Origin of the sequence: Fluoribacter gormanii, from assembly GCF_900156395.1 — a bacterium.
Taxonomy (GTDB): domain Bacteria; phylum Pseudomonadota; class Gammaproteobacteria; order Legionellales; family Legionellaceae; genus Legionella; species Legionella gormanii.
Window position 1 is genome coordinate 1 of record NZ_FTNL01000024.1, and the last position, 57,671, is coordinate 57,671.

Sequence of the window (57,671 nt, forward strand, 5' to 3'; positions counted from 1 at the left end):
CAATCCTGGACGAAATCAGTATGCGTTCCTTAAGCCAGTTGCAGCTCCAAAAATAAACAGAGCACCTATTGCATTGCCCGAAGATAAGTTATGCACCAGCGGTAGTTCTTGTTTAATATCCTAAAGATTTACTCTTTATCATCTCAAAATGATGTTTCACCTATTGTGAAACATCATTAAAATCTCACCGGAACAATCGTCAAGCAAGGAAAGCAAAAATCAACAGCCGCCAATATACGCCGGCTTACCCATAATGTATGGTTGCTTTAATATTACCTTCAGATCCTAGAGCCATCAAAATAAACAACAGCTCACAAATATCATGTACTTTTTCACGGCGATATTTCAGATAGGTTGTGCTATCAGGATCAATCAAAATAGAGTCAGCTTCCTTGTCGGGCTTGAATATGCATAATGCACATCTTGACAGTAGCAAGCCAAATCTTTCTAAGCGGCTCCAATAATATACTAGGGTCATTAATTTTCTTTTTACCTAGTTTTTTAGGTTTTGTATCAGAGATAGGTAACTGTCTGAATAACCTTGCTGCCGCTTTACGATGACAGCCATGTATCTCGCAAAACTCATCCAATTGCGCGTGTAAAAAAATTTATCCTATTTAATATTCTCTTAATAAAAGGTCATTAAAATACCAGCTTAATCATTATTCAATTATTCATCAGATAACAAGCAACTTGTTGATTTTCATGAAGCAAGTTACAGGAGTTGTCTGTACTGAATGGAGGACTGGTAGACTTAGTTAACTAAATCAATAAGCAAATTTGATGTTGAGATAGATATTTAAGTTAATCAGTGCTTTTTGTATCGGCTAGTCCCATAGCAGCGACATAAAAACTCATGAACGACCTTACGGGTTTCCCTTTCCGATTACTAACTAAGCGTTGTAATTTGAATTATAAAGGAACCATCAAATCTTATCTCAATTAAAATTTAACCAATTAATTTTTATAAAAGGTTTTAAAATGGCTATACGTTATTTATCGTTTGACTTTGATGGGTGTTTATTTAATCTAGATTACATTCAATCGCCACATTTAGAGTTCAAAAAGCATTTAGGAGATGCCGTTCTTGTCCACAATAGAGCATTTTTAGATCAACTAAAAATAGAAAATGCTGCTTTTGATAATGTGGTTGCATTGATCGGCTCCAATAGGCAATCCTATGAGACTGATTGTATTAACATGGGCCATCCAAAAGCGTTTAAAGGTTCATGTTGTCCTGCGATTCAAACAGTATGTGCTGATCTGAATGTTACATTTGATCCTTTTCTTTTGGCGGATGTGGCTGGAAATCTTCCTTATGGAACTTCTTATCATTTAATTATGCAAGAAGTTACTTCCGGTGCGTATTTGAATGACGACCCTCAACATGAGCATGCTGAATGTACGATGGATGAAACTAAAAGAACGCTGCTATTTGCGCAGATGCAAAAAGCAGCTGTAGATCATCCTAATGAAGAAATTATCTTTGATTTCTTTGACGACAGGTATGATATCTTAGTTGGTCATTTGAACGAGTTTTTTACAAAATATCCGCATATGATCCCTAAAAATGTAACCTTACGCCTGAATAGGTATGCAGGTGATGATGTTACTTTAATGGCATCCATTAAAGGAACTGGCGAATCTTATTCTGATTATCCTGAACATGTTAATAATATGTTAGACAATTTGTGGGGTCACGATGAAATCGCTAAGACCTTGAAAGTAATTTCGAAAGAACATACAGATAGTGTATTAGAAAATTTTATCAAGCTCGAAGAACAAGCTATCGCTTTAGAATCATCAATACAGAATAGCGAACATATTGCTGACCGCACGGAAACTATTGATGAGCTGGGTGCTGCTCTTGCCTCTCTCAATTTAGTAGCACAGGAAATTGAACCCGTTGATGACTATATGGACGTTGACAAAAACGAAGAACTCGCTACAGAAAAAGAGGCTGGCGTAAGTACTAATGACTTTAGTGATATGTCTGATGAGTCTTCGGATGAAGACAGCGATCTTGAGTTTTTTGAAGACAATGGTCGAGAAAAAGAGCTTGACGCGGGTACTGATGACATAAGTGATAGTGATTTGTCTGTTGACGCCTCGGATGAAGAAAGTGATCTTGAGCTTGTTAAGGGCAATGGTCGTGAAAAAGAGGCTGACGCTGGCAGACAAACTCTTGCTACCGAACCTTCCACTATCCACGCGCGTCCAGAGGCAGAGCCTGCTAATCAACAACGCAATCCAGCGGGCAATCCTGGACGAAATCAGTATGCGTTCCTTAAGCCAGTTGCAGCTCCAAAAATAAACAGAGCACCTATTGCATTGCCCGAAGATAAGTTATGCAGCGGTATTAGTTCTTGTTTAATATCCTAAAGATTTACTCTTGATTACCTCGATTAATGATGTTTCACCTATTGTGAAACATCATTAAAATCTCACCGGAACAATCATCAAGCAGGGAAAGCAAAAATCAACAGCCCCCAATATACGCCGGCTTACCCATAATGTAGGTTGCTTTAATATTATCTTCAGATCCCAAAGCCATCAAAATAAACAACAGCTCAAAAATATCATGTACTTTTTCACGGCGATATTTCAGATAGGTTGTCGCATCAGGATCAATTACTATAAAATCAGCTTCCTTTCCGGGCTTGAATGTGCCAATTTTATCATCCAATTGTAATGCTTTTGCAGCTCCCAAAGTCGCCATATACCAACGCATCATACTCGGTAATTTCACACTATTTAACATGGAAACTTTATATGCATCATCTAAAACCGCAAACATTGAAAGACAATTTCCAGCCCCCCAATCTGTCCCTAAAGTGATTTTATTGGTGTATTTGAAGGCTCTTGCAAAGTTGAATAAACCGCTACCTAAAAAATTATTACTCAAAGGACACCAGGAAATAATCGCACCCGATTTTTTAAACAGTCCTAGCTCTTCATCTGTTGTATGAATGCAATGACCAAATACACTTCGGTCCGTCACCAAACCAAAATGGTCATAAACATCCAGATAATGTTTGCTCCAGGGATAAAGTTTTTTTACTGCAGCAATTTCATTCAGATTTTCGTCCAGGTGTGTTTGAATATAACAATCAGGATGTGCTTTTTTAAGTGAGCCACACAACTCAAGCATTTGCTCAGAACACGATAAAGCAAACCGCGGTGAAATACAGTAGGATAACCGGCCTTTATTATGCCACTTTTCGATCAAACGAACACAATTATCATAATTCTCTTGTGTTGTTAATCTGAGTTTATCAGGGGCATTTTCATCCATCAAAATGTTACCGGTTACAAAACGCATGTTTCTTTTTTGTAACTCTTCAAAAAATATATCAGTTGCCTCATAAAATAACGGTCCGTAAGATACGGCCGTTGTAGTTCCATTTCTTAAAAGATAATCAAGAAAGAAATTTAAATCTTTTATTGCACTCGCCCTATCACTATAAACACTCTCCGCAGGAAATACATAGTCTTCCAGCCACTCCAACAGTTTTTCACCATAGGCTGCAACAATTGCACTTTGAGTTGCATGTTGATGTGTATCAATAAATCCAGGAGTAATTATCTTATTTTTATAATCAACCAGTTTTACCCCATCTATTTTATTCTTTAAGACATCATAACGCCCCACATCAACGATCTTCCCTGCTTCAACAACCAGTATGCCATCCTCGATGTAAACATAATGACACTCTTGCTCTGATTGTTTTTCTTTCTTATTATCAGGAAGATTTTCAATAGTAGCCGTGTCTTTAAAATAAAAAACTGCACCTCTGTAAGCTGTTTTATCACTCATAACAACCTCCATGTTATTCAGGGTTCGTGTCCTTAATAAAATAAATCAGCAAAATTGAGGACAGTGTACAAAATGGCAATATCCACAGATAGGTAAAAAAATCTTTGGATACAGTCGTAATGAACAAATAAGGGATGAATAATAAAAGGGTATTAAATAGAAAAACTGCCGTATTTAATACGCTAATGGCCACACCACGGGTACTGTCTGATGAAATTTCACTGACCATTGTATAAAAAAGCATAGATCCTGAAAGTAAAAAACCAATCAAAAATGAAACTATTTTAGTAATAATAAATGAATTCATGCTGTAGTGAGGAAGATAAATTCCCAGTAATAAGACCATGGTTCCAGTGACTAAAGTGATGTGTATTACCATAATTCTTGATTTGACTGTATTGGAAAACCACCCTATTAATGGGGTACCAATACCAATCCCTACAAAAATCAATCCACTAATTATAATTGATTGCAGGTTATCGACTGAATAGTAGTTTTGAATTGGCATGAACCATAAACTCGCATAAGCAAGTAAAACACCAAACGACGTTGCTGCAGCAACGGAACACAGTACAATTTGCTTGTTTTTAAAAACAACCGCTAAAGATTTTTTTAGTGAAATCGAGCTATCTCTTATTAAACGAGATGGAGAACGAACAAGGATGGAAGATAAAACGAATAAAATCAGACCAGCAATCGCGAGCCATTGATACAGTTCATTCCATGTATGTGATATCAATTCTACTTTAAAATAATAATGAAGAACCCCAGCTAAAATACATGAAAGTGTTTGAGTCAAACCAAATAATACGGGAAATATCTGTGCTGAAAACCATTGGGAAATCAAAACTGCCGCTGCAACAAACGCAAAAGAAGCACCTATTCCTTGTATGAAATTTGCAAATGTAAAAATCGTCAAGCTATCCGCAATAGAAATAAAAATATTCCCTAAAGCCAGTAATAAAATTCCCCCGCTGACTACAATTCTTGGATTAAATTTATCAAGCAAATAACCAGCGGGAATTTGCATGCAAGCAAAGCCTAAAATAAACGCACCTGTTGCAATGGATACGCCGTAATCGCTGGCACTAAGTGTATTTTTTATTGGTTCTGAAAATACTGCTGCCGCAGTATTCAAACAAAAAGAATAAACAACAAACAATGTTGCAATCAACCAAACAATAGTCCCATATAGTTTTTGCATGAATTATCCCTTATTTCCAGGCAAATGCTTTTTTATGTCCTGCATGAACAAAAGTATAGCAAACTCTCAATTATATTCTGGATCCAAATCCCTTTGAAAAATACTTACCAAAACAATGAACATGGAGAATAATTTTCATCCACTCATCTATACTCAAAATAACCCAGGCACAATTTTTATCTTGCAGGATGCAATACTGGGCTGACTAAAAAGGAGTTTTTTTATGAAAGTTAATTACTTGGTTGTCCCTCTCATTTTAATACCACTATCTGTTCTCAGCCAAACCCTTGATGATGATGTTACTACTTTAACCATTTCACAAAATCCGGAGAATAAAAACAGTCAGGTCATCACATACTCTAATGAAACAGACAATTTAAGACAAAATAAGCCGTTCACTCGCAGCATTGATTATCCGACTCAAATTATTCGTATGGAAAAAAATATAGAAAGTCAGCAACTCTCCTGTGATGAGGTGAACAATCAAATTGATAAAATATTAGTACAACATATAGCGAATGAACAATTTACTTATGCAATTTATATTAGTTGTTATTATAATCCACAAACTAAATTGGCGACTCAGTTCATTATCAGCAGCTATTTTGATCCTGTAAGTGATCAAGCAATTACGTACCTGGAATCCTACCTCAATGAATACAACGGTACTAATTTGTTAGGAACAGAATATAAAATAGAATCTGCAAAAGGTCTCATCATTTCCTTGGATATCGCCGCAGGAATCAAAAAAAAACCCAATAGACCTCCTTTTACAGAATATCGAAAAGACCACAGTAGCTTTTATTTCAAAAGCAATTATGAAATGAAAAGCAAGCTATTTAGTGATATTTATCAAAATTTCTTTACCACTGATCCAGATAAAATACTTCCTTTTCTGGATAAATGGGTTTCTTCTCATGCAAGCTCCTTTTATAAGGCTGTTTTACGCGATTCAAATTACGTTGAACTACAACCTGAAAAAATTTTCCTGATGGAAAATGAGGAAATATTTGTATCAAACTTTAAACAATATTTTGCACATTTTTGCGAGCCCTATGAAAATCATAGGTGCTTGAACCCAGCAGGAAAAATGAACAGCGAGGAAAACAATTCAAAAATAGCTTCGTAAATTAGCGCCCCCGAAGTTTTGTAGTTTGTGCTCTAAGTGCAGAGTAGCGAAATCGGATTTCGTTGGATAAGTGTCCTGGGTTTCGCTGCGCTGCCCCCAAGACATATAGTGATTATAAGCTATATACGTTTAACCTAACTCAGGCTCATATACAGCTACCTTCCTCAATTTTAACTCACCTTGCTCTTCGGCAACCGCCTTATCATTCACGACTTTGGTCACACACGCATCAGACCAAACATTTAAAGCCGTTTCCAACATATCAATTAAACCATAAAAGGGTAAAATAACGCCCATAAGCACGATAGGAACATTCATACTTGATAACAGACTAATGCTTAGAAAAAAACATCCCATGGGGACGCCAGCATTGCCAATAGCAGCTACAGTAGCAACGAATATCCATAAAACCATCGTGCCGTAAGAAATTGGCATTCCATGATTCTGCATTAAATAAATGACCGTAGCAAAAATAAAAGCTGCGCAACCGTTCATATTTATGCTGGTGCATAAAGGTAAAACAAAACGACTTACTGATGGTTTTACTTGTAAATTACTTTCTATAGTATTCATCGTGACAGGCAATGTCCCTACTGAAGACTTGGAGAAAAATGCTACTGATAATGCAGGAAGCATGGAGCGCATTGCTGCAAAAGGCCGAATCTTATTCTTTTTTAACCACAAAGGTAATATTACAAAACCTTGAATTACATTCGCTAAAACAACAATCAGTAAATACTCCCCTATTCCTTTAATATCCATCCCCGAGCGCAACTGCACTACAGTTGAGGTAATAAAACCAAATAATCCCAAAGGAATAATTGTAATAATCCAACGGGTCATCACTAAAAACATGCCATGGGCGCCACGGAAAAACCGCGTAATGGTATCGCGAGACTCTTCATCAGGAATTTGGCGCACAGCAATACCAATAATAATGCTTAAGAACAATACGCCAATTACTTGTTGTTCAAGAAAAGGAGATAATAAATTGGTAGGTATAATATTCGCCAGGTAGCCCAAGTACCCTAAACTACTCGCAGAGTTGGCTGTTTGTGCATCCAAATTAACCTGAACGGAGCTGGGTTGGATTAAAATATAAAGCAAACAACTAATCGTTGCAGCCACTATGGTCGTAGAAAAAGTATACTTCAGTGTTCGTTGCCAAATCTTTTTCATGAATCCATCGGTTTTGTAGTTGGCTAGAGTAACAATGATAGATAAAGAAATAATGGGCAAACTAATGCATTTAAACAGTTTAATAAATAAATCGGAGATTAATAACCCTATTTCCTTCAAAAAAACTATATTTGACATCCCACTGACGATACCTAAACCAATCATTAGAGCATATAGCACAGGAGTGCTGAGAATGAGTTTTTTCTGTTGATGCGCTGCACACATGTTAATAATCCTTAAAATCAAAAAAGTAAAAATGAGAAGATTAAATTAACAGCAACAACAAGAAACGAGTTTAAAATGAGCGAGAGTTGAGCGATGATTCGTTTGTGTCGAGTGAGCTACCATAAAAACCTTATATTTTTAATCAAAAATTGAACAATTAGAGATATTCTAACACATCGCGTATGTTCGTCAAGAGATTTTAAAATCTACAGATCCATCAGTCAATCAATTCAAGACAATTGATCTGTCGCTTTAAACGGATGATTCGACGATAAGCTTCCTCTATACTTTTTTGATTTATTCTTTGCTCAAACACTAAACGTTCAATTATTTCAATCAATTCTGGCGCGGTAATTTTTGCTAATTGATTTGCAAAAATGAGCATATCAGCACCCGCATTGATTGTCCGGCATAAAGCATCCTCAAGTGAGTAATGATCGGTAATTGCTTGCATTTGTAAGTCATCTGCAATGATTACTCCATCATAGCCCATTGTCTTACGTAATAAGCCGGTTAAAATATCGCGGGATAAAGTTGCAGGTACCCCCTGATTATCTAACTGTTTATTCACCACATGTGCTGTCATGATCAGAGTTGGTTGATGAACATCTCGCACGAGTTGGTAATAAGGAACCAACTCATCCTCATGGAAGGTATTGGTAACATCTACAAAGCCTTTATGGGTATCACCTAATGCACTGCCATGGCCTGGGAAATGCTTATAGCAGCATGCAATACCATGGTGATGGAAGACATCTACAAATGTTCTGGCCAAACGAACAACTTCATCAGGGTCAGCGGAAAAACTACGCTGTAAACTTCCAATAATTCCTTGCTGATCTTGCAAATGCAAATCAACAACCGGAGCAAAATTAAGATTAAACCCCAAAGACTTTAAGGTTAATGCCATTTGTGTCAACTCAGCGCGCAAAGCCTCAGGGGATAATTGCGCCATTTTATGTGCATTCATAGTTGGCATACATCCCTCGACCCGAGACAAACGATCGATACTTCCGCCTTCATAGTCTATGGCAATTAATAAGGGCAAGTCATTATTTTTGAAATTGACCTCTGCAGAATGGTAATAATGATTGAGTTGATCGGTTAATCGTTTGATTTGTGTCTGACTTTTTAAATTCTTACCATATAAATTCGTAGATGCATCCTGATCGAATAATATAACACCACCTAATCCATCTGAAGACAACCATGTAGCTATGGGGCTTTTATCGTGTATATCGCACCCATCAAAGCCCATAACTAACATTTGACCAATTTTATTTCGAAGAGTAATCATCAGTCGCTCCGTCAACAAAATAAGGAAAAAAATTTCCCAAAGAATAGTTGATGTTGTAGCGAGAATCATACACAAAGATAAAAATTAATGCCATTTATATCTTTTTTAGCGGAATCGCTGGAATATCATCAAAATTACAACTGCAATTACCCGGTGCATTAGGAGGAAGAGGGACTAATGAAAAATCACTAGAATAGCAAACTGTCACGTTCCAGGCTGAATCCCCAGGATTTATTGTATTAGGCAAAGACCAATAATTTTTAGCAATATATGTTTTACCTGCGTCACTTTCCCAAAAAATTGGGGAAAATCGAGCTCGATACATTAATTTTTGACCCGGTTGACAAGGGAAAGTCTGGCGTGTCCACGATTTTCCAATAGGCACAGTAACTGTTGTTAAAGTTTTGGCGCTTATGGCATCCATCACATCGACAGATACATCATATTTGATCCAACAATTATCTTTAACTAAAGTGTAATAACAGGTAATCTCTGCCCAAAGCGAGCTTGAAGAAATCAGGCTGAAGATGAAAATAACATATCGTGCTAACATAATTTAATCCCTTTATTTACAAAACATGCTCACAATTTTTTGTTTCAAAAATAAAAACAATCAAACCAAATAGTAACAATCTTTTTAACTCATTTATTCATAGTATATACAATAACTATTGTAAGTTACGAATAAGTTATAAATTTAGGTCAATACAGGGTTGATTTTATTAGCCGACCTGTATAAGCTTGCCCGAATTGGAGAGATGGCCGAGCGGTCGAAGGCGCACGCCTGGAAAGTGTGTATACGGCAACGTATCGAGGGTTCGAATCCCTCTCTCTCCGCCAAATTTGATAAAAAGGCGGTCAACTCTTAACAAAAGTGCTTACCGTTTTTTTATGTTTAATATTCCCATAGGTGCTTTTGCAGTGATGGAACTGAAAATCCTGATTGCGGGTATGCAAAGGTATGATTATGAACAATTCATTAGGGATATGGCATATGAAATTAATTGTAATAGGAATTTTATTATCATTTAATGCAACCGCTGGCGATTATTTCCCTAAACTAACATCACAAGATCAACCTTGGTCTGTTACTGCTAGTGCTGGCACTGGTACTTATGAGGTAACATCCTCAAGAGATAAAAATGTTCCAATAGGACGATTAGCGCTAGCCAATGAAATGATGCTTGCTGGTAATATTGCTTTGGGCTTGGAGTTAGGACTACAAACCGGCACTCGAATCAAACTCAATATGCCCCAAGAAGCTTTTCACGCGCTGAAAAAATGGATTCCTATGCAAACTACTCTTGCCCCTACATTGGATTTATTAATTACATCCAAAAGCGATCCACTGGGCAATAGTTCTTTTTTTGCTCAACTCAAAGGTGGGCTTGCCTACAGACATTGGCGGGATGAGCGGGTTCCTCTTAATGACATTTCTCAATTAGCAGGCGAAATACAAGCAGGCTTTGGCTATCCAATTACTGCTTTGGCCAACCTAAACTTATTGTATCAAGGAATATTCAGTGGCAATGGGCCCAATTTTCATGTTGAAACTTATTCTAAAAGAGGGCAATTATCCAATATTCCAACCTTACATGCTGTACTTTTAGGGTTGTCTGTTAATCTATAAAAATTTTCCCCAAGATTTTCAATTTGTAACTAAGAGACAGATGCAGCGAGTCAACAATAGGCTATAATGTAATCTAAATGGATCTACTTCTCTATAGCAGGGAGTACTATCATGAAAGAGCAACATTACGCCTATAAAATAACTCATGGCGCATCCAGTCTAAATTGTCCTCATTCTGCCCTGAAAAACGATAAAATGCTGGACTTATTAAAAGAAATAGAAAACCAGCATAGTGATGGAATATTCTGGGTTTTTAAACAGTTTGGTGATCAACCTCAAGAACCACTCTGCATCATAGACGGTTCAAAAAAACGAGTTTACTTTCATTATTCCGGCGAGGTCGAAGACTTAAAAGATGCTATAGCCAATTTGAGTCATTAATACGCTGTCAAAAGCAGAAAATAAATATTTTTAATCAAATGGTTTTTTATTTTTTTATTTTGATCTCATATGATACAAATAAACTCTAGACAAATGACAGTTTTTTAGTCACTATTCCACTCGATTTTTATTGTCACGCGAAGAGAATATTTATGTCTTTAAAAGCCAAAATAGTTATTTTAAGTTTGATTGTTTTTAACTTATTGTCCAATGCTTATGCCGCTTCGGCAGCAAAGCATGTTGAAAGCGATACCGCCATCCAAAATGCTGTTTTATTTTATATTAACAAATACCGTCAGCAACATGGCTTATCCAAGCTTACAATGGATAACAATATTGTAATTCAAGCCAAACAACACTCTCAGGATATGGCCAATCATCGCATGCCTTTTGGTCATCAAGATTTTGGCAAACGGATTGCTAAACTACGCTCCCAGATTAAAAATACTGGCGGTGGTGCCGAGAATGTTGCATATAACTACAAAACCGCTAAGATTGTAGTCAGTCAATGGGTCAAAAGCCCAGGCCACAGAAGAAATATTGTAGGAAATTATAACTTGACTGGCATAGGGGTTGCCCGTGATAAGCAAGGCAAACTTTACTACACCCAAATTTTCCTGCAAACAGGAAAAAATCCTCGAAGCTATACGGCAAGAAGACCATACATTGGCGTTCCTTTTTTCGGGATTAAAAGACAAGGCTAAGCAACAAATTAAAGACGTGTAGCCTGGGCGCAACAAAACTGGGGTTTCCTCTGCGCCAGGCCACGTGATTATTAATACACTCCACACTACATTTTCTTCATTGATTCAACAAGTTAATTAAAATATTTTTAATTTTAACGAAATCTTTGCAAAAAACCAGTGAAATCATGTGGCATTAATACTCAGAGTGGCCTATCATAAAACCATAGACAGTACACATTGTTCAGCCAACATTATTACTTTGGGAGCCAGATTGAGAGTGCGGTGAGCAAGCTTAGCAAGTACTAAGAAGCCTGAAACACTCCAGAGGAGTCCACCTTGGTAAAAAAAGACTGTACTCAATCTTACTGTCTATCCCAAATTCAATAAAAGGGCGTATTACTTTAAATACGCCCTTTTTATTTTGCTTATCTATAATTCAGTAAATCGATGGCCTAAGGCACCCGAACATCTTAGCTAATCACTCATTATTAATTTAACTATTTTTTTTATGCAGAATCACTATAATCAAACAATTAAAGCTCAAGTTAGTATTATAATTAAAGAACACTTATAAACTGGACTTAGCTCAAATGGATTTTTTACTAATGTTGCTTGTCCTATTCTTTTTCAGCTTGTCCTTTGGACTAATTAGATTCTATGATTATTTATCAAGGAGTGAATCATGATCTTGTATTTAAGCTGTGGAATAATTGCATTCGGTTTATTAGTCTTTTTGTTGGTTGTATTATTCAAACCCGAATTATTTTAAGCCATGGATTTAATTTAAACATGGGATGGACCCCTTATGACAAAACCTGGTTTTCTACAAATTGCATTATATCTGTTCTTTTTGTTGCTTCTTGTAAAACCGTTAGGTTGGTACATGGCACAAGTGTATCAAGGCCGTCCTTGTTTCCTGGACATTATATTAAGACCTTGCGAACGCCTAATCTATAAGATTTGCGGGATCCATGCTCAAGAAGAAATGGGATGGAAAACCTATCTATCAGCGATGCTGTTCTTAAACTTAGCTGGATTACTGATTGCTTATCTTTTGCAACGTCTCCAATTCTATTTGCCTTTGAACCCCCAAGAACTTCCGTCCCCCTCACCTACGCTTGCATTTAATACCGCAATAAGCTTTACCACTAATACAAACTGGCAAGCTTATAGTGGTGAAACAACAATGAGCTATTTAACGCAAATGCTTGCGTTAACGGTACAGAATTTCATTTCGGCAGCAACGGGTATGTCTTTATTAGTTGCATTGATACGCGGAATCATAAAACATGAAAGTAACAGTCTGGGAAATTTCTGGGTAGATACCGTACGTGGAATACTATATATTTTATTGCCTTTGTCGTTGCTTTTTGCACTTACTCTATGCTCCCAGGGCGTCATTCAGAATTTTAAACCTTTTCAAAAAATTAACCTCACTCACCCATTTACTTACCAACAACCCATAAAAGATGCAACAGGTCAAACTGTATTAGATAACCAGGGTAATCCTAAAACAACACCTGTAACAATAACAGAACAGATCCTTCCCATGGGGCCGGTCGCATCGCAAATTGCCATCAAACAGCTGGGTACAAATGGCGGTGGTTTTTTTAATGCTAATTCAGCACATCCATTTGAAAACCCTACTCCATTGACCAATTTTCTGGAAATGGTAGCGATCTTACTTATTCCTGCAGCTTTTTGTTTTATGTTTGGCACCATGGTTCATGATAAAAGACAAGGCTGGGCGATATTAATAGCCATGTCCATTTTATTTGCTCCATGTTTAATACTTGAAGTTGTTGTCGAACAAGCAGGTAATCCAGCATTTCACCAAATGGGGATTGATACCACAGCTCAATCTGAATTGTACCCTGCCGGTAACATGGAGGGCAAAGAGACTCGTTTTGGCGTTGTCAGTTCTGCAATTTGGGCAACAGCTACAACTGCATCCTCTAATGGTTCAGTCAACTCCATGCTGGATTCATTCACTCCTCTAGGTGGGATGGTTCCATTATGGATGATGCATTTAGGTGAAGTCAGTTTTGGAGGCATTGGCTCTGGATTATCCGGAATGATCATGCTGATAATCCTCACTGTATTTGTTGCAGGACTTATGGTCGGTAGAACCCCAGAATACCTGGGCAAAAAAATTGAGCCTTATGAAATGAAAATGGCCTCCATTGCTGTTTTAATTATGCCTTTGATTGTACTTATAACTACCGCCTATGCTACGGTAACTTCCATTGGGATAAGCTCCATAGCGAATCCTGGTGCTCATGGTTTTACAGAAATCCTCTATGCATTTACTTCGATGGGGAATAATAACGGTAGTGCTTTTGCAGGCTTAAATGCCAATACACCTTTTTATAATATTGTCGGTGGCGTGATGATGTTGATTAGCCGGTATTGGCTTGCTATTCCTATTCTTGCAATTGCTGGTTCACTTGTTAAGAAAAAGCGTATTCCAAACAGTTCAGGTACATTAGCCACTCATACGCCACTTTTTATCACTTTATTAGTATATATTGCCATGATTTTGGGAGCATTGTCTTTTTTACCAGCTCTTGCTCTTGGCCCTATCGTGGAGCATTTGATGCTTTGGGGGAAATATGGCTATTAAATCGCATTCTATTTGGGATTTTAACATCATAAAAGGCGCTCTAAGAGACGCATTTTTCAAATTAGCACCTCATATTCAAATAAAAAACCCGGTAATGTTTACCGTTTATATAAGCTCAATTATCACCACGATTCTTTTTATACAAGCATGTCTGGGAAAAGGTGAAGCACCACCGTTTTTTATTCTTGCTGTTAGTTTGTGGCTTTGGTTTACACTCTTATTTGCCAATTTTGCAGAAGCCATGGCAGAAGGTCGAGGTAAAGCTCAAGCTCAAGAGCTGCGACGAGCACGTCATGAAATTCAAGCTAAAAAATTGGCAAAGGCATCTAAAAATGCGAAATTCTCTGTAATTCCATCCGTGCAATTACGTGCCGGAGATCTGGTCTTGGTTGAAGCGGGTGATTTCATACCGAGTGATGGTGAGATTGTAGAAGGAATTGCTTCAGTTAACGAAAGCGCCATAACTGGCGAAAGCGCGCCTGTTATTCGTGAAAGCGGAGGAGATCGTAGCGCAGTAACTGGAGGCACTCAGGTCATTTCCGATTGGCTTGTTATTCGCATCACCTCTAATCCGGGCGAAACATTTCTTGATCGGATGATTACCCTGGTAGAAGGGGCAAAAAGAAAAAAAACACCTAATGAGCTCGCATTAACAATTTTACTTGCGGCATTAACCATTGTGTTCTTAGTAATTTGTAGCACCTTGCTCTCTTTTTCGATTTACAGTGTCACTGTAACTAAAGCGGGTTCAGCCATCTCAATCACAGTGCTAGTGGCTCTTTTTGTTTGTCTTGCGCCAACAACTATTGGCGGGCTACTTTCTGCAATTGGTATTTCTGGAATGGATCGAATGATTCAAGCCAATGTCATTGCCTTATCAGGACGTGCAGTTGAGGCGGCAGGTGATGTTGACGTTTTAATACTTGATAAAACAGGAACGATTACACTAGGTAATCGGCAGGCAACCGAGTTTGTTCCTGCAGAAGGTGTCGATATCAAAGATTTAGCCGATGCAGCTCAATTAGCTTCACTTGCTGATGAAACGCCTGAAGGTCGAAGCATTGTTATTCTTGCTAAAAAAAAATATAAGTTACGTGCTAGAACTCTTGCGCCATTACAGGCAACCTTTATTCCGTTCACAGCACAAACGCGTATGAGTGGCGCAAATCTAGGCACCCGACAAATTCGTAAAGGCTCATCTGAAGCAATCGAAGAATACATCAATCAATTAGGAGGCCATGTTCCTAAAAATGTGAAAAATAATGTTGAAATAATCTCACGCCAGGGAGGAACTGCACTGGTTGTTACAGAGGGCTCAAAAGTCTTGGGAATCATTCGTCTTAAAGACGTTATTAAAGGAGGAATTCGAGAGCGTTTTGCACAACTAAGGCAAATGGGCATTAAAACCATTATGGTCACTGGAGATAATCCTCTAACCGCTGCTTCAATTGCTGGTGAAGCTGGAGTAGATGATTTTCTAGCCAATGCAAAACCGGAAGACAAACTTAAATTGATTCGTGACCTACAAGCTCAAGGTCATTTAGTCGCAATGACTGGTGATGGAACAAATGATGCGCCAGCACTTGCTCAAGCAGATGTTGCTGTAGCCATGAATTCAGGGACACAAGCAGCAAAAGAAGCAGGTAATTTGGTCGATCTGGATTCAAACCCAACTAAATTAATTGAAGTAGTAGAAATAGGTAAGCAGTTATTAATGACACGCGGAGCCCTGACTACGTTTAGTATCGCCAATGATATTGCTAAATATTTTGCCATTTTACCTGCCGCATTTGTGAGCACCTATCCTGCTCTAAATGTATTCAATATCATGCACCTGGCAACCCCACAAACTGCAGTGCTTTCCGCAGTAATTTTTAATGCAATTATTATTGTTCTTCTTATACCTTTAGCTTTACGTGGGATTAAATATAGACGCCTTCCTGCCGCTGAACTCCTAAGAAATAACGTAATAATTTATGGATTAGGTGGATTTATAATCCCTTTTATTGGCATCAAGATGATCGATATGCTCTTAATCACCTTAGGTTTAACAGGATAAAAAAATGGTTATAGAGGCTCTAAAACAGATAAAAACAGCTCTAATGTTCCTGCTCGTTTTTTCTTTATTAACAGGCTTAATCTATCCTGCTGTAGTTACTGGATTAGCTCAAATATTTTTTCCTTATCAAGCAAATGGCAGTTTATTACGCCTCAACGACAAACTCATTGGTTCAGCTTTAATTGGACAATACTTTGATGCACCCAACTACTTCTGGGGACGCCCTTCTGCCACAGCTCCATTTCCTTATAACGCGGCTCATTCTACAGGATCGAATATGGGGCCTTCTAACCCTGAATTTTTGTCAATCGTAAAACAACGAGTTGATACCCTGCGCCAATTCAATTTGGAAGATCAAAATAAAATGGTCAATCAACTCATTCCCGTTGATTTAGTTACTGCATCCGCCAGTGGCCTGGATCCGGAAATAAGTCCGCTGGCAGCCTACTACCAGATACCGCGTATTGCCAAAGCGCGTCATATTTCAGAGCAAGAAATTCAAGATTTAGTAAATCAATTAATAAAAAAACGTACCTTGCATCTTTTAGGAGAACCACGAATTAGTGTATTGGAGCTTAATTTAGCTCTGGATCATATAAGGACTAATCAATGACAGACAAACGCCCAGATCCAAATGCATTACTACAACAAGTAATTGAAGAAGAGCAACAAAAACAACGTGGTAAACTCAAAATCTACCTCGGTGCCGCTCCAGGAGTAGGAAAAACTTATTCCATGCTTCATGAAGCAATGGGAGAGCAAGCTAAAGGATTAGATGTAGTAGTAGGCATTGTCGAATCTCATGGACGAATTGAAATTGAAGAAATACTTAAAAACTTCGTAGTTTTGCCCAAAATAACAATCGAATATCACGGTAAACAGTTACAAGAATTTGATCTGGATTCTTCTTTAAAAAGAAATCCGGGCTTAATTCTAATTGATGAAATGGCACATACCAATGTGAGCGGCGTCCGGCATAAAAAACGCTGGCAAGATATCAAAGAATTGCTCGACCGCGGTATTAATGTCTATACCACACTTAATGTTCAACATATAGACAGTCTCAATGATGACGTGTCACAAATCATTCATGCACCTGTTCAAGAAACAGTTCCTGATGCCATGATTGAACGAGCGAATACTATTGAGTTAGTCGATTTAGCTCCAGAAGATTTATTAAAACGTCTGTCCGAGGGCAAAGTATACGTCCCTAAACAAGCCCGACTTGCTGCTGAATTTTATTTTCGCAAAGGCAATTTAATGGCATTACGCGAGCTGGCATTACGTACTCTGGCAAAACGGGTAAATACTCAGGTACTTTTATACAGGCAAGGCCAAGGTATTAAACATATCTGGCCCATCATGGAGAAGATACTCGTTTGCGTAGGGCCAGGTCCGGAGTCACATAAATTGATTCGGGCAGCCAAAAGAATGGCCTCCAGTCTGCAAGCAGACTGGATTGCAGTATATGTAGACTCTACCCACGCTCAATTATCTACAATGCAACGAGATCAAGCCTTAAAAAATTTATTTTTTGCAGAGCAGTTGGGAGCTGAAACTCATATTTTAACGGGTTATGACCTTGTCAAAGAAATTATTAATTTTTCCCGTGCGCAAAATGTCACCTTGATTATGATCTGCAAACAGATTCGTACTCGTTGGCGAAATTTTTTCTTTCGCAGCCTGGCAGATGAAATTTTGCGTAACAGTGGTGAAATCGATGTATATACGATGACCGAACGAGTAAACAAATCAAGAAAAAAATCGCTTGCTAAACCTATGACTCCTTGGCTCTATTACCTTTTATCAACCAGCATTGTTGCAATCACAACACTCATTAATTATTTAATTTATCCTCTAGTAAATGATACAAGTTTAACCCTAACTTATTTAATTGGAATGACGTGTATTGCTTTACTAGGACGCACAGGACCTGCAATTTCCGGAATTATTCTTAGTATTTTGACATATAATTATTTCTTTATTCCACCCTATTATAGCTTCTTAATTTTCCAGTCAGATTATTTTTTTACCCTGGTTATGATGCTTATTATGGCAGTAATCATGTGTCAATTAACCTTGGTAACTCGTCGTCAAGCAGAAATCGCACGCCTTACAGAATATCAAACTTCAGCCTTGTATACTTTAAGTCGAAGGTTATCAAGAACACGAGGAATAGTCAGATTGCTGCGCACAGGAATTAATTATATTTCAGAAATTCTTCACTGCGAGATCATCGCCCTATTACCAAAAAATGGGCGTCTTGTTGTCCGTGCAAGAGCAAAATCACATCAAGATTTGGATGAAAAGGAATACAGTATTGCACAGTGGGTGTTCGAATTAGGGCAAAAAGCAGGATGGGGAACTGATACACTCTCCTTTTCCAATGCGCTGTTTATTCCATTACTCGGTGCGCGAGGTACCATGGGCGTTTTAAGAGTACAACCTTCTAAAAAGAACGATTTCACTACGCCCGAGAAAATACAGCTTTTAGAATCTTGTGCCAATCAAATTGCGTTGGCTTTGGAAGTAGACAGTTTGCAAGACGAACCAAATAAACCAACTAATCCCTCCACGTGAGATCACAATATTACAATTTCCAAAATTTCTACAATTTTTGTGATACACAGATTACTCTGGAAAATCATTCTAAATTACAATAGGATAATAAATATTTAGGTAAAAAGGATTTACCCATGATGATCGCAACCTTATTGGCACCCAACAATGAAACCCGGGTAGCCATTACTCCTGGCTCAGCAAAACACTTTATCAAATTAGGCTTCGATGTCGCTATAGAAAAGAACGCAGGACTTGCTGCAAGCTTCAAAGATCAGGATTACGAACAGGTTGGCGTCCAAATTCGTGATAAAAAAAACATACTCGAGACCGCCAATATTCTTCTTTGCATTAATGAACCCGCTCCCCAAGACCTGGAAGGCTTGTCTCAAGGTGCCTTGGTAATTGGTCATATCGATAATGACCCACAAAGCAAATTAATTAGCTGGTGCAAGGAAAAACAAGTAACCCTTATTTCAATGAACCTAATACCACGCATCAGTCGTGCGCAAAGTATGGATAGCCTATCTTCACAAGCAAATTTGGCAGGTTATAGAGCGGTTTTAGAAGCATGCTCAGAGTTTCATCGAGCCATTCCCATGATGATGACTGCTGCAGGGATGATTCAACCCGCAAAGGTACTCGTTCTGGGCGCTGGTGTTGCAGGTTTACAGGCAATAGCAACAGCGAAACGTCTAGGGGCAGTGGTTTATGCATTCGATGTACGGCGGGCAGCCAAAGAACAAGTAGAAAGTTTAGGTGCCGAATTTATTGAGGTAAGCCAAGATCAAGACAGTGAAACTAAAGGAGGTTATGCTTCGGAAGTCAGTGAAGAATATAAAAAACTTCAAGCAGAACTTATTGATCAATATGCCAAATTATCAGATATCGTCATTTCCACAGCTTTAATTCCTGGCCGAAAAGCTCCAATTTTAGTGGATAAAAAAACTGTAGAACAAATGAAACCTGGATCAGTTATTGTTGATCTCGCCACTTCACGAGGTGGGAATTGTGAAGTCAGCGCTCTTGATAAAACCATAAAATATGGTGAAGTTACCATTGTCGGACTAAGTAACCTTGCAGGACTGGTTCCAGCTACTGCGAGCGAACTTTATGCCAATAATCTAGTACATCTTATTAATCTCCTGGCGCCGACGCCTCCAGAAATCACATTAAACCCCAACGATGAAATCATTCAACAAGCAGTGCTTTGTCATCAAAATCAATATCTACCATTTCAGGCAATAAAGGAGACACAAAATGCATGAGATTAACACTCTAGGTGATCCATACATTACCATACTCACTATTTTCGTTTTGGCCTGCTTTGTTGGGTATTATGTTGTGTGGAAGGTCACCCCCGCCTTACATACCCCATTAATGTCCGTAACCAATGCAATATCCAGTATCATTGTTTTAGGGGCACTTATTGCTGCTGGAAGTCAGTTTATTGGCGACATCACCTGGATCGGTGGTTTAGCTATATTTATTGCCTCAATTAATATTTTTGGTGGATTTGTGGTAACCCAACGCATGTTGCGGATGTATAAAAAATAGGTAATAGCTCCTCAACGTGTCAGCTAGGAAGCTCTATCCAGAACGGAACTAAAACTGGAATTTTTGCAGTAAAACGCTGGATCTCAGGCTGCAATTTCTTAAGTTGGCTCAATAGAGGCACTACACAAAAATAAAATAGTTAGGGTCTGATTACATTTCGCTGGCTTGAGCCAAAATGTCCTGATTTTCGAGCACAAAAGCCCAGAAAATCAGCACATATTTGCCAAGATAGTACCAATATAAACAGGCCCTACGAAATTTAAGGATGATTTTTCATGACAACCCTGGTTCCTTTATTTTATCTCTTATCTGCCGTATGTTTTATACTGGCGCTAAAAGGCTTGGCAAGCCCTGCTTCTGCAAGACGAGGAAATCTGTTAGGAATTGCTGGTATGATCCTTGCAGTAGGTTCAACCTTGATGATGCCAACAACTTATCATCAGCCCTTACTCATTGGCTTAATGATTGCAGGAGGCATCATTGGAACTTATATTGCCGTCAAAATTAATATGACGGCAATCCCACAACTCGTCGCGGCATTTCACTCATTGGTAGGGATGGCCGCAGTTCTAGTTGCTTTTTGTGCTTTTCTCTCCCCTACTTCCTTTCATATTGGCGTCCCAGGCGCAATTGCCAAAGCCAGCCTTATCGAAATGAGTCTTGGCTTGATTATAGGAGCCATTACTTTTTCAGGTTCCGTGATCGCCTTTCTCAAATTGCAAGGCATTATGTCGGGCAAACCCATCAAACTCATAGGCCATAATGCAATTAATCTTATTATGGCCTTAGCCATCCTTGTTTTGTTGGTTTTGTTTTTTATTAACCAAACCCTCATGCTTTTTAGTATCATGGCCGGTTTTGCTTTTTTAATTGGCGTATTGCTCATTATTCCTATTGGTGGCGCAGACATGCCAGTAGTTATATCAATGCTTAACTCATATTCGGGGTGGGCTGCAGCAGGTATCGGATTTACGCTCAGCAACCATTTACTTGTTATTACAGGGGCCCTGGTAGGTTCGAGTGGGGCTATTCTGAGCTATATCATGTGTGTTGGAATGAATCGTTCCATTTTTAATGTAATTTTTGGCGGCATCCAATCATCGGCAGCTAATTCACAAATTAATGCAACAAATGAGTCACGTACTGTACGTCAAGGTAATGGTGAAGATGCTGCATTCCTCTTAAGTAATGCTAAAGATGTCATCATTGTTCCTGGATATGGAATGGCAGTCGCACATGCTCAACACGCAGTCAAGGAATTGGTTGATGCTCTAGAACACCGAAATATTAAAGTTCGCTTCGCAATTCATCCTGTCGCCGGTCGCATGCCTGGCCACATGAATGTGTTACTTGCAGAAGCCAATATCCCCTATGATAGAGTTTTTGAACAAAGTGAAATTAACCGTGATTTTGCAAGCTGTGACGTAGCTTATGTTATTGGGGCAAATGATATAACCAACCCTGCAGCAAAAACAGATCCTGGTTCACCAATTTATGGTATGCCCGTTTTAGAAGTAGAAAAAGCCAAAAACGTATTGTTTGTTAAACGAAGTTTAGCACCGGGTTATGCTGGCGTGGAAAATGATCTGTTTTACCATGATAATACGTACATGCTATTTGGCGATGCAAAAGCAATGACTGAATCTATTGCTAAAGCTCTGGAAAGCTTATAAACCGAATATAAAATAATAACCAGGGAAGCATGCGTTGACTTGGAAGTAAATTTATCAATCGGGTTGGTTTTTTTATCCATCCCGCTTGCTTTTAAGTAATGTTTGGGCTGAGCCCCTTCCCTATTCCTAGCTTTGATTTTCGTATCACCGAGAATAATATTAAAAAATTACCTCATCCTCATTCTTTTTTAAATTTATAGAGCAAATTATCAATAACTACACGCCCAAAATATTAATGTCACCAAAGCAGCTGAATATAAAATTTCTCTAAAAAATATAGAGCGATCATTTATTTCATTAATTCAGTATGTTTTATTATTAATTCAAACACGATGAAATGAGTTTTTCTATTAATAGACATTTTATCAAGCTTTGAAAATTGTGAATTTGAGATGGCTCTTTAATAACCCAAACGTGGTGGAATAAAACCTAGCCTCAAAAATGTTTGTCCTTCATTAAGAAAAACATCAATGATATTAATTTGCCATACCAATAAAATAAATGTATCTTAACTCGGTTATTATCATTGTGGAGTTATATAATGTTACGAAAATTTGGACTTGGCTTACTGTGTATTGCCGCATCTATAAGTACAAGCGCGTATTCTACGGAAAGTCATTTGCTCCAACGAGGAGTTACGATTGAATATGAATTACCTAGCAATGATCCGCAAATATTTCTTAATTACCTTTTCTGGCCAGTAGAAGCCAATTGTAAAATCACTACTGAAGATGAAGGAGATGAACTTTTAGTTGTGGCATTAGCTAAAAAAGGAAAAGTTAATGACATCAGTTTGTCAGCAGGAGAATCTTTACGAATCACTGTTCATCCAGGTGAAAATCTGAAGTTAAGTGCTGAATCTGGAGCAAAAGTTGAAATTACCAATTTCGGTGCGCACACTGTAAAAGCAACCTGCTCTGCTTAATACACCTTCCATTTTAGAAAGAGCATTTTATATTTATATATGTTGCCTCGGTGCAGCGAAGCGAAATCCGAAAATTTTGATCGCTGCAAACCTTGTTTTTTCTTCGTTGCAACCAGGCTAAAAATAATGTTTCCTATTCTCTAATGTTCCCGCGTTGCATGGAATTTAATTTTGGGATACCGCTCTTCAGCCATAGTCAAATTGACACGCGTTGGAGCAAGATACATCAAAGCATCACTTCCATCCAAAGCTAAATAGTCATGGGCTTTTGTTCGAAATTCACTCATGGCCTTATCATCATCAGAATAAACCCAACGAGCACAAGAAACATTTACTGCTTCATAAATACAATCTACTTTATATTCATGTTTCAAACGATGGGCTACGACATCAAACTGTAACACACCAACCGCACCCAGGATTAATTGGTTGCTATTTAATGGTCTAAATACCTGTGTCGCTCCTTCTTCAGATAATTCAATTAACCCTTTTAATAAAGCCTTACTCTTTAATGGATCCTTTAAGCGTACCAATCGAAACAACTCAGGAGCAAAATTGGGAATCCCCGTAAATTTTAATTGCTCACCTTGCGTAAAAGTGTCCCCTATTCGAATCGTTCCATGATTATGTAAACCGATAATATCACCAGGTAAAGCAATTTCTGTGTGTGAACGATCACCAGCCATAAAGGTTAACGCATTAGAAATTTGCACTTCTTTGCCAATACGCAGGTGGTTGATTTTCATTCCTTTTCTATAGGCTCCTGAACAGATACGCAAAAACGCAATCCGGTCTCTATGCTTCGGATCCATATTAGCCTGGATTTTAAACACAAACCCAGTAAAATTGTCCTCATCTGCTGATACAGTTCTCTCTTGAGCTGTGCGAGGTTGTGGACCTGGGGCAAAACGAACATAATCATCCAGTAACTCTTTGATTCCAAAATTATTAATTGCAGAACCAAAATAAACCGGTGTCATTTTTCCCGCTAAATAATCCTGCAAATTAAATTCATGGGAAGCCCCCTTAACTAATTCAATTTCATCGCGTAATTCCTGAGCACTATCACCTAATAGTTCATCCAGTTGCGGATTATCCAGTCCTTTAATTTGCATCGCATCTTGCTTTTGCGCATTCTTACCAGGCTGATATAAATAAACTGTGTCTTCATAGCGATGGTAAATGCCTTTAAAGCGCTTTCCCATGCCTACAGGCCAGGTAACCGGAGCACATTGAATCCCTAAAACGGATTCAACCTCATCAAGTAAATCAATGGGATCGCGGCCTTCACGATCCAGCTTATTAATAAAAGTCATAATCGGCGTATCACGCAGACGACATACTTCCATCAATTTAACGGTTCGATCTTCTACTCCTTTGGCAACGTCAATAACCATTAACGCTGAATCCACAGCTGTCAAGGTACGATAGGTGTCTTCAGAAAAATCCTCATGCCCTGGGGTATCTAACAAATTCATCACATGCTGATTATGAACAAACTGCATCACCGAGGTAGTAATAGAAATACCGCGTTCTTTTTCCATTTCCATCCAATCTGAAGTCGCATGTCGATCGGCTTTACGTCCTTTAACAGTTCCTGCCAACTGAATTGCACCTCCGAATAAAAGTAATTTCTCGGTTACGGTTGTTTTACCTGCATCAGGGTGAGAAATAATCGCGAAGGTTCGTCTTGTATTAAAATCCTGATAAAAATCGGACATGAAGCTCTCTAAATTAATATAAAGTTAACGTATGTAGTGAATTTTAAGACATTCCCGAACAAATACAAGACGAAGCCATTGTTTATCAGGCAAACAATGGCTCAAAAGCTGATTAAAATAGTCTTTATCCCTTAAAAACGTTATGATTTAAAAATAAATTTATAAATAATCCGCAAACCTGCACTAAATACCGATCGTATAGGAGAAATGGCTCACCATGAAACGTTGCACCTGGGTTGGAATTGATAAACCTCATTATGAACAGTACCATGATACGGAATGGGGTGTTCCTGTACATGATGATCATAAGCACTTCGAAATGCTCTTGCTTGAAGGTGCTCAAGCTGGATTGAGCTGGGAGACAATACTCAAACGTCGTGAAGGCTACCGCAAAGCATTCAAACAATTTGATCCAGATGCTGTTGCAAAGATGGCTGATGAGGAATTAAATGCCCTGCTGACTGATTCAGGAATTATTCGTAATCGTCTTAAAGTGTTCTCAGCTCGCAAAAATGCCTTAGTATTTCTAAAGATTGCACAAGAATTTGGATCCTTTGACCAATATGTCTGGAGATTTGTGAATGGAACTCCTAAAATAAATTATCCTAAAACGCTTCAAGAAGTTCCTGCGAGTACAACAGAATCGGATGCCTTATCTAAAGATTTGAAAAAAAGAGGAATGAGTTTTGTCGGCTCAACAATCATGTATGCTTATATGCAAGCAGTTGGTATGGTAGATGATCATTTAGTGGATTGTTTTTGTAAAAATAGAACATGAAATGCTTAGCCTGGATTCTGCTGGGTACACACGGGATTTCAGAAATACCTCACATCTGTTATGCGGCACTTAGGCTAAGCATCTATGCATTAGAAACTGTTATCCTGAACAATTAGGCAGTTTCTTGCTTCTTAAGTTCTGTGTAAAAATCGTTTGCCTTTTGTTCAATATAATTTTTACAGCCTGTGGGATCAACAAAGGGATTGTTTTGACCTTTTTGTAATAGTACATATTTATTCTTCAGATCAAACATTCCGGCATGCGATCCTAGAAAAATATCGCAACGCATTGACTCAAGTACCTTTATGGAGTGCTTATAATCTTCGGCAATTTTTGGATAAGTTATATTATCAACCAATTTATACCCAGGATTTACGCCAATACTTCCTATAATTACGGCCTGATATTGCTTGCCGTGATCTTTTAGTTTCATTGTCCAGGTGGTACAGCCTCTAGTGTGTCCAGGAGTCAAATGAGCAGTTAATACGGTCCCTCCTAATTCCACCCGTTCTCCGTCGTGAAGAACCTTATCCACAGTACTCTGAGTAAAATAAGTACTGGAATCATTAGCATAATGAAAATCAGATTTACCGCCAGACAGGATCACCGAAACATCCTCGTCCATAACCATATATTTTGCTTTTGTTTGTTGCTTAATTAATTCGCTACCGGCCGCATGATCAAAATGAGCATGGCTAATCAGCAAAATTTTAGTATCACTGAATTTAAAACCTAGTTTTTTTATACTTGCTTTAATCATGGGAACATTAGCCTCAAGATCACTATTGATCAAAATGTTCCCTCTCGGTGTGACAATCAGGTAGCTTGCGAGATCATCAGTGCCTACATAGTACAAGTTTCCAGCAATACGGAATGGGGGAAAAGGATTTGGCATTGGATATGCGAAGCTTGAATGGTTCAATACCATCATCAATGCGGTTAAACTTAATACTTTTTTCATGATAATAAAACCTAATGAGAATCCAGCAAAACACTGGCAAGATAATACTTGATTATGAGGAAACAAGATACAAATTGTTTAATTTTTTCAAAGAAAATTAAGCTGCTTTCAACTAATTAAGAATTGCCGACTAAAAAAACAGACATAAAAAGCGTTTTGCAGAGGCTCAACACCCCAAAATCTGATTGCCAACTGAATAGCTTTCTTTATAAAAAAACCTCTGTTGACAAGTAATTTTTGATTGGTTTAGACTTTTGCGGAAGTAATTTTTCCAAACCATTACTCTAAAATTTTATAATCATATCAGAAACTTAATTCATTATTAAAAGGACTTAAATGAAAAAAATTATATGCTTCGTGGCGTTTTTTGCTTCATATTCTTCTTTTGTCTATGCAAATTATTTAGCAACTCTCAATAATTCAGCAATTGTGATTAATTCTTGCCGGTACACTAAAACCAATCATCCGTTGGACGTTTCGATACTCAACAAAGGGTATTTTGTACTAAAACGCGGAAAAGGAAATGATCTGTATTATACCCGATATGGTTCCTTTTCTTTTGATTCAGAAGCTTATTTGATGACTCAAACTGGAGCATATCTTCAAGGCATTGATCCAGAGAGCCCTTTCGGTTCTTTAAGTAAAATTCAAATCCCAATAGAGGACTCGCGTGTTCAAGCAACTGATATGATCCAGGTACAATTAAACTTTGATGCATCAAGTTCAATAAACCAAGACCATCATATCACAGCGTCTGCTTATGACTCTATTGGCAACTCTCATGAGTTAAAAGCACATCTTAGAAAGATAGATTTTAATTCATGGGAAACAGACGTCACGATAGATATGATGAATATCGCAACTGGCAAATTAATTTTTAATCCCGAGGGTAAACTGATTGAGCAAGCGGGCCTAAAGGATATGGAATGGATTACGGAACAAGGAACGCAAAAAATTACCCTTGATTTTGAAGGCTCTACACAATATGCAACTCCTTTTCAAGTAAACTCATTATACGGAAATGGATATCCTCCAGGCTATATTAGCAGTATCTATATTAGCCCTGATGGTGAGCTTTATGTATTTTACTCAAGCGGCTTCCAGAAAAAATTACCTCTAAATATCGCTATCGCACTATTTGATAATCCTAAAAAACTGGATGAAATTATAGATAATTTATTTGTTGCAACTAAGTACTCTGGTCCTGGTGATATTCAACCGGCCTATGGGTATGGCGCATTTTTAAATGGGTATCTCGAAGAAGAAAGTTGTTTGTTCAAAAGTTAAAGAACGTGTTGAATACAACATTTTTCTAACTTAAAAGCAGCTTAAGCCTACAACAAAACATTTGCATGCAGAAGTGCTTTTATTCAATACACTTCTGCACATGTATTCATTAACGACTTTCATGCAATTTCGATGCGTGAAAATTTAAATGATCCTCGATGAAACTTGCGATAAAATAATAACTATGATCATAGCCTTCATGCATGCGCAAATTAAGCGCAACCTGAGACTTCAAACATGCAGCCTGAAATAATTCAGGTTTGAGTTGCTCTTTCAAATAAGGATCCTCAACGCCCTGATCGATCAAAATGCATTGATGAGGCCATCCCCTCTCAGCCATGAGTTCGCAAGCATCATATTCTCTCCATTGTTTCTTGTCTGTCCCCAAATAACCAGTAAACGCCTTTTGTCCCCATTGACATTGAGATGGGGCACAAATGGGAGCAAGCGCGGAAACAGAGCGATATTGCTTGGGAAATTTCAATGCCAAAGTAAGGGCTCCATGCCCTCCCATTGAATGACCAAAGATACCGCAAGCATGATGATTCAGTGGCACATGTTGCAGAAGCAAGTCTGGCAATTCCTCCTGAACATAAGTGGCCATATTATAATACTTGGACCAGGGTGCTTGCGTGGCATCCAGGTAGAATCCAGCGCCAATACCAAAATCATAACTATCCCTATCTCCTGGCAAATTAATTCCTCGAGGGCTTGTATCGGGAACAACAAGTGCGATACCTAAATGAGCAGCGAGGCGTTGTGCCCCAGCTTTAGTAATAAAATTTTGCTCCGTACAGGTTAATCCTGAAAGCCAATATAGGACAGGAACGCTTTGCTTTTGCGCATGAGGAGGCAAGAAAAGGCCAAAACGCATAGTACACTGAGTTACCTTGGATTGATGGGAGTAAACTCGTTGAATACCATCAAAACAATAATGTTCCTCAATAAGTTCAAGAGCCATTTAGTTTATCCCTCATAAGTGAGCACTGTACGAATTGACTGTCCTTGCTTCATTAGGTTAAAACCATGATTAATTTGTTCAAAAGGAAGAACATGAGTAATTAAATCATCGATATTGATTTTCCCATCCATATACCAATCAACAATTTTAGGTACATCAGTACGCCCGCGTGCTCCGCCAAATGCCGACCCCTTCCACACTCGACCGGTAACTAATTGGAATGGTCTGGTGGATATCTCCTTTCCTGAACCTGCAACGCCAACTATGGTACAAACACCCCAACCTTTATGACAACACTCCAATGCCTGGCGCATTAATTTGACGTCCCCCACACATTCAAAACTGTAATCAGCTCCTCCTTTGGTCAGTTCAACAAGATATGCTACCAAGTCACCATCCACTTCCATAGGATTTACAAAATCAGTCATTCCCATTTTTTCAGCCAAAACCTGTCGATTTGGATTAATATCGACACCAACAATCTGATTCGCTCCAACCATACGCGCAGCCTGTATGACATTAAGCCCAATACCACCCAAGCCAAAAACAACAACTCGAGAACCTGGAGTAACTTTTGCAGTATAAATTACGGCCCCTATGCCCGTAGTAACGCCACAACCGATGTAACATACCTTTTCAAAAGGGGCATCCTCACGAATTTTCGCAACAGCAATTTCAGGTAAAACAATGTAATTAGCAAAAGTTGATGTCCCCATATAATGGAATATTTTTTTTCCATTAAGGCTGAAACGGCTTGTTCCATCAGGCATCACACCCTGACCTTGCGTTGTTCGAATTGCCTGACAAAGATTGGTTTTTTGGGAAAGACAATAGTCACACTGACGACATTCGGGTGTATACAAGGGAATTACATGATCACCGGGTTTGAGAGAGGTTACTTCTGGGCCAACATCGACAATAATACCAGCACCTTCATGCCCTAAAATAGCCGGGAACATACCTTCAGGATCATCGCCTGATAAAGTAAATGCATCTGTATGACAAACCCCTGTGGCCTTAATTTCAACAAGGACTTCTCCCTTTTTGGGGCCTTCCAAATCCACTGTATCAATCACCAATGGCTTCCCAGCCTCATATGCTATCGCTGCCTTGACTTGCATCAAATCTCCCTTTATAAAAAAACTCGCCTTCAATAATCGTTATCACTGGATATTATTGAAAAAATACTACCTTAAATGAGATAATTTAAATGTAGATGACTACTTTAGCAATGAAAACTATACTTTATATTCATTTATTTCTTCCTAGTATTATTTTATACTTATAGATTAAACAAAAACTAAAAAGATTAAATAAAATCCAATTCATAGGTAACAGAGCATGATCATTCATAGTGAATTTAAGCCGCTTTGGTGGCTTACCAATAACCATGGACAGACTCTGTATCGAACTTTAACTCATCAAAGTAATACCTCGGTTGACTCTTATGAACGCCTGGAATTACCTGATGGAGATTTTATTGATTTAGCTTGGAAAACTAATGGATTAGACAACAATGCTCCTTTGATTATTCTACTTCACGGATTAGGTGGTAATATCAAATCGGCTTATGTTTCGACTTTATTCAATGCATTCAATAAATCAGGCTATCGAGCAGTTTTAATGAATTTCCGTGGCGCAAGTGGTGAGCCCAATCGTCTACCACGCGCCTACTACGGAGGCGATACCGCAGATTTGGATTATTTTCTAAATGTACTGGATGTTAGAGAACCCTCAACCAAAAAGGCTGTAGTTGGTATTTCATTAGGCGGCAATATACTCCTCAAATGGTTGGGAGAAATCTGCTCGCAATCTCTAATTGACGCAGCTGTTGCAGTTTCGGTACCCTTTCAATTGGAGACTGTGGTTCAAAAGATAAATAAAGGATTTTCCCGTGTGTATCAAGCCAGTTTGTTAGAAAGATTACGTACTGTATTTTTACAAAAGTTGGATGTTATCAATTGTCAGTTACCGCTTTCCAAACAAAAATTGTATTCAATAAAAAACCTTTATGAATTTGACGAGCAAATAACAGCTCCATTACATGGATTTGTTAATGCAAAAGAGTATTATCAAAAATCCAATGCGAGACAGTACTTATCTCAAATCGCCACGCCTACTTTAATTATTCATGCATTAGATGATCCTTTTATGACACCTGATGTCGTTCCAACAGTTGATGAGTTATCTCCAGATATCCTTTTAGAATTGAGTCAGCATGGGGGCCATGTAGGATTTATTGGTGAGAAAAAACAATTGTGGTTGGAGCAACGTATCCCTAATTTCTTAATGGATTATTTGTTAACTCCTTCTAATGTAGCTCAGTTCGCACAAATTAATTCATAACCTCTCCATAACGATTTGTTTGTTATGAATAAATTTTTGGTTCATGAGGATTATTCACATACCGCACTATCCAAAACAACATTAAACTCTGAGTGTGCCTGGATTACTTAAAAAGAGAGACCACTGTTTTTTTAAACGAATTAAGCACCGCTAACTTCCCTATATCTACTATTTGCCGCATCACTTTACCACTCCATTGTTTTCGCTCAGCTCTCCAACCTATAAAAAAAGCAGAAATGAGCAGCAAAAGGGTTGTCAGGTGATAGCGATTGATTGCACTCTCTGTAAAATACTTTTGATGTTCAATCACCTGGCTTTTTTGGGAGTGCAGCGTCTTACTCATTAATTCAATTTGCGCTATTATCTGCTTTCTCGAGTTTTTCATGTTCAGCACTCTTTTGCGAAAAATATTCTCTTGTTTTTGGAAAGCTCATACTATTTAAGTTCAAGGATAGATACTTAAGTAATCCTAGTAATAGGCCTCCATTTAGCAAAAAAACAAGAGAAATAGAGATCAGAAGACGATGAGAAGTCAAAAGAACCCAATGTCCTGAAACCAGGAATATAAGATAACCGATTAAGCACATCGCCGTTAACCAGACCGTAATTAACACAACAAACAACATGCATATATTTAACAATAAAGGAAAGATACTAAGCCCTGCTAGTCTTGCTTCAAGACGAATTAAAGAGCAAACTGTTTTAACAACAGATATTTTTGCAGCAATAAGAGCTTCTAACTGTTTTAAGGCTTCCATTATTTTTTCAGTAATCGAGATAACAAAAAGCCTATCCCTCCAGCAATTAAAACAGAAGTTAATGGATTTTCCTGTACCTTTTTCACTAAATGATCGGAATACTCCTTGACGCTTTCCTCTACTTCACTCACCTTGTGAACCCCTTCCTCGTACAATTGATTCGCCTTTCTTTTCCCTTCGTTTAATAATTGGCTTGCAGCTGCCTCAAGATGATCTTTAGGAGTATATGTTCTATCTTCACCGGAACTTTTCATGTTAATACCCTCCTTAGTAACAACGCTATATAAAAAATGTAACGAAAATAATATATTAAATATAGTTATTAAATTAAATAAATCAATAAATTAACTTTTATTTATTATGGCTCATTTTCCAAAATTTTTAAAAAGTTATTTTTTTATCAGTAAGTTAATAATTGTTCATCGAGCTACCATATTGACCTCAATCAAAAATAATGTACAATAAGTTTTCATTAATAATACTGATAAATAATAAAATGATACCATTGGCCCTTCTCAAAGATTTAGAGCAGTTAGAAGAAACTGCAAAGGTTTATCTCTATGGTAAAACTCATTATCTGACCGAACCAAAATCCTTTAACTTTTCGTTACTTAAAAGAGTCCAAATTTCAATTGAAGGATTGCCTTTAAATCAAAAAAAAATTGAGTTAATGGAACGTTATCAAAAAGTCTTTACACAAATCTCTAGTTTTCATCCTAAAATAATTTACTTGTCCGATTTTAATAATGAAATCAACACATATAAACCCTTGTATAAGCAACTAGCGTCGCTAGAACAACAAGCTATGACATTTTATAACAGTTATTTTAACGTCAATAAGCCCACTTTTGATTGGGACGGTTTATGCGACATCCGCAGTCAAATTTCCAATTTGAAAAATAGCTCAGATAAAATACAACTCATGCAGCTATTTGAGCATGGAGTATTAACAACTATTTCACAAGTAAGGCCTAAAACTTATTCTGAATTAACGTTTGAATCTGAATTAGAAGACTCATCCCAAGTAATCTCCTCAGATCGTACGAAATCTCGTTAGTAATTTTATAGAACTCATACGAGTTCTATATTTGCTCATCAAGATTGAATAAGCTCATCAAGAATCACATTCAGCCACAATAAGTAAATTATCTGCTTGAGGATCACGATTAATAAACTATATTTTATTTAAGTTATGATTTATTGAAAACATATGAATAAGGAGATAAGTATGTTGAATCTTGATACTGAAACAATTGGTGACCTTCTTTATAAGACACGGCAATTTCAGGCCAAGGAAGACGTCAGTTTTCCTGAGGTCACCGAAGAAATGGATTCACTCTATGTGTTAGCTGATTATCAAGATGATCCAGTTTATCAAGAAATAACAGAATTTATCGATAATTTACGACCCGATCAACAGGCAACCTTAGTTGCATTAATGTATTTAGGTCGTGGAGATTACACTGAGGATGAGTGGGAAGATGCCTTAAATTTCGCTCAGGATGAATTGACCGATCATACCGGGGAATATCTACTCTCCAGACCTATGGTCGCTGATGATATCGAGCGCGGATTGAACATACTGGGCATTTCGTATCAGGAATAGTACCCCAAGGGGTTGGTAATGCGATTTATTCATATCGGTACCTCAGGATGGGTATATAAAGGTTGGAAAGAGGTTTTCTACCCTAAGTCTCTTGCAGAAAAAGATGAGTTAGCATATTACACCAGTATCTTTAATACAGTAGAGCTTAATAGCAGTTTTTATCGCATACCAACCCCGAAATCGATTACAAAATGGAAAGAATCGACTCCGGATCAATTTATTTTTTCGTGTAAAGCCAGTCGTTATTTAACGCATATAAAAATGCTTAAAGAAGTTCAGGACAGTACTCATTATTTGTTGCAAGTACTTGAAGGATTAGAAGAAAAGCTAGGACCCATTTTATTTCAACTCCCACCGTATTGGCCTCTTAATCTGGAACGTCTAGAGAAGTTTATTAAAACGCTACCTGAATCATTTCATTACACATTTGAGTTTAGAAATAAAAGTTGGTTATGTCATGAAGTCTATGATTTACTCGCTAAAAACAATATTGCGCTTTGTTTTTATGATTACAAGGGATATCAGTGTCCAGAAATTATAACCAGTGATTTTATCTACCTACGACTACATGGACCACATCTCCAGCCGTATTGTGGTCATTATGAAGAAAAATCGCTTTTAAATTATGCCCATAAGTTTTCCAACTGGAGCAAAGAAGTTAAAAAAATTTTTTGCTATTTAGATAACGATCAAAAAGTGGTCGCTCCCCATGATGCGCAAGTATTAGAACGTTTGGTACGATTGACATGTAACAATCCTGAGCAATAATCATAATTTCAATGAGTGCACTCAAAGAATCGTGTTCAAGCGCAAAGATTGTTTTATGCTCCAATAATCTTCCCAGGGATCGCCCTTTAATTTTTCTAATCGCTGAGGTAATGTTTTAATTGTAAATTCGCTATCTCGTTTATCTTTACCCAGCTCATCCCAATGAATGGGTACAGCAACCGGTGCATGGGGTCGCGCTCTTGTAGAATAAGGGCTGATTGCCGTAGCTCCTCGTTGATTTCGCAAAAAATCAACAAATATTCTACCGCCACGCTTCGCCTTACTCATAGTACTCGTATATTGATTTGGATTAATTCGTTCCATAAACTCCGCAAAAACATGTGTAAAATTTTTTACCTCATCCCAATCATATTCGGGCTCAATAGGCACGACCACATGCAATCCTTTGCCCCCAGTTGTTTTTACAAAAGCAGTTAGTTTAAATTCATTCAAGTGCGTTTTAATTTCAAAAGCTGCTTTAACGATTGTTTCCCAATTTATTGATGGGCCTGGATCTAAGTCAAATACAATAAAATCCGGTTTTTCTATATGGCTAATTAAACTACCCCAAGGATGAATTTCCAAAACATTCATTTGTACTAAACTTAAAAGCCCCTCTATTGTATTTAAATAAACATAAGGTTCTTTCTTATTTTTAGTTTCAATAGGCATCGACTTTAAAACTTTTGGCGTTGAATCAATATAATGACGTTGAAAAAAACAATCATGCCAGTTTTCAGGACAACGAAGTAATGATAAAGGTCTATCCTTGATAAATGGCATTATGTATTCACAAACAGATTCGTAATAATTCAATAAGTCCTTTTTGGTAATACCATCTTCAGGATAAACAACTTTGTCAGGATGTGTCATTTTAATTTTAAAGGAATGAGTGTTGGCTTTTTCCATATTGACCTGCTCCATTTTTTTGCTTTTCTTTTCCAATAAAGCTTTATGTTCACGAAAAACCTCTTCAGGTTTTTTATCCAACCGCAGTCCTTTGAAGCTTGGGTGTCGCAAATGCCCCCCTTCTGTCCAATGAGTAAACTCGATCTCTGCCACCAATTTAGGTTGCACCCAAATCACTCCTTGAGCTCCTGGAATATTCTCATTAAAAGGCTTTTGTTTCACAGTAATTTTTTGTAATAAAGAAAAAATTTGCTTAAGCGATGACTCAGTAAAACCAGTTCCCACATTTCCTGTATAACTCAACTCTCCCTGCTCATTATAAACTCCGAGGTACAAGGCACGGAAATATTTACGAGAGCCTGTAGGTATGGAATATCCTCCAATAATAAATTCTTGTCGTAACAAACATTTGGCCTTAAGCCATCTTTTACTACGTCCTGATATATAAGGACTATCTATTTGTTTGGAGATTATCCCTTCAAGTCCAAGTTCGCAAGCGCGATGAAAAAGGAAACTCCCTTCACCGATAATATGCTCACTAAAACGAAGCGTCTTATCTTGCCCTTCCAACACATTTTTTAAAATAGCTTTGCGCTTTAATAAAGATAAGGTTCTTAAATCAAATTGATCGTAATACAAAATATCGAATAGATAATAAACAAAAGGAGCATTAGGGTTTACTTTAATTGTATTTTGTAATAATTGAAAATCTGATTTCCCCTGTTCATTGAGTAAAACAACTTCTCCATCTAATATAGCGTGCGGCAAAGTCAGTTGTTTAAGTGCGTCTACTACGGATAATAGCTCATTAGTCCAATCTTTGTTATTTCGTGATTTTAAACGGATCTGTCCATTATGAATCAACGCCATGATTCGATATCCATCAAATTTTATTTCATGAAGCCAATCTGAACTGTCGGGGGCATTATCTATCAATGTAGCCAACTGGGGAGCAACAAAACCGGGAAAAGCGCTGGCGCTTAAATTCTCGGAAAATTCTGGCCTACGCTTATTGTGCTGTTTTATTTTAGGACTTTTTTTTTATGCAACGCACCAGTTTCACTGTAGTGCACCCCTATTTGATCAATCGAAAGATTGGTCAGCACACTGTTTGGTTCCTCTTCGGTGATGTCATACTCTTCCAATTTACGGGCAAACTTGTCTTTAAATTTAATTAAAAACCAGTGCTCTTCATCCTTAAAACGCACTAAATCCCAGCGTCCCTTTAACTTTTTAGCCTCTAACTCAAAGCGTAAGTGTCCAGACTTATAAGCGTGCTCAGGATCTGCATCGAGAGATTTCCAAGTGCCTTTATCCCATAACATCACACTACCTGCCCCATATTGGCCCTTAGGTATTATTCCTTCAAAATAACCATAATCAACAGGATGGTCTTCTACATGCATTGCAAGACGTTTTACTGAAGGGTCAACACAAGGCCCTTTGGGAACTGCCCAACTGAGCAAAACCCCATTTAGTTCAAGGCGAAAATCATAGTGGAGATGGCTGGCCGCATGTTTTTGAATCACAAACAAAAGATCGTTTTCAGAAGAAACATTGCCTCTGGGCTCGGGAGTTTTATTAAAGTTTCTTTTTTTACGATAAGACTCAATACTCATGCAACTCTCCTTTTGGCATGATTACTTTAATTTTAAGAAAAATATTAAGAATTTCCACTCGCTTTGCTTGTTCACATAGAAAAGAGCTATACCCTTAGAACTGTTTACAAATAGTCTACTCTTTAATAAGAAATGTTATTTAAGGATTAAGAGAATGCCTAAATCAATTTGGAAAGGCGAGATTTCCTTTGGCCTTGTTTCGATACCTGTTTCTTTATATTCGATTGAAGAACATGATGAACTTAAATTTCATTTGCTTGATAAGAAGACGAAGTCCAGGGTGCATTATCAGCGAATTAGCGAAAAATCTGGCAAGGAAGTGCCTTGGGATCAGGTGGTGAAAGGATTTGAATTTGAAAAAGACCGCTATATCATTGTCGATGAAAAGAAGTTTGAAAAAGCCAGCCCTGATTTATTTAAAGCGATTAATATCGAAGAGTTTGTTGATTTTCAGGAAATTGATAGCCTATATTTGATGAAGCCTTATTACCTCATTCCCGAAAGCAAAAACAAAAAAGCATATGTCTTATTGAGGGAATCTTTAAAAAAAACAAATAAAGCAGGCGTTGCTAAAGTTATTATTCGCACAAAAGAATCAATTTGTTTAATCCTTCCTCATCAATATGCTCTACTTTTGTATTTAATTCATTTTAAAGATGAACTACGTGACGAAAACGAAATGGAAGTTCCCAAACAGGATTTTAAAAATTATAAAATTTCTCAGTCAGAAATAAAAATGGCCGTAACGCTAATCGATGAAATGACTGCCAAATGGCAACCTGAAAAATATCATAATGAATATCGAGAGGCATTGCAGAAATGGCTTGATCAACAAATTGCGAAACAACCCGCAATCAAAGCAAATGAAGAGCCTGAAATTGCACAAGAAAATTCTGCAGATGTAGTTGATTTTATTTCTCTCTTAAAAGAAAGCATGAGAAAAAGAAAATCAACCGAAACAGTAACTAAGAAAAAAAATTCATAAATCAAGAAAAAATCAGTTTGTCTTATCGCAACTACATACTTGTCAAATTGAGTCACTTCGTGCAAAGATAATTATTGGAACACTATGGAAAATATTTGTTGCCAACCTCATTTGAAACTCATGCAGAGGGGATGTGAGAGAATACAAACAAGCCGATGTACCTGATGTCCTATGAGGATTCGAGCATCGTATCGACAAAGCTCTGCAGCAGCGTTTCGAAAGAGGTCTAATTTTTTAGTAGCAATCTCGGAGGGACCTAAGATGACGCGATTATTTAAGATTAATAAAATTATAAACACAAGACGAGTAAACCATGTATTTAAAGCTTCTCCATCTCAGGTTTTACCTTCAGCCTCAAAAAATACATTAACACCGCTGCATGCAACAAAAAGAAGTGAAGCGACGACTCCCTCTTTGGCCGAATCACTGAACCCTCTCTTTTTTACAAAATTAAAAGCAGAAGAACATAAGCAATTTACCTCGAGAAAAAGACTTCGTTTCGAATACAAAGACAATTACAGTGCCGCACTCAACTTACCTTATTCGAACCATCAGCTCGTAACAAAGCATCAGGATCTAAATGCACTTCTTGCCATGTCCAAGGAACTTATTATCGAACATGCAAATCGACGTGTTGACTTATTTTTTTACACGTTAATTGCTTATTATAAAACCGGAATCTTACCAACTTATGGCCGTACTTCATTGCAACATGGTAGAGGACGTACTACACGCAAGAATATAAATATTTCTGAGGCCTGTCACAGCAGCTTCACGCCCTCATTACTTGATAAAACCATTTATCAAAATAATAAAAATGGAGAAAAGCATAAAAGTTTACTGTCTGATACACACCTTATGGATAATCTGAATTCAACTGTCGAGTTACCCCCATTTGTTAATGATCTGGATGATCTATTAGAAAATACGTGTAGAGAACCATGCTTAACTATTCTTCGTGACGTTTCCCTTGGAACAATAAATCCAATTGAAGGATTGACTCAGTTTCTGAATATGATGAATAAGGTTTTAAACGATCTTAAAAAAGAGGCTGAAAATAAAAATCAATCGGCTTTATCACAGCATTCACTGATGAAGCATAAGCCGATTAACCCAAATCTGATTGAGCTTGTACTAACTGGAACACTATCAACCACCTATTGCTTGCAAACAAATACTGCTACAGATGCTTACATCCAACTCTTACTAAGAATGACGCCAGAAGAAAAAACAGCCTGCCAAGACGCGGGCAATAAAGAAAAAGTGTATATCAAGAAAGCGATGGAATTACAAAATGAAATTTTACAAACGAAACACAGCAAACATCCATCGCAGCAGTAAAGAAAAACATATTTCTTAATCTATATCAGTTCTTTTAGATATAGATTCAGTTAGCTAACACTCATTGATTGTACAGAGCAATCAGTCCAACAATTTAATTCGCTCAATATACTTTGTGATTTTATTTTTGAATAAATTAAAAATATTTGCTCAGTTAAGATTTTTTTAATGTTTATTGTGTAAAGTTCGCCTATTTCGTGAATGAGAGGTTAGTCACATGCAAGCGAAACTTGAAGACAATAACGTGTTTAAGGAAATATGTTCTACAGAAAATACTTATAATGCATCATTGAAATTTTTGCATTTATCATTGTTGATCCAATTACAATTTGATGAACACACTTTGCTAAGGAAGTTTTACACTCTTATCGAGCAATTAATTGACGTTTCTGATAAGTTAATTCTAAATGTAGAGAACGGTTTAGCAAATACAGACAATCCAGGGGCTCGTGAAGTCTTGAAATTGGATCGTTTAAGTCTATTGAGTCAGTTTTTTGAACTGTATAAATCATACAGTACGCTATTTGATGAATACGCCCTGGCATGTAAATCGAATCCAGAGCAGTTTAAACAGATTAATTTTTATATGACTCAAAATAGCGGTACTAGATTAGGTTTTGAAAGTCATTTAATTATGCCGATTCAACGGGGTCCTAGATATGAATTACTCATTAAAGAAATTCAAAAACATAATATAGGTGATGAATTTAATAGAAGTGAGTTTTCTTCATTAGAAGATCTGATCAATGATCGCTTAAGTGATTTCAGCAGTAAGAAAAAAACAGAGCCCAAGAGCGAATCGAGAGATTCTGAAAAGCATCCTTATCGCTTTGGTGATTACACACGTTATTATCTCTTTGGATATATAGATTCAACAGCACCCGATAAAGATAGTGACTTGTCTCATCTTGAAAAAGATAGCGAAATGATTGAAAAATCAGAAACTTTAAACGAAAAGCACATCGAAGAACACGCTACTTCTTCTGAGGCGCGGGGTTATAGATTTGGTGATTTAACCCGCAGATTGATATGGGGAACCAACAATCATTCCCAAGTAGAAAACACCACAGTTGCCCCTGGCCAAGTAGAATCAAATCAAGTTAATACAGAGCAAGAAAAAGATTATGGTTTTGAATTAACTTCATGAATAATTCAATGTGTTGGCAACATAAATTTACCCCGAATGGAGTTGGGGTTGGTCACTTTAAACTTCCAAATCAATAAATTTAATTTGATATGAGTTACCCTTTCCTTGATATGCATAAAGAACAGCTAATCTTGCTAATATGACAACAGGAATATATCAGAAAAATTGAAATGTTAAAAATACTAAGCAATAAAAAAATAATATCTGATGAAGAATTTGAACAACTCAAAACAAATTATTAACTAACCTTAAAGATAGTTTAAATGAAAAATTAAAATCAAATGAACACAAGGTTTAGTAAATACATTTATTTAGAATCCTAAAATCCCAATACACTAGTTAGAAACCTGTACCCTTCCAAACGTAGTTTTTACAATAATTAAATTGATTAGGCAACGTCCCTAAAGTTTTTTTATAGGATTTTCCAAACTGAATCTGAGCACGGAGTTTTCAGGTTACTTCGATTTGCCCCCTCTCCATCGCTAGGAATTTGAGTAGTATGATGATGCCCTTTTCGCGGGACGAGGGTTGGGGAGAGGGAATGTTACGGATGGTTATTGACGATGGGATGTGGTTTCGTTTAGAAAAGTTGCTTCCAAAGCCCAAAGGACGTCATGGTAAGGATGATCGCTTGTTTATGATGTTTGGGCTCATGAACATTGTGATTTTTTTTGGCTGATAAGGCTTATGATATTGATAGTTTTCGTCAGGCGTTAACCGAGGGCGGAATAAAGGCTGTTATTCCAAGCAAAAAGCCTCATTTATCACCTGGTAAGAAGTTAAATTCAGAATTGATTAATCTAATTCTTGATTTGCGTGTCAACCGTAATTTGGGCGCCAGGCGTATCCAAACTGAATTGATTAGATTGCACAACTATTCGCTTTCTTTGGCGAGCATTCATAAAGCACTAACTAGCAACCAAGCACAACCAATAAAAAAACTTAAGCGGAAAAAAAAATTTAAGCGTTATAGTCGTCCTATTCCTGGTGAACGTATCCAGATGGATACCTGCAAAATAGCACCAGGAATTTATCAATATACTGCTGTTGATGATTGTTCTCGTTGGCGTGTACTAGAGATTTACAAACGCCGCACAGCCACTAACACACTACATTTTTTAGACTTGGTTCCGGAGCAATTTCCTTTCCCTATACAGCGTATTCAGACGGACAGAGGATTAGAATTTTTTGCCGAAAAAGTTCAGCTAAAAATGATGGAACTAGGTATTAAATTTAGACCAAATAAGCAAGCTTCTCCTCATTTAAACCGCAAGGTAGAGCGATCACAAAAACAGATCTTGAAGAGTTATACGCTATTACAGACTTACCTGACTTCGAAACTCTCAGAGAAGAGCTAGCTCAATGGCAATTTTTTATAACTGGCAGCATCCTCATGGTTCACTAAAAGGAAAGCCACCCTCGGCTATCGTGGTTGAATTAAGCGAAATAACTCCCTTCAGTGAAGAAGTGAATAATAACTATAAAATAGACAATGAACGCATCCAAATAGCCAATTCTCATACAGATTTGATCATGAAAAAATTGAAAGGATCTCTATGAATCGCACAGTTTATTTCCTGTTATTCACACTCGCTTTACCAAGGATTCATATTAAATGGAGATGGGTTAAAGGTTGCTTGCTCCTCCTCATTTCTCGTCTTTGTAGGTTCTATATCCTTATTTTGCTTAATTTCCTCTTGTTTAGAGAGCCTATTAGAAGGCTTGGGTTCCATCGAAAGTGGATTTGGAGCAAGTCTTTGTTCTTTTTCTTTTGTGGCCTCATTCTTTTCTTGTGCTTGCGGAGTGGATATGGGCACTAAATTATTTGCTAGCCTTTGGATAAATGCATCGTATAAAGCTAATGTGGGCATGGTAATACGAAGAGAACATATGTTTCCTTCCTTATCCTGAATAATATGTATGCAATCAGCGGAAAGATGATTTTCTTCTTTAAACTCATTGAATTCTTTTATAATCGCTTCCATGAATTTTTTTAATTCTTCTCTTTGTTCCTCAGTTAATGCATTGGACTCACAAAGTAATTTAATGGTAAGGGTCATTGATTCGCGATCACTATCAACCAACAATAATCCTTTGGCGATCAACTCCGCGATTATTTCTGGGTCAAAACTAGAGTCTGAATCAAGCTCTTCTGAACCAAACTCACCTATCATTTCATCAGCAGTCTCAACTACTTTTCCTGGTTTAGTTAGAAATGCATCCTCACCAGAACTCGCTTTTTCCTCAGATGTCTTCTTATCAGAGGTGGCATTATCACCTCCACCACTGCCTGCGCCATGTCCAGAACAAAGGCGTTTAGGTGCGATTTCTTTAAAACAAGTCGGACAGCGTACTTTTGCACCTTCCTCGGCAGCCTCTTTTTTTTCTGCTTCCTTTCTGAATTGTTGTAAAGCTAATGCTATAGAAGAGGTTTTGGGGTTATCTGCCGTTATAGATTCAGGGACAGGCTGATGTTTTTCTTTGTCTTTTCTCATGAGAATACTCCAGTACAAGTTCATAATAATTTCATCCGAATAAAGATTTACTTATCTGTTATTATACCGAGTTAAAGAAACTCAATTGTATATAATTTGTATATTTATTGGGTTGCTCGTTTTTTGACTTAAAACATCGAGTACATTGTCCCAACTTTTTCCTGCTACATTAATTCCTTTCCCATCAGACGGATTGAGATGTAATTCAATGTAAGGGAAGCTATTATTTTCAATAATTCCAAATTGTTGCTTATGCCATGGAAGAGAAATGTCCTGACAAATAAAATCAAGACCTGTAAGCGGTATATTGAGTATTTTATGTACTTTTTCCAATAACAGTTTATTCTCAGGATGTATCAGGTCGATAACAGTACTGATTTTTGCACCACTACTCATAGTAACTTTTTTGGCAATAAAGATTTGTTGTCCCTTGTTTATTACCGTATTAAGAGCAACTCCCGGGGCTGACAAAATTTTCATCAAGTTGCTATTTGGAGTAATTTTATATGGATATTTACCATGACCTTCTTTCCACCTAACTTTATTTTTTTTATCAATTAACGCTTGAAGTGTAGTTAGACCATCGCCAACAATGTTCTCAGGTTGTCGCCTCACACAAGTGATTAATGAATCATTAATAATTAATGACCGATAAACATCCTCAGGTATGTGTTTTTCAACCAGCACGCGAAAATCAACTTGCTTTAGTATGTTTATCGCTTCTTTTAATTCATTTTGAGTTTGAATAGTACATGAAGTGTGAATACTTAGAGATTCAGATAATGGCTTAACCACAAGAGGAAATCCCAATGAAATGCCATAGTTGTAGGCTTTTTTGCTGGAAATAAAAACCCTCCCTAAGGGGCATGAAATTTGGTTATCTAATAACTTTTTCTTGAGGATCCATTTATTATCATATTTAGCATCCTCATCCAAGCGTGTATTTTTTTGAGAATAAGAGAGATTGGAGTCTGTATGAAATAATATTTTTTTCCTATTGTAGACCAACTTAAAATACAGAGTATGCAAGTTAGATTCCTTAAAATTATACAGCTCTAGCCCTCTTTTTTGTGCTTCATCCCAAAATGCAAGGACACTGTTATTGAATTGTTTCCTATCAATGGTCTGAGTCTTGGTATATAGTTTTAGTTTTTGAAAAATATTAATGACCAACTGATTTAATCGGTTATTGAATCGTAAAAAATCATGCTCTGATAGGAGAAAGAGTTTAGATAAAAGATAGATAAATGGATTGAATATAAAATAATGGAATAAATTAAAAAATTTTCTTCGAAAATGAGAACGTTTTTCGGGATAGCAATGCTCACAATGTTTATTGTCCATATACGCTGTGGGAACAGGTCTTAATGATTTGCAAATGTCACGTGAAGATTTGATTTCTTTATGTTCATCAAAATTTTTAACATAAGCGCTCATAATTTATCTCCACAGATTCGCCCATTAGCTATCATTATATCGAGTTAAAACAGATCAATTGTATATAAAATGTACGGATGCGCCGTGAGTTTGCTTACCTACTGATATCTATGTAACACTGAACTTAAAAATCAATTCAGACTAAATTTGTTTAGAGAGTTTTCTTATTTAAAGAGGCTTAGACAGAACGAATGAAAGATAAATCAATATTGCTTGTAGAAGATAACGTTAAGTTAGCAAACTACCTCAAAGAAAGCTTACAAGAAGCAGGTTATGATGTTTCTATTGAAAAACGTGGTGATAGAGCCGTCTATCGCATCATTCGTGAGCAACCTTGCCTAGTAATATTAGATATAATGCTTCCTGGCATGAATGGAGATCAAATATGCCATACCATTAGAGATGAGTATTTGGGGAAAATACTCATGCTAACAGCAATTAATGATATTGAAAGTGAAGTATCCTCTTTAAATCTAGGAGCAGATGACTACTTAACTAAACCTGTTGCAGACGAGGTTTTGAAAGCAAGAATAGAGGCATTGTTACGTCGACCCAATTTAGTTAATAATCAAAATCAATTTCACTTTGGCAATTTTTCTATCAATTTTAGTACTAAGAGTGTTCAGCTCTTTGATGAAGAAATTTCAATAAGTACCAGTGATTTTGAAATGCTTGCTTTGTTGGTTAAGAACCATGATAGGTTGCTGAGTCGAGATAGCATTATGTATGCTCTTTCTGGGCATGAATATGATGGGGTTGATAGAGGTATCGATTTAAAAATATCACGTTTAAGAAAGGCATTGAATGATAATAATAAAAAGCCCTATCGTATAAAAACAATTCATAAAAAAGGATATATATTTGTATCAGCGGCTTGGGAATAAATATAGATCTCAGCCACCAATCTTATGTAAGACTTATCAAAAATAGTGAAAAATTCTTTTGCCTCGACCTTGGGACTTTTCGTCCTGTTATGAAAGCTTCACCAAATATATCTCAAATCTATAATAATTTACCCTCGACAAAAGTATTATTTTAGATCGAATGTACAATATATATACATTTGAGCCGAGTGCTTTTGATAAAATCAACCTATTATTTTAAGTAATAGTCGAGATGAGCCATGAAAGACGCTGCAATAGAAATCTTAATATATAAACCAGATCCAGATCATCCACTGCCTGAAAATCAGAGAGGTGTGGTAATAAATCCTCACTTAAAACAACGGTTCAAGCAATTTGTTCCAATTGGCGTCTATTTAGAAGGCCCTGATTTGAAGTATTATTTTTTCGATCAGTGTGATAAATCCCCAAAAATCTATAGTAGTTTGGATGAACTCAAACGAGACTTACCGGAAGAACTAGACAATATATTTGAGAAAAACCCAAAATTATTTATTATGGGCCATGCTGGTGGTGGCGAATATGGTATGGGTAATTGCCATGGCCCAAGTGAGCAGTTATATGATGATAATTTTGATAATTTATTACATGGCTTTAAACGAGCATTGCCCGCACATCATGGTGAAGTTTTTGTGACTTTAGAAGGTTGTAATACAGACAATCAACTTAATGCTACAGCAAACTCACAGGAAAAAACATTTTTAGAAAGAGTATCAGTGAAACATCCAGAAATAACGTTTGGTGGAACTGGACCATGGAATGCGCAAGATGCACAGACCGGCTTCCGATCCCTTTCGCCGGCATCCCCTATCACATCGATGGCAGGAAATATTTGGAAGGCTGGAAACAGTGTTATTTTTCATCATGGTGAATATCAAGTTGCCGTTCGAAAATCTTTATTTGCCTCAACACAAACAGCTAAAGAATTAAAAGTTAACACCCTAGAATATGCCCGTGCAATTCTAGGCAAAGACGGAGCCCATGAACTGATAGCAAAAATCGCTTTAAATCGAGATATTCTAAGCATTCAAGATTTAAAGAAAATTGAAGGTTTTCCAGAATTGCGATTTGAAGGAGAAGATGTTGCAAAGTTTGTTGAACAGGAAAACCAAATATTAGGTAAAGAACAAGAAAATTATTTAAACCGTGTCCGTGATATCTTAGGTCGGGCGGACCCTATAGAACAACTGACAGACAGGAATGTATTAGAACTTCTCTTGGGTTTAAAAGAGCCTTCTGTATTTAAGGGTCATGAGGACTTACTAGAGTCAATTCTAGCTAATAAAGCTTTGTTAAACCTGGCAATGGTAAGTTGTGGAAAAGTCCTTATTGGTGGTCCAGGTAATGATAGCGTCATTGATTTATTATTAAAACATGGCGCTGATATTAATAGTGCTGATACAAAAGGCATGACGGCTTTGCACTATGCGGTACAGAATTTTTATAATTATAGAAAAGAGCCCTTACATCTCATTAAAAAGTTAATAGAGTGTGGTGCTAGTCTTGAAGTGCGAAATGAAAAAGGACAGACTCCTATCGAGACAGCGCAAGAACATAGCAAAGATGGACGAGTGACTGCTAGTGATAAGCTTCTCGCATCTTTGAAATCTAGCAATTCACCACCAACTCCCTTAGAACTAAAACAATCTGTTAGACAAATATTTCAGATGAGTCAACACAAGGCTGATGAACTACTTTCATTACCTATTGCGAAACGTGAATATAGCAAATGTAGTGAAGGCACTCTTTATATTCCTGAAGATGTAGTGGAAAAATTGCATGGAGTCCTGCAATCTGCAAGGGGTAATCATGAACTATTATCGGTGTTTGAATCAGAGTTTCGTGAGATTATCAGCGCTCTAGAAAAAGGTTGTGGAACTGGAGAGGTGATTGATGGCGATGAAGATGAATTAATCCCCAAACGCTTTGATGATGCAAAACTCAAGCTAGCAGCAATTATGGACGCACTAGTTGAGATGAAACAAGAGATGGATACTTCAAAAAATGCTAAAGTTGGAGACCAACTTCCAAAACTAAAATCTTAATCGCTAAGAATATCTTGGAAGTACTATGGTGAATCGAGCACCTTTTAATATCGGTGATTGTGTAGCCATGACCTTTCCTCCGTGGAGATTAACAACTTTTTTAACAATAGCTAATCCTAACCCAATATGTTTATCTCCAATTCCGGAGTTTTCGGCAATTGTATATTCAGAAAAAATGTCATCCGCGCCCTCTTCCGGCAAGCCTGAGCCATCATCGTCTACATGAATTAAAATATGACTATTATCCAGCGAAATGGTTAAAGAAATAGTGTGCTCTGCAAATTTCATAGCATTTGTAATCAAATTGGTAACAGCATGTTTTAAGATATTTTCATCTATGTATGCTTTCAAAGAATTTAACTCATTAGTATGAAATGTAATTTCAAATGTCGATGAAGAATAAGACTCTAATAACTTTCTTAACCATACTATTATATCGGTCTCAGACTGTTTTAATTTCAATTCGTTTGAATGCATTTTTGAGTAAATCAAAAAAGTGCTGACGAGGCGATTCATATCTGCAATATCTTCTTGTATGCTGTTTAGCTGTTTATTAAGTAATACATCTTCAGCATTTTTCCTTTTGATACTATCTGTCGCCATTTGTATGGTTGACAAAGGGGTCCTAATTTCATGCGCGACAAATCGGCACATTTGTTTATGTGATTCAATCAGCTCTTTTAATTTCTCACCCATGCGGATGATATTTATATACAGCCCATACAAAACAGAGGTAGTACCCATTTTCCAATGAAAATCAAAGTTTCCTTGACTGAAATTTTTAGTTATCTGATACACCTTTTTCATATTTCTAACAAAAAGCAATGAAAAAAAGGCCATAAGACAAAGGGATAAAAAAAAGAAAGTCCCTATAAAATAATACATAACATCACTGATTCTTGCCATAACTGGCAGATAGCTTAGTGGGCCAATTTTGAGTATTCCACCACTAAAACTATAATAGAGAATAACAATTTGTGACGAGTTTTTATTTGTTTCAAATACTAGACGCTTTGTTGATAAAGAATTAATTATATTACTTGGCAAGAGTTTACTCTTGGTTTTATAAACATGAAGAGGAAACCCATATATTTTTTCTAAACTTAATAGTTCATTACTCCAGGTATTTTTTGATTTTGATAATAAATGTTGAACGATTTGTTTTAAAACAGGATTCATATAATTAAAAATAATTTCGTCAGGATCTGAAAAACTATAAGCTAATGCATATGGGGTATTACCAATTTTTTTATACGCAGTATGTTTTACAATGACCTCGTTTAGAAATTGATAGGTTGTACCTGATAAAAAAATGATTCCACCATTATTTAATTGATTATGCTGCGCCAGAGTGAGTTTTAGACTGTCGATTGCTATAAAATGAATAACATTATCTGTTTTTTTCTTTATTATTGCATCCCAGTTTGATTTCGGATTATTAATTAACTCTTTTTCTAAACTAATTAAAAGCCCTTGTGATGTCGTTTTCCCTGCATTAATAACTATCTCTGTCTCAACTGACTTTAAATAGTTAAAAAATGCCAAAACAAATATTAAAAAAATCACAAAGAACGCAGTCAATATTTTAATATAAATATTAAATTTCATTATTATTTACTCTAAATAATAGATATTTTTTCACAAGAAAGTACTCTTGATTATCTTTGATAATTTTAATATCTAATTCTGGCATAATTACCCTACGTTTTGTCTATCTTTATAACTGACGTGGTCAACCAAAATATTAAACCCCAGTTAAGCAACTTTCATTAAAAAATCGCTCTGTTTTTCAAATTGATTTGGGCTTAAATATCCCAAATATGAATGCAATCTGTGGCTGTTATAGAACATGGTGATGTAATTCAAAATGACCTGTTGAGCTTCCCATCGGTTTTGATAATTTCGCCACTGAACTCGCTCTTGTTTTAAGCTGCCAAAGAAGCTTTCAACAACGCTGTTATCCCAGCAATCACCTTTTCTGCTCATGCTACCAATATATCCCTTGCTCTTTAATAAATTGCGGTATTGGTAACTAGCATACTGCCCCTCTATCGGAATGAGCTATTATTGGGATTGTACAGTTAACGTAATAAAATCAGACTTTGAAAAAGAGTAATTCTTATTGAGATTCTTTACCTCGAATAATTTAAGGTTTAATTTTATGATTAATCAGACTTAAAATTAAAAGTTCAAATCATTAAGGTAGATCTAAGTGTAACTTTAATGCAGAATTGATCTTAGATAAGATTAAATTGTTAACTACGCCCTGAACCTTCATATTAGAAATTCTATTTTTGGAAATAGTTCTAATTTGATGGCATTGAGCTTTTGAGGTTTTCGACAAGCCACTCTCATTAACGTTAAGCAGAACCTCAAATGGATAAACTTTATTTACATTTGATGTAATTGGTACAACAGTAATTGTATTAGCAACATTATTGTTAGCATTATTGCTTATAATAAGAACTGGGCGAATTTTTTTAGTTTCATCGCCCACTGTAGGATCTAAATCAGCATAATAAATCTCACCACGCTTCATTTTCTTCAAGTCCATCTAAAGATGTATTCTCAAATGCTAAATCAACTTCCTGATTCGCTTCTTTGTAATAAGCTTCAAGTTGCTTTTGTTGCAACAAATAAAGTGCTTCTTTAATAACCTCAGAACGACTTTTTAGATGATGATCGATAAGATAATTTTCAATAAATTCACATTGCTGTTGAGGCAAGGAAATAGATAATTTTTGAACATTCATAATATCTTCCTCCTTATATTCTTACTTTTAAGAATACCATAAGTAGGAAAATTTTCAAGTGAGCATCAATAAAAGTATTATTTTTAATGTATAATGAGGAATAGTGGTTAACAAATCGCTAAAAATTTAATTATCGCTATATTCTTGAAGACAACTTTTCAGTTTTTCTAATGCCAAGTTACACCTTACAACAGAAAGTCTAGCATAGTGAGTACTATCATATTCCCTATGAGGCATATCATATAAATGAATATTAGATCTTAAACTCCAAACCCAATTTAAATCATCTTTTAATTTTTTATCAATAATCCCCTTTGTAAAGAGGTATTCGCTTTTTTTATCAAAACATTTTCCACATTTCCCTTTTAAATATATTTTTGTAATACTCTCAATAATTGAACCTCCAAGAACAATGTACATTTTAATCAAAGAATCTAACAACAAGAGCTTCCATAGAATTCTCTCAGGACTTATATATGTTTAGTTGAGCGTAGTGAGCAAATATCTCTATACAAAATCTGATAAAAATTGCTTTTACACTGTATTGATGTGGGTTTTCGAACATTACTATTTAGAGGCTAAATAAATTTTGCTTTTCAAGTGTTCAGTTTTCTGCTTAAAGTCCACTTTTCAAAGTAATCAGACTTAATGTCTTTTATGAATAATCAACTAAATAACTTAACTTCCATATAACAATAAGGAGCTCGTCCTATGCTTTCCTGGGCCTTAATTCTAATTTCAAAAAATTCATCACCCCATAGACGCTGTATGGAGAGGACCTAAATTAGCCCCGTGCTCTTCAATTAATTTTAATAATTTGAGCATTCGAGCCTGAATCTTTGGGGGCATATAGTCGGATTCATTCGCCCTGCTACAATAATCCTCGTTACATAAACATGCTTGACCAGATTATAATAAATATAAAAGTATGTTGAAGAGATTTTCCTGTGAGTTGTTGGGTCCGACTCAACCTACTTGCGTTGGCTGGAAAAACGAACCCCCGTGATGTATAATTTTAATACAATTAAAAGTCAATAATCATTGGTGTCAATATGTATAGTTTCCCTAGAGCAGAGGAAGTTGATATTGATCTAAAAGCCCAACTGTTGAGCTATTTAAACAATATTGGATCTGACGTCAAACAAGTCATTATCACCATTGGATCAGGGCCTAATCCAAGTGACTCCTATGTCCAAAATATCGTTTTTGATTCAGAAAAAAAACACTTAATTATAAATATTGATATAGGCTATCCAGGCGACCATCCCTGCGGTCTCCTTAAAATGTCTACTGATCCGAGAAAATCTAGCTTTACCAAAAATATGGACAAAGTATTAGGATATAAACATGCTGTAATTTTATATAATGATGATCTTTATTATGCATCACCTGAGGATTTTCATATTTATAAACTTAATCCCAAGGATGCTAATCAAGATGACGTTAATTTATTGAAATCAAAGTGCGCCGATACCTATCACCAGGCAAATGATGATGAATTAGAATTAGTCATCCGTGTAACAGGCCGTCGTCAACATGTGAAGACTGCTAGTGTTAATACTGACGATAAAAAATATTTAAGAATGCAATTTGATAGTTCAGTGGCTGCGATAATTAAAGAACCGATTACTGATTTGCTCCGAAACAATGTCATGGTGGTTATAGCTGATTTTCGCTCACCATCACTTTCAAAAGATGTTCAAAACTTGGTAATGCCTCTCTTGGATTATTATAGAAGTCCTAATAGCAACGAAGGCAATCTGATACTAACACAGGGATATTTTGATTTTTATCCTTTATTTTGGCCAACAAAAGAATATCTCTCCACAGCAAATCAGAAGGATACGAATGACTATTCCGACGCGATGTATCAACTTCGTTATAAAGCAGTGGGAAGTGAGGCTCTAGGTAATTATTTTGGTAAGGTTGAAGATACGGTATGCTCAATGACGGTATTATTACCTGGCCATGATACTGGCATTCTCTTTTCTTATCCCGCTATTGGAGAAATTAGCAAAGCGAAAGTAGCAGAAAAACCAAAGGACCAGGATGAATCTAAACCAGTTTGCATAATATCTTAGAGGCTCCGTTGCAAAAACGAAACATAGATTATAATTTAGTCTAACTCCGTCAAATACTGGACTGTCGAGATGCGCTCCACAAAACCTATAGCCTTTAAATGGCGTCATGTTCAAGGTGAATTAATCCTGCAATGTGTACGCTGGTATTGTAAATACGGGATTAGCTATAGGGATTTGGAAGAAATGATGTCAGCGCGTGGGTTATCCGTAGAGCATACAACCCTGTACCGCTGGGTTCAGCATTACGCCCCGGAATTAAAAAAGCGACTTGAATGGCATAAGAAGCGTTATTCTCGACGTTGGCACTTGGATGAAACGTACATCAAGATAAAAGGCGAATGGAAGTACCTGTATCGTGCCGTTGATGAACAAGGCAATACGATTGATTTTTATCTATCACATCGACGCAATACCATTGCTGCCAAACGATTTCTTAAGAAATTAATAAAGGGTAATCCGACTTGTGATATTGGTGTGATTAATACGGATAAAAATCCAGCTTATGGTCAAGTGATTAAAGAGTTAAAACAGGAAGATACACTTGCTGAACACGTTCAGCACTTACAAATTAAATACCGTAATAATCGCCTGGAAGCAGATCATGGAACGCTTAAGCGTCTTATTAACCCAGTCAGGGGATTTCAGTCCATGAAAACGGCCTATGCAACGATTAAAGGTTTTTGAGATCATGCGGATGTTTAAAAAAGGACAGTTTAATATTTGGATGTATGGAGAACGGACGGAACTATCATTCATTAATGAACAATTCGGCCTATACAGTTGAGATCCGTCCAAAACTTAAGATTTTTTAAGTTGATTCTTTTTTGCAACGGAGCCCAGCATAGTATATTTCTCATCATTAGTGATCGGATAAAAACAACTCACTTGGTGATTTATATCCTAATGTTTTTCTAGGTCATGTATTTAATTTATTCATAATATCATGAAGAGCAGGATATGTTCTTCAATATGAATAAAATATTAGTACTTAAAGTTGCTTAGCTATCTCATTGCCAGCGGTAAAACCCCAATTACCGTAAGTCAATGGGAGAATCTATAACAGACTAATCGCCTTACGAAAATAAAGAACAGTAGGTTAGAAACAAATGGAGCCAATCAAACCAAGGGTAGCGAAATGACTTTTTTGCTTAACTGAATTGATATTCCGGCTTCTTTTCTTCAATAGAGACCATTTTTCCTGAAGTAGCCTTCAGCTGCTTTTGAAAGAAACCTGGGCGTCCTTTATTGGGATTATCTGTGGGTAAAAAAGTGAGGATATAGGAAACTACATCAAAAGGCAGTCTATACGTCAGACTATCTCCGCGAATTAGTCCAACCATGGATGCCAAAGCCCTGGCCAAATCAGACTCCCCATTGCTTGACAGAATAAGTCGAGGCCGGTTTTCACCAAGCGCTTGCAATATGGTATCTTTTTGTTGCGCTGTTTTATTTACAAACAGCTTATTTAAACTTAGATTAATCGATTTTACATGAGGAGGAATAGCGGCCAAGGCCTGAGCCAGATCAGCAACAGGCATGTCGCCAAAATTATTTCCGCTTAAATCAAGCGAAGTCACCTGCTCAGGAATCGCTGCAAAAGCCCGAGCGAGCTCAGCTCCAGACTTGGCGCCAAGATAATTTCCGCTGAGGTTAACTGACCTCACCCCTTTCGAAAAATTGGCGAACGCCAAGGCTAAGTCAGCACCAGGGGTATTGCAGAAACCATTCATGGATAAATCCAATGAGTTGACACTGATTGGTATTGCCTTAAAAGCTTGAGCGAGTTCAGCACCCGATTTTCCGCCTAAACCATTTTCTGCTAAAACAAGAGATTCCCCATAATTGGGAATGACTGCAAAAGCCTGGGCTAATTCATTACCTGATCTTGCCCCCAAACCATTATTTTCCAAATTGAGTAACAAGATGCTTATCGGGATTGCTGCAAAGGCTTGAGCTAATTCTGCACCTGATTTGACACCAAGGTAATTGCCGCCTAGATAAAGCCTGATGACACTGGTTGGAATTTTTGAAAAAGCTTCAGCTAATTCTGCTCCAGATTTATTGCAGAGCTTACTCGAGCATAAACTCAGGCTGTGGCAACCATTAGGGACACTATTAAAAGCTGTTATGAAATGATTTCCTAAAAGCGAGGCTAGATTCTTTAACTGGTAATACATCATGGCCAAATAAAATACAAGAATGACTCATATTAACCCATTTGATAATAAAATACAAAAACAGGGCTACCTTTTCTTGGGCTCCGTTGCAAAAAAGAATCAACTTAAAAAATCTTAAGTTTTGGACGGATCTCAACTGTATAGGCCGAATTGTTCATTAATGAATGATAGTTCCGTCCGTTCTCCATACATCCAAATATTAAACTGTCCTTTTTTAAACATCCGCATGATCTCAAAACCTTTAATCATTGCATAGGCCATTTTCATGGACTGAAATCCCCTGACTGGGTTAATAAGACGCTTAAGCTTTCCATGATCTGCTTCCAGGCGATTATTGCGGTATTTAATTTGTAAGTGCTGAACGTGTTCAGCAAGTGTACCTTCCTGTTTTAACTCTTTAATCGTTTGACCATAAGCTGGATTTTTATCCGTATTAATCACACCAATATCACAAGTCGGATTACCCTTTATTAATTTCTTAAGAAATCGTTTGGCAGCAATGGTATTGCGTCGATGTGATAGATAAAAATCAATCGTATTGCCTCGTTCATCAACGGCACGATACAGGTACTTCCATTCGTCTTTTATCTTGATGTACGTTTCATCCAAGTGCCAACGTCGAGAATGCTGAACCCAGCGGTACAGGGTTGTATGATCTACGGATAACCCACGCTCTGACATCATTTGTTCCAAATCCCTATAGCTAATCCCGTATTTACAATACCAGCGTACACATTGCAGGATTAATTCACCTTGAACATGACGCCATTTAAAGGCTATAGGTTTTGTGGAGCGCATCTCGACAGTCCAGTATTTGACGGAGTTGGACTAAATTATAATCTATGTTTCGTTTTTGCAACGGAGCCCTCATGCATACTATAGGAGTTACTCTAATGGGTCTCAAAAAACAGTCGTTTTTTAATACATTGAAAACCTATCAATAAAGTGTAACTCATTGAATGAAGAAAACCTCTAACACTCCTCAGCTGAATTAAAATGCGCAGCCCATTTTAGGGCCTCGAACTCAAATTAAGAGATTTCTTACATGATTATGCGCCATTTTGAGTATAACTCATTAAAATTATTCGCTATGCTTAAATTAGTACGAGGAAGGACAGCGGATGTCTTAATAAGGATTATTTGAACGCATCAAGGACGATGCACTGCCACAAGGATGTGGTCTGCCTCCTCGGAACACAATTCACCATTGCCATTATGAGTAATCAGAATTTATTGCGATTTTTATCACATCTAAAGCCAAGTAAAACCCTCCATTAATTCAATTATTTTAGTATTAATTTGAACCATTGATTAATGGATACAGTTTTCGAACTAGCTTCCCAGGTGAATTACAAATTTTTGCACATCAATATTAAGCGTCCACAAACCCATGGATAGTGAAACACAATAATCTGAAATTTATTACTATGCCGACATTTCGAGTTATGTCTTCGGAGCCCAGAGTTTTATGGCAGATCTTCTTGATGCTGCGGACGTCGGAATAGAGTTGACCGGATTTTTAATTTAAGGCTATGGATTATTACTTTTCTTCATTAGGGAAAACCGAAAATAAAATAAGATGAGTTTCCTCTAGCGAAGCCTGAAGGATTTAACTAGAATGAAGTTTAACTGCTGATAAATATAAACTTTTTGTGCAGGTGTTAATTCATGAATATCCATACTGTTGTTGAAGAACAGAGAGCATTTGCTGCTGGCGGACAGGCCAAAAAGATTGATTTTCGTAAACAGCAACTTCAGAAATTAAAAACCATTCTTAAGCAAAATGAACAACTTCTCTATGAAGCGCTTTATGCAGATATAAAAAAATCTCAATTTGAAACCTACTTAACTGAACTTGCCATGATTTATCATGAGCTTGATGAAGCAATTAAACGGGTACATAAATGGGCAAAACCCAGGGCAACCAGAACAGAATTGGTGCTTCAACCCGGAAAAAGCTTTATCTTACCAGAACCTTATGGCACGACTCTAATTATTGGAGCCTGGAATTACCCTTATCAATTAACGTTAATTCCGTTAATCTCAGCTATGGCCGCTGGGAATACCAGCATCATCAAACCGAGTGAGTTGCCACAAAATACTTCATCAGCCCTGGCAAAAATAATAAACCAAAATTTTGATCCAGCCTATCTTTATGTTGCAGAGGGTGGTACTGAAGTAACTCAGGAGCTCCTTAGTTTTCGTTTTGATAAGCTATTTTTTACTGGCAGCACGACTGTAGGAAAAATTGTAGCTAAAGCAGCTGCGGAACACTTGACTCCTGTTACCCTAGAATTAGGTGGAAAAAGCCCTTGCTTGGTTTTTGCTGATGCAGATCTCAAAATTTCAGCCCAGCGAATTGTCTGGGGTAAATTTTTAAATGCAGGCCAGACCTGTATTGCCCCTGATTATCTTTTAGTTGAACAATCGATTTATCAACCTTTACTGGAAGAACTTAAAAACCAAATCAACAAAATTATTGGCCCCAATCCTCTTGATAGTGAAAGCTACGTACGGATTATCGATCAAAAGCATGTACAGCGTTTAAAAAAACTCATTGACCCACAAAAAATATACACAGGAGGTCAAGTGATTGAAGAAGAAAGATATATTGAACCAACAATTCTTAAGGATGTAAGTTTTGCAGATGAAATTATGAAGGTAGAAATTTTTGGGCCGATTTTACCTGTCATTCCTTTTACCGATCTGCAATCTGTATTGCATGAAATAAAAATGCGCCCACGTCCTTTATCACTTTATATTTTTGGGAAAAATTCAGCACTGCAAAAACGAATCTTGCATGAGGTTTCTTTTGGGGGTGGCTGTATTAATGATGTGATTATGCATATTTGTAACATTCCTCTTCCTTTTGGTGGTGTTGGGGAAAGTGGCATGGGAAATTATCATGGCGAAGCAGGTTTTAATACGTTTAGTCATTTCAAAAGTATTTTGAAAAGACCTTTTTGGTTTGAGCTCCCCATTAAATACAAGCCCTATAATCAATTGAAACTAAAAATAATCCGCACGCTTTTGGGATAAAGCAATACCAATAAAACGCGCTGAGAACTAAATTATAGGATTCGTATTCATATGGGCTTATTATTAGATAAATGTAGTTAAATAATTGCAAAACCATATTCTCTTAAATTAATCAATCTAAGGATTAGGTTTTTCAAATAGTTCTTTTTCTGCAAGACGCTGTGCTCGTTTAGCAATTGCTCCTTGCAACTCCAGAAAAAAAGGAGAAGGCTCTGGAGATTGGTTCGCTTCGGATACGTGTTTCTTACCCCATGACGCATCCAACTCGGATTGAATGTTTAACTTTATATCCAACATTGAATCTAAAGCATGCGTTTTTTGCTGGTAAGAGATTAAAAATGCCCTGCATACGTTTGCAAAACAAAGATTTTCCTCCAAAATCAATGCAGATGTGCTGAGAAAACCAATTATCCGCTCGTCTTTGTGAGTTTTTTGGTGCTGTACTATGATAAGTGAAAGTTCTTTTAATAAAGAGTAAATGAATGAATAATCCTTATCTTCCTTCCCTTCATACCTATATCCATCCACTAAATTTTGTAATAGTATAATGCATTCTTTACTAACTGGCATTCCTTGCTCCAAGTAAATAAACACTTCTTAATTAAAAACTC

The 57,671-nt window shown here is 36.9% G+C and carries 51 protein-coding genes, 1 tRNA gene and 3 pseudogenes; 31 read left to right on the forward strand and 24 right to left on the reverse strand.

The window, feature by feature from the left end; genetic code table 11:
• Positions 1 to 981 precede the first annotated feature (981 nt).
• Positions 982 to 2,382 (forward strand): hypothetical protein, encoded by a 1,401-nt coding sequence (locus BW930_RS13690; protein ID WP_076547563.1) that lies wholly within the window; start codon positions 982 to 984, stop codon positions 2,380 to 2,382.
• A gap of 97 nt (positions 2,383 to 2,479) precedes the next feature.
• Here the strand turns inward: BW930_RS13690 and guaD are convergent, their stop codons facing one another.
• Positions 2,480 to 3,817 (reverse strand): guanine deaminase, encoded by a 1,338-nt coding sequence (gene guaD / locus BW930_RS13695; protein WP_058468975.1) that lies wholly within the window; start codon positions 3,815 to 3,817, stop codon positions 2,480 to 2,482.
• Between the two features lie 13 nt (positions 3,818 to 3,830).
• Entirely contained in the window at positions 3,831 to 5,021 is a 1,191-nt protein-coding gene (locus BW930_RS13700; protein ID WP_058468974.1) for an MFS transporter, read from the reverse strand.
• A 223-nt stretch (positions 5,022 to 5,244) separates the two neighbouring features.
• Between BW930_RS13700 and BW930_RS13705 the strand changes: the two genes are divergently transcribed.
• Positions 5,245 to 6,150, forward strand: a complete 906-nt coding sequence (locus tag BW930_RS13705; protein ID WP_058468973.1) for an Lpg0189 family type II secretion system effector — start codon at positions 5,245 to 5,247, stop codon at positions 6,148 to 6,150.
• Positions 6,151 to 6,279: 129 nt separating this feature from the next.
• On the opposite strand, the gene BW930_RS13710 is transcribed toward BW930_RS13705, so the two are convergent.
• From BW930_RS13710 to BW930_RS13720, 3 genes are all read right to left on the reverse strand, one after another.
• The gene (locus tag BW930_RS13710; protein ID WP_058468972.1) at positions 6,280 to 7,554 is read right to left on the reverse strand and encodes a dicarboxylate/amino acid:cation symporter; all 1,275 of its coding nucleotides are present in this window, start codon (positions 7,552 to 7,554) and stop codon (positions 6,280 to 6,282) included.
• 217 nt (positions 7,555 to 7,771) lie between these two features.
• Complete coding sequence (locus BW930_RS13715; RefSeq protein ID WP_058468971.1) at positions 7,772 to 8,851, reverse strand: glycoside hydrolase family 3 protein; 1,080 nt, start codon at positions 8,849 to 8,851, stop codon at positions 7,772 to 7,774.
• A 94-nt stretch (positions 8,852 to 8,945) separates the two neighbouring features.
• Positions 8,946 to 9,404 (reverse strand): hypothetical protein, encoded by a 459-nt coding sequence (locus tag BW930_RS13720; RefSeq protein WP_058468970.1) that lies wholly within the window; start codon positions 9,402 to 9,404, stop codon positions 8,946 to 8,948.
• Positions 9,405 to 9,603: 199 nt separating this feature from the next.
• Between BW930_RS13720 and BW930_RS13725 the strand changes: the two genes are divergently transcribed.
• The 13 genes from BW930_RS13725 to BW930_RS13785 all read left to right on the forward strand — a co-directional run bounded on the left by BW930_RS13725 (position 9,604) and on the right by BW930_RS13785 (position 22,944).
• Positions 9,604 to 9,691, forward strand: a tRNA-Ser gene (locus BW930_RS13725).
• 154 nt (positions 9,692 to 9,845) lie between these two features.
• Positions 9,846 to 10,481, forward strand: a complete 636-nt coding sequence (locus BW930_RS13730; RefSeq protein ID WP_058468969.1) for a hypothetical protein — start codon at positions 9,846 to 9,848, stop codon at positions 10,479 to 10,481.
• A 111-nt stretch (positions 10,482 to 10,592) separates the two neighbouring features.
• Positions 10,593 to 10,862 (forward strand): hypothetical protein, encoded by a 270-nt coding sequence (locus BW930_RS13735; RefSeq protein WP_058468968.1) that lies wholly within the window; start codon positions 10,593 to 10,595, stop codon positions 10,860 to 10,862.
• A 152-nt stretch (positions 10,863 to 11,014) separates the two neighbouring features.
• A complete protein-coding gene (locus tag BW930_RS13740; RefSeq protein ID WP_058468967.1) occupies positions 11,015 to 11,566 on the forward strand; it encodes a CAP domain-containing protein in 552 nt (183 codons plus the stop codon).
• 664 nt (positions 11,567 to 12,230) lie between these two features.
• Complete coding sequence (locus BW930_RS17545) at positions 12,231 to 12,317, forward strand: potassium-transporting ATPase subunit F (RefSeq protein ID WP_076547564.1); 87 nt, start codon at positions 12,231 to 12,233, stop codon at positions 12,315 to 12,317.
• A gap of 36 nt (positions 12,318 to 12,353) precedes the next feature.
• Positions 12,354 to 14,171, forward strand: coding sequence for a potassium-transporting ATPase subunit KdpA (gene kdpA, locus BW930_RS13750; RefSeq protein WP_058468966.1), 1,818 nt, complete (start codon positions 12,354 to 12,356; stop codon positions 14,169 to 14,171).
• On the forward strand, positions 14,161 to 16,230 hold the full coding sequence (gene kdpB, locus BW930_RS13755; protein WP_058468965.1) for a potassium-transporting ATPase subunit KdpB: 2,070 nt from the start codon (positions 14,161 to 14,163) through the stop codon (positions 16,228 to 16,230). The genes kdpA and kdpB overlap by 11 nt, the downstream gene beginning before the upstream one ends.
• Positions 16,231 to 16,234: 4 nt before the next feature.
• A complete protein-coding gene (kdpC, locus tag BW930_RS13760; protein WP_058468964.1) occupies positions 16,235 to 16,843 on the forward strand; it encodes a potassium-transporting ATPase subunit KdpC in 609 nt (202 codons plus the stop codon).
• Positions 16,840 to 18,810: a DUF4118 domain-containing protein gene (locus BW930_RS13765; RefSeq protein WP_058468963.1), complete on the forward strand. Its 1,971-nt coding sequence runs from the start codon at positions 16,840 to 16,842 to the stop codon at positions 18,808 to 18,810. Before kdpC ends, BW930_RS13765 begins: the two co-directional genes overlap by 4 nt.
• A gap of 116 nt (positions 18,811 to 18,926) precedes the next feature.
• A complete protein-coding gene (locus BW930_RS13770) occupies positions 18,927 to 20,057 on the forward strand; it encodes a Re/Si-specific NAD(P)(+) transhydrogenase subunit alpha (RefSeq protein WP_058468962.1) in 1,131 nt (376 codons plus the stop codon).
• On the forward strand, positions 20,050 to 20,346 hold the full coding sequence (locus BW930_RS13775; protein WP_058468961.1) for a proton-translocating transhydrogenase family protein: 297 nt from the start codon (positions 20,050 to 20,052) through the stop codon (positions 20,344 to 20,346). Before BW930_RS13770 ends, BW930_RS13775 begins: the two co-directional genes overlap by 8 nt.
• Before the next feature lie 275 nt (positions 20,347 to 20,621).
• A complete protein-coding gene (locus BW930_RS13780) occupies positions 20,622 to 22,019 on the forward strand; it encodes an NAD(P)(+) transhydrogenase (Re/Si-specific) subunit beta (protein ID WP_058468960.1) in 1,398 nt (465 codons plus the stop codon).
• A 541-nt stretch (positions 22,020 to 22,560) separates the two neighbouring features.
• Positions 22,561 to 22,944, forward strand: a complete 384-nt coding sequence (locus tag BW930_RS13785; RefSeq protein ID WP_058468959.1) for a hypothetical protein — start codon at positions 22,561 to 22,563, stop codon at positions 22,942 to 22,944.
• 140 nt (positions 22,945 to 23,084) lie between these two features.
• On the opposite strand, the gene BW930_RS13790 is transcribed toward BW930_RS13785, so the two are convergent.
• Positions 23,085 to 24,665 (reverse strand): peptide chain release factor 3, encoded by a 1,581-nt coding sequence (locus BW930_RS13790; protein WP_058468958.1) that lies wholly within the window; start codon positions 24,663 to 24,665, stop codon positions 23,085 to 23,087.
• Positions 24,666 to 24,882: 217 nt separating this feature from the next.
• Between BW930_RS13790 and BW930_RS13795 the strand changes: the two genes are divergently transcribed.
• On the forward strand, positions 24,883 to 25,443 hold the full coding sequence (locus tag BW930_RS13795) for a DNA-3-methyladenine glycosylase I (protein WP_058468957.1): 561 nt from the start codon (positions 24,883 to 24,885) through the stop codon (positions 25,441 to 25,443).
• Positions 25,444 to 25,555: 112 nt separating this feature from the next.
• On the opposite strand, the gene BW930_RS13800 is transcribed toward BW930_RS13795, so the two are convergent.
• The gene (locus tag BW930_RS13800) at positions 25,556 to 26,404 is read right to left on the reverse strand and encodes a subclass B3 metallo-beta-lactamase FEZ-1 (protein WP_058468956.1); all 849 of its coding nucleotides are present in this window, start codon (positions 26,402 to 26,404) and stop codon (positions 25,556 to 25,558) included.
• Positions 26,405 to 26,740: 336 nt separating this feature from the next.
• Here BW930_RS13800 and BW930_RS13805 point away from each other — a divergent pair, with 336 nt between their 5' ends.
• Positions 26,741 to 27,691, forward strand: a complete 951-nt coding sequence (locus tag BW930_RS13805; RefSeq protein WP_058468955.1) for a flagellar hook-basal body complex protein — start codon at positions 26,741 to 26,743, stop codon at positions 27,689 to 27,691.
• Positions 27,692 to 27,800: 109 nt separating this feature from the next.
• Here BW930_RS13805 and fghA read toward each other — a convergent pair whose 3' ends face one another.
• Both fghA and BW930_RS13815 read right to left on the reverse strand, forming a co-directional pair.
• A complete protein-coding gene (gene fghA, locus BW930_RS13810) occupies positions 27,801 to 28,652 on the reverse strand; it encodes an S-formylglutathione hydrolase (RefSeq protein ID WP_058468954.1) in 852 nt (283 codons plus the stop codon).
• 5 nt (positions 28,653 to 28,657) lie between these two features.
• Positions 28,658 to 29,773, reverse strand: coding sequence for an S-(hydroxymethyl)glutathione dehydrogenase/class III alcohol dehydrogenase (locus BW930_RS13815; RefSeq protein WP_058468953.1), 1,116 nt, complete (start codon positions 29,771 to 29,773; stop codon positions 28,658 to 28,660).
• A gap of 220 nt (positions 29,774 to 29,993) precedes the next feature.
• Between BW930_RS13815 and BW930_RS13820 the strand changes: the two genes are divergently transcribed.
• A complete protein-coding gene (locus tag BW930_RS13820) occupies positions 29,994 to 30,998 on the forward strand; it encodes a hydrolase (protein WP_058468952.1) in 1,005 nt (334 codons plus the stop codon).
• A 103-nt stretch (positions 30,999 to 31,101) separates the two neighbouring features.
• On the opposite strand, the gene BW930_RS13825 is transcribed toward BW930_RS13820, so the two are convergent.
• From BW930_RS13825 to BW930_RS13835, 3 genes are read right to left on the reverse strand one after another with little or no spacing between them, the layout of a single operon-like run.
• Entirely contained in the window at positions 31,102 to 31,383 is a 282-nt protein-coding gene (locus BW930_RS13825; protein WP_058468951.1) for a hypothetical protein, read from the reverse strand.
• Positions 31,346 to 31,756 (reverse strand): hypothetical protein, encoded by a 411-nt coding sequence (locus BW930_RS13830; RefSeq protein WP_058468950.1) that lies wholly within the window; start codon positions 31,754 to 31,756, stop codon positions 31,346 to 31,348. Before BW930_RS13830 ends, BW930_RS13825 begins: the two co-directional genes overlap by 38 nt.
• A complete protein-coding gene (locus BW930_RS13835) occupies positions 31,756 to 32,010 on the reverse strand; it encodes an ElaB/YgaM/YqjD family protein (protein WP_058468949.1) in 255 nt (84 codons plus the stop codon). Before BW930_RS13835 ends, BW930_RS13830 begins: the two co-directional genes overlap by 1 nt.
• A 242-nt stretch (positions 32,011 to 32,252) precedes the next feature.
• On the opposite strand from BW930_RS13835, the gene BW930_RS13840 reads away from it, so the two are divergent.
• From BW930_RS13840 to BW930_RS13850, 3 genes are all read left to right on the forward strand, one after another.
• Entirely contained in the window at positions 32,253 to 32,813 is a 561-nt protein-coding gene (locus BW930_RS13840; protein WP_058468948.1) for a hypothetical protein, read from the forward strand.
• A gap of 171 nt (positions 32,814 to 32,984) precedes the next feature.
• Positions 32,985 to 33,362 carry a DUF3775 domain-containing protein gene (locus tag BW930_RS13845; protein ID WP_058468947.1) on the forward strand — a complete coding sequence of 126 codons (378 nt, stop codon included), beginning with the start codon at positions 32,985 to 32,987 and terminating at the stop codon, positions 33,360 to 33,362.
• Between the two features lie 18 nt (positions 33,363 to 33,380).
• On the forward strand, positions 33,381 to 34,130 hold the full coding sequence (locus BW930_RS13850; RefSeq protein WP_058468946.1) for a DUF72 domain-containing protein: 750 nt from the start codon (positions 33,381 to 33,383) through the stop codon (positions 34,128 to 34,130).
• 21 nt (positions 34,131 to 34,151) lie between these two features.
• On the opposite strand, the gene ligD is transcribed toward BW930_RS13850, so the two are convergent.
• Together ligD and BW930_RS17200 are read right to left on the reverse strand one after the other, a co-directional pair.
• Complete coding sequence (ligD, locus tag BW930_RS13855; protein ID WP_349267183.1) at positions 34,152 to 35,984, reverse strand: DNA ligase D; 1,833 nt, start codon at positions 35,982 to 35,984, stop codon at positions 34,152 to 34,154.
• 77 nt (positions 35,985 to 36,061) lie between these two features.
• Positions 36,062 to 36,658, reverse strand: a complete 597-nt coding sequence (locus BW930_RS17200; RefSeq protein ID WP_165481623.1) for a DNA polymerase ligase N-terminal domain-containing protein — start codon at positions 36,656 to 36,658, stop codon at positions 36,062 to 36,064.
• Positions 36,659 to 36,812: 154 nt separating this feature from the next.
• Between BW930_RS17200 and ku the strand changes: the two genes are divergently transcribed.
• The 5 genes and pseudogenes from ku to BW930_RS13880 form a co-directional block, all read left to right on the forward strand.
• Positions 36,813 to 37,643 carry a non-homologous end joining protein Ku gene (gene ku / locus BW930_RS13860; protein ID WP_058468945.1) on the forward strand — a complete coding sequence of 277 codons (831 nt, stop codon included), beginning with the start codon at positions 36,813 to 36,815 and terminating at the stop codon, positions 37,641 to 37,643.
• A 261-nt stretch (positions 37,644 to 37,904) separates the two neighbouring features.
• Positions 37,905 to 38,984, forward strand: a complete 1,080-nt coding sequence (locus BW930_RS13865; RefSeq protein ID WP_058468944.1) for a hypothetical protein — start codon at positions 37,905 to 37,907, stop codon at positions 38,982 to 38,984.
• Positions 38,985 to 39,201: 217 nt separating this feature from the next.
• Positions 39,202 to 40,131 carry a RhoGEF domain-containing protein gene (locus BW930_RS13870; protein WP_058468943.1) on the forward strand — a complete coding sequence of 310 codons (930 nt, stop codon included), beginning with the start codon at positions 39,202 to 39,204 and terminating at the stop codon, positions 40,129 to 40,131.
• Between the two features lie 499 nt (positions 40,132 to 40,630).
• Positions 40,631 to 40,810, forward strand: a complete 180-nt coding sequence (locus tag BW930_RS13875) for a hypothetical protein (RefSeq protein ID WP_058468942.1) — start codon at positions 40,631 to 40,633, stop codon at positions 40,808 to 40,810.
• A 67-nt stretch (positions 40,811 to 40,877) separates the two neighbouring features.
• Positions 40,878 to 41,691 (forward strand): annotated as a pseudogene (locus tag BW930_RS13880) (DDE-type integrase/transposase/recombinase); the annotation flags it as partial.
• 35 nt (positions 41,692 to 41,726) lie between these two features.
• Here BW930_RS13880 and BW930_RS13885 read toward each other — a convergent pair.
• Positions 41,727 to 42,626 carry a hypothetical protein gene (locus BW930_RS13885; protein ID WP_058468940.1) on the reverse strand — a complete coding sequence of 300 codons (900 nt, stop codon included), beginning with the start codon at positions 42,624 to 42,626 and terminating at the stop codon, positions 41,727 to 41,729.
• Between the two features lie 81 nt (positions 42,627 to 42,707).
• Positions 42,708 to 44,063 (reverse strand): hypothetical protein, encoded by a 1,356-nt coding sequence (locus tag BW930_RS13890; RefSeq protein WP_254843424.1) that lies wholly within the window; start codon positions 44,061 to 44,063, stop codon positions 42,708 to 42,710.
• Between the two features lie 191 nt (positions 44,064 to 44,254).
• Between BW930_RS13890 and BW930_RS13895 the strand changes: the two genes are divergently transcribed.
• Entirely contained in the window at positions 44,255 to 44,947 is a 693-nt protein-coding gene (locus BW930_RS13895; RefSeq protein WP_076547565.1) for a response regulator, read from the forward strand.
• Between the two features lie 239 nt (positions 44,948 to 45,186).
• Positions 45,187 to 47,010, forward strand: coding sequence for an ankyrin repeat domain-containing protein (locus BW930_RS13900; RefSeq protein ID WP_076547567.1), 1,824 nt, complete (start codon positions 45,187 to 45,189; stop codon positions 47,008 to 47,010).
• A gap of 3 nt (positions 47,011 to 47,013) precedes the next feature.
• Here the strand turns inward: BW930_RS13900 and BW930_RS13905 are convergent, their stop codons facing one another.
• From BW930_RS13905 to BW930_RS13925, 5 genes and pseudogenes are all read right to left on the reverse strand, one after another.
• Positions 47,014 to 48,618 carry a sensor histidine kinase gene (locus BW930_RS13905; protein WP_076547570.1) on the reverse strand — a complete coding sequence of 535 codons (1,605 nt, stop codon included), beginning with the start codon at positions 48,616 to 48,618 and terminating at the stop codon, positions 47,014 to 47,016.
• A 147-nt stretch (positions 48,619 to 48,765) separates the two neighbouring features.
• Positions 48,766 to 49,078: pseudogene (locus tag BW930_RS13910) on the reverse strand (IS3 family transposase); the annotation flags it as partial.
• A gap of 129 nt (positions 49,079 to 49,207) precedes the next feature.
• A complete protein-coding gene (locus BW930_RS13915) occupies positions 49,208 to 49,549 on the reverse strand; it encodes a type II toxin-antitoxin system PemK/MazF family toxin (protein WP_058469002.1) in 342 nt (113 codons plus the stop codon).
• Complete coding sequence (locus BW930_RS13920) at positions 49,536 to 49,763, reverse strand: ribbon-helix-helix domain-containing protein (RefSeq protein WP_058469001.1); 228 nt, start codon at positions 49,761 to 49,763, stop codon at positions 49,536 to 49,538. The genes BW930_RS13915 and BW930_RS13920 overlap by 14 nt, the downstream gene beginning before the upstream one ends.
• Positions 49,764 to 49,889: 126 nt before the next feature.
• A complete protein-coding gene (locus tag BW930_RS13925; RefSeq protein ID WP_058469000.1) occupies positions 49,890 to 50,204 on the reverse strand; it encodes a hypothetical protein in 315 nt (104 codons plus the stop codon).
• Between the two features lie 611 nt (positions 50,205 to 50,815).
• Here BW930_RS13925 and BW930_RS13930 point away from each other — a divergent pair.
• Both BW930_RS13930 and BW930_RS13935 read left to right on the forward strand, forming a co-directional pair.
• Positions 50,816 to 51,844, forward strand: a complete 1,029-nt coding sequence (locus BW930_RS13930; protein WP_058468999.1) for a hypothetical protein — start codon at positions 50,816 to 50,818, stop codon at positions 51,842 to 51,844.
• 69 nt (positions 51,845 to 51,913) lie between these two features.
• Positions 51,914 to 52,628, forward strand: a pseudogene (locus tag BW930_RS13935) (IS6 family transposase).
• Between the two features lie 364 nt (positions 52,629 to 52,992).
• Here the strand turns inward: BW930_RS13935 and BW930_RS13940 are convergent.
• Positions 52,993 to 54,024 (reverse strand): leucine-rich repeat domain-containing protein, encoded by a 1,032-nt coding sequence (locus BW930_RS13940; RefSeq protein WP_076547572.1) that lies wholly within the window; start codon positions 54,022 to 54,024, stop codon positions 52,993 to 52,995.
• A gap of 129 nt (positions 54,025 to 54,153) precedes the next feature.
• The gene (locus BW930_RS13945; RefSeq protein ID WP_064276688.1) at positions 54,154 to 54,819 is read right to left on the reverse strand and encodes an IS6 family transposase; all 666 of its coding nucleotides are present in this window, start codon (positions 54,817 to 54,819) and stop codon (positions 54,154 to 54,156) included.
• A gap of 870 nt (positions 54,820 to 55,689) precedes the next feature.
• Here BW930_RS13945 and BW930_RS13950 point away from each other — a divergent pair.
• Positions 55,690 to 57,060: an aldehyde dehydrogenase gene (locus tag BW930_RS13950; RefSeq protein WP_058468557.1), complete on the forward strand. Its 1,371-nt coding sequence runs from the start codon at positions 55,690 to 55,692 to the stop codon at positions 57,058 to 57,060.
• Positions 57,061 to 57,177: 117 nt separating this feature from the next.
• Here BW930_RS13950 and BW930_RS13955 read toward each other — a convergent pair whose 3' ends face one another.
• A complete protein-coding gene (locus BW930_RS13955; protein ID WP_058468556.1) occupies positions 57,178 to 57,630 on the reverse strand; it encodes a hypothetical protein in 453 nt (150 codons plus the stop codon).
• Positions 57,631 to 57,671: the final 41 nt, after the last annotated feature.

Bases quoted from the DNA above. Each gene is read 5' to 3' on its own strand.
- BW930_RS13690 (WP_076547563.1), top strand. From the start codon at position 982: ATGGCTATACGTTATTTATCGTTTGACTTTGATGGGTGTTTATTTAAT.
- BW930_RS13845 (WP_058468947.1), top strand. From the start codon at position 32,985: ATGTTGAATCTTGATACTGAAACAATTGGTGACCTTCTTTATAAGACA.
- BW930_RS13890 (WP_254843424.1), bottom strand. From the start codon at position 44,063: ATGAGCGCTTATGTTAAAAATTTTGATGAACATAAAGAAATCAAATCT.
- BW930_RS13930 (WP_058468999.1), top strand. From the start codon at position 50,816: ATGTATAGTTTCCCTAGAGCAGAGGAAGTTGATATTGATCTAAAAGCC.
- BW930_RS13915 (WP_058469002.1), bottom strand. From the start codon at position 49,549: ATGAAGCGTGGTGAGATTTATTATGCTGATTTAGATCCTACAGTGGGC.
- BW930_RS13815 (WP_058468953.1), bottom strand. From the start codon at position 29,773: ATGCAAGTCAAGGCAGCGATAGCATATGAGGCTGGGAAGCCATTGGTG.
- BW930_RS13735 (WP_058468968.1), top strand. From the start codon at position 10,593: ATGAAAGAGCAACATTACGCCTATAAAATAACTCATGGCGCATCCAGT.
- BW930_RS13710 (WP_058468972.1), bottom strand. From the start codon at position 7,554: ATGTGTGCAGCGCATCAACAGAAAAAACTCATTCTCAGCACTCCTGTG.
- BW930_RS13875 (WP_058468942.1), top strand. From the start codon at position 40,631: ATGATGATGCCCTTTTCGCGGGACGAGGGTTGGGGAGAGGGAATGTTA.
- BW930_RS13700 (WP_058468974.1), bottom strand. From the start codon at position 5,021: ATGCAAAAACTATATGGGACTATTGTTTGGTTGATTGCAACATTGTTT.
- BW930_RS13740 (WP_058468967.1), top strand. From the start codon at position 11,015: ATGTCTTTAAAAGCCAAAATAGTTATTTTAAGTTTGATTGTTTTTAAC.
- ku (WP_058468945.1), top strand. From the start codon at position 36,813: ATGCCTAAATCAATTTGGAAAGGCGAGATTTCCTTTGGCCTTGTTTCG.
- BW930_RS13805 (WP_058468955.1), top strand. From the start codon at position 26,741: ATGAAAAAAATTATATGCTTCGTGGCGTTTTTTGCTTCATATTCTTCT.
- BW930_RS13775 (WP_058468961.1), top strand. From the start codon at position 20,050: ATGCATGAGATTAACACTCTAGGTGATCCATACATTACCATACTCACT.
- BW930_RS13795 (WP_058468957.1), top strand. From the start codon at position 24,883: ATGAAACGTTGCACCTGGGTTGGAATTGATAAACCTCATTATGAACAG.
- BW930_RS13770 (WP_058468962.1), top strand. From the start codon at position 18,927: ATGATGATCGCAACCTTATTGGCACCCAACAATGAAACCCGGGTAGCC.
- BW930_RS13780 (WP_058468960.1), top strand. From the start codon at position 20,622: ATGACAACCCTGGTTCCTTTATTTTATCTCTTATCTGCCGTATGTTTT.
- BW930_RS13790 (WP_058468958.1), bottom strand. From the start codon at position 24,665: ATGTCCGATTTTTATCAGGATTTTAATACAAGACGAACCTTCGCGATT.
- BW930_RS13800 (WP_058468956.1), bottom strand. From the start codon at position 26,404: ATGAAAAAAGTATTAAGTTTAACCGCATTGATGATGGTATTGAACCAT.
- BW930_RS13765 (WP_058468963.1), top strand. From the start codon at position 16,840: ATGACAGACAAACGCCCAGATCCAAATGCATTACTACAACAAGTAATT.
- BW930_RS13715 (WP_058468971.1), bottom strand. From the start codon at position 8,851: ATGATTACTCTTCGAAATAAAATTGGTCAAATGTTAGTTATGGGCTTT.
- BW930_RS13705 (WP_058468973.1), top strand. From the start codon at position 5,245: ATGAAAGTTAATTACTTGGTTGTCCCTCTCATTTTAATACCACTATCT.
- BW930_RS13950 (WP_058468557.1), top strand. From the start codon at position 55,690: ATGAATATCCATACTGTTGTTGAAGAACAGAGAGCATTTGCTGCTGGC.
- BW930_RS13830 (WP_058468950.1), bottom strand. From the start codon at position 31,756: ATGGAAGCCTTAAAACAGTTAGAAGCTCTTATTGCTGCAAAAATATCT.
- BW930_RS13850 (WP_058468946.1), top strand. From the start codon at position 33,381: ATGCGATTTATTCATATCGGTACCTCAGGATGGGTATATAAAGGTTGG.
- kdpC (WP_058468964.1), top strand. From the start codon at position 16,235: ATGGTTATAGAGGCTCTAAAACAGATAAAAACAGCTCTAATGTTCCTG.
- fghA (WP_058468954.1), bottom strand. From the start codon at position 28,652: ATGGCTCTTGAACTTATTGAGGAACATTATTGTTTTGATGGTATTCAA.
- BW930_RS13730 (WP_058468969.1), top strand. From the start codon at position 9,846: ATGAAATTAATTGTAATAGGAATTTTATTATCATTTAATGCAACCGCT.
- BW930_RS17545 (WP_076547564.1), top strand. From the start codon at position 12,231: ATGATCTTGTATTTAAGCTGTGGAATAATTGCATTCGGTTTATTAGTC.
- BW930_RS13955 (WP_058468556.1), bottom strand. From the start codon at position 57,630: ATGCCAGTTAGTAAAGAATGCATTATACTATTACAAAATTTAGTGGAT.
- BW930_RS13905 (WP_076547570.1), bottom strand. From the start codon at position 48,618: ATGAAATTTAATATTTATATTAAAATATTGACTGCGTTCTTTGTGATT.
- BW930_RS13835 (WP_058468949.1), bottom strand. From the start codon at position 32,010: ATGAAAAGTTCCGGTGAAGATAGAACATATACTCCTAAAGATCATCTT.
- BW930_RS13885 (WP_058468940.1), bottom strand. From the start codon at position 42,626: ATGAGAAAAGACAAAGAAAAACATCAGCCTGTCCCTGAATCTATAACG.
- BW930_RS13920 (WP_058469001.1), bottom strand. From the start codon at position 49,763: ATGAATGTTCAAAAATTATCTATTTCCTTGCCTCAACAGCAATGTGAA.
- BW930_RS13940 (WP_076547572.1), bottom strand. From the start codon at position 54,024: ATGATGTATTACCAGTTAAAGAATCTAGCCTCGCTTTTAGGAAATCAT.
- BW930_RS13825 (WP_058468951.1), bottom strand. From the start codon at position 31,383: ATGAAAAACTCGAGAAAGCAGATAATAGCGCAAATTGAATTAATGAGT.
- BW930_RS13720 (WP_058468970.1), bottom strand. From the start codon at position 9,404: ATGTTAGCACGATATGTTATTTTCATCTTCAGCCTGATTTCTTCAAGC.
- BW930_RS13865 (WP_058468944.1), top strand. From the start codon at position 37,905: ATGACGCGATTATTTAAGATTAATAAAATTATAAACACAAGACGAGTA.
- BW930_RS17200 (WP_165481623.1), bottom strand. From the start codon at position 36,658: ATGAGTATTGAGTCTTATCGTAAAAAAAGAAACTTTAATAAAACTCCC.
- BW930_RS13840 (WP_058468948.1), top strand. From the start codon at position 32,253: ATGATACCATTGGCCCTTCTCAAAGATTTAGAGCAGTTAGAAGAAACT.
- guaD (WP_058468975.1), bottom strand. From the start codon at position 3,817: ATGAGTGATAAAACAGCTTACAGAGGTGCAGTTTTTTATTTTAAAGAC.
- BW930_RS13820 (WP_058468952.1), top strand. From the start codon at position 29,994: ATGATCATTCATAGTGAATTTAAGCCGCTTTGGTGGCTTACCAATAAC.
- BW930_RS13945 (WP_064276688.1), bottom strand. From the start codon at position 54,819: ATGCGCTCCACAAAACCTATAGCCTTTAAATGGCGTCATGTTCAAGGT.
- BW930_RS13870 (WP_058468943.1), top strand. From the start codon at position 39,202: ATGCAAGCGAAACTTGAAGACAATAACGTGTTTAAGGAAATATGTTCT.
- BW930_RS13895 (WP_076547565.1), top strand. From the start codon at position 44,255: ATGAAAGATAAATCAATATTGCTTGTAGAAGATAACGTTAAGTTAGCA.
- kdpB (WP_058468965.1), top strand. From the start codon at position 14,161: ATGGCTATTAAATCGCATTCTATTTGGGATTTTAACATCATAAAAGGC.
- BW930_RS13900 (WP_076547567.1), top strand. From the start codon at position 45,187: ATGAAAGACGCTGCAATAGAAATCTTAATATATAAACCAGATCCAGAT.
- BW930_RS13785 (WP_058468959.1), top strand. From the start codon at position 22,561: ATGTTACGAAAATTTGGACTTGGCTTACTGTGTATTGCCGCATCTATA.
- kdpA (WP_058468966.1), top strand. From the start codon at position 12,354: ATGACAAAACCTGGTTTTCTACAAATTGCATTATATCTGTTCTTTTTG.